Genomic DNA, 56,001 nt, shown 5'->3' with positions numbered 1-56,001 from the left:
AATCTTGCCCGGTGGCGCTTCGCTTACCGGGCCTACGGGCTGGGTGTTCTCCCTCTCCCTGTGGGAGAGGGCTGGGGTGAGGGCATCAGGCCGCAGAAAATCTTGCCCGGTGGCGGCTGCGCCTTACCGGGCCTACATCACTCATCCACTCTTTGTGATCATCTTCTTTTTATTCCGCTTCATAAGCAAAAACTCCTTCCCTTCACCTCCCGCTGGGGTTATGGTCGGATAGTTTTTTGACCATCTACTCAAATTAAAACGATAACAAACTGAATATTCAGGGGAAAATATGCGCAAGATCACACTGGCGCTCAGCGCCGCCTGCTTATTGTTCTCGCTTAATAGCGCCGTCGTCGCGCGAGCTTCTGCCCCGACGCCGCTTTACACCGGCACCACCGCCGCCATTCTCGCCGAGCAGGCACCCATTCACTGGGTTTCCGTGGCCCAAATCGAAAACAGCCTGATCGGCCGCCCGCCAATGGCCGTGGGTTTTGACATTGACGATACAGTGCTGTTCTCAAGCCCCGGCTTCTGGCGCGGGAAGAAAACGTATTCACCCGACAGCGAAGCGTATCTGAAGAACCCGGAATTCTGGGAAAAAATGAATAACGGTTGGGACGAATTCAGCATCCCGAAAGAGGTTGCCCGTGCGCTTATTGCTATGCACGTGAAGCGCGGTGACAGCATCTACTTTGTCACCGGCCGCAGTCAGACCAAAACCGAAACCGTCTCTAAAACGCTGCAGGATGATTTCCAGATCCCGGCAACCAGCATGAATCCGGTCATTTTTGCCGGTGACAAAGAAGGGCAAAACACCAAAACCCAGTGGCTGGAAAAGAAAAATATCAAAGTATTCTACGGCGATTCGGATAACGACATCACCGCCGCGCATGACGTGGGAGCCAGAGGGATCAGGGTGTTGCGCGCCTCTAACTCGACCTATCGACCGCTTCCGATGGCCGGAAAGTTTGGCGAAGAGGTGATCGTCAATTCGGAGTATTAAGTACATGGCAGCGGGTTTGACTCTTTTTTAATCAAATCTCGCTGCTGCGGGTTTTACCTTTCGTCTTCTTGCTGCACACTTAGAAAGATTCATCTTTCATCACGGAGCAGCACATGTGGTATCAACAGACCCTGACCTTAAGCGCTAAACCACGCGGATTTCACCTGGTGACGGATGAAGTCATCGGTCAACTCCGCGACCTGTCGCGGGTGAAAACGGGTTTGCTGCATCTGCTGCTTCAGCACACGTCCGCCTCTCTCACGCTTAATGAAAATTGCGATCCCACCGTCCGGTCCGACATGGAGCACCATTTTCTGAAGAGCGTCCCGGACAACGCGCCTTACGAGCATGACTATGAGGGGGCGGACGATATGCCTTCGCATATTAAATCCTCCCTGCTGGGCGTATCGTTGATGCTGCCGGTTCACAACGGGCGGTTGCTGTTGGGAACGTGGCAGGGGATCTGGCTGGGAGAGCATCGCATTCACGGTGGTTCGCGTAAAATTATCGCCACGCTACAAGGGGAATAAAGATGACAATTTCGGAGATACTTCAGTACTGCATGAGCAAGCCCGGCGCGGAGCAGAGCGTTCATAGCGACTGGAAAGCCACGCAGATTAAAGTGGGAGATGTCCTGTTTGCGATGGTGAAAGAGGTGGAAGGCCGTCCGGCGGCGTCGCTGAAAACCAGCCCTGAACTGGCGGATTTGCTACGTCAACAGCATGATGACGTGAGGCCGAGCAAGCACCTCAATAAGGCGCACTGGAGCACCGTCTATCTGGATGGATCGATTCCAGGCTCACAGATCTACTACCTGGTGGATGCGTCCTATCAGCAGGCGGTTGAGCTGCTGCCGGAAACCACCCGACAGCAACTCTCCGTGTGACAATTACAGCAACGGTTTAAGGAAGCGCGCGGTGTGCGAGGCTTCGCACTCTGCAACGGTCTCTGGCGTACCGGAGACGAGAATTTCACCGCCGCCGCTGCCGCCTTCCGGGCCGAGATCGACAATCCAGTCCGCGGTTTTAATCACGTCCAGGTTATGTTCGATGACCACGATAGTGTTGCCCTGATCGCGCAGCTGATGCAGAACCTCGAGCAGCTGCTGGATGTCGGCAAAGTGCAGGCCCGTAGTCGGCTCGTCCAGAATGTAGAGCGTCTGACCTGTGCCGCGTTTTGACAGCTCACGCGCCAGCTTCACGCGCTGCGCTTCACCGCCGGACAGCGTGGTTGCCGACTGCCCCAGACGAATGTAGGTCAGGCCTACGTCCATCAGCGTCTGCAGCTTACGCGCCAGCGCAGGGACGGCGTCAAAGAACTCGCGCGCCTCTTCGATGGTCATGTCCAGCACTTCGTGGATGGTCTTGCCTTTGTACTTAATCTCCAGCGTTTCGCGGTTATAGCGTTTGCCTTTGCACTGGTCGCACGGCACGTAGATATCCGGCAGGAAGTGCATCTCAACCTTGATCACGCCGTCGCCCTGGCACGCTTCGCAGCGGCCACCGCGCACGTTAAAGCTGAAGCGTCCTGGCGTATAGCCGCGTGAACGCGCTTCCGGCACACCGGCAAACAGTTCACGTACGGGCGTGAAGACGCCGGTATAGGTTGCCGGGTTAGAGCGCGGGGTACGGCCAATCGGGCTCTGGTCAATGTCGATAACTTTATCGAAATGCTCCAGACCCTGGATATCGCGGTACGGTGCAGGCTCGGCCAGCGTCGCGCCGTTCAGCGCCGTCTGCGCAATCGGGAACAGCGTATCGTTGATCAGCGTCGATTTACCGGAACCGGACACGCCGGTGATACAGGTAAACAGGCCAACCGGCAGCGTCAGGGTGACGTCTTTCAGGTTGTTGCCGCGCGCGCCGGTCAGCTTCAGCACTTTTTCCGGATCTGCCGCTACGCGCTGTTTCGGCACTTCAATCTTGCGCTTGCCGCTCATGAACTGGCCGGTCAGCGATTCGGGTACCGCCATAATGTCCTTCAGCGTCCCTTCCGCGACTACCTGACCGCCGTGCACGCCAGCGCCTGGGCCAATGTCGATGACGTGGTCAGCCGCGCGGATCGCATCTTCATCGTGCTCGACCACAATTACCGTGTTGCCGAGGTTGCGCAGGTGAACCAGCGTCCCGAGCAGGCGCTCGTTGTCGCGCTGGTGCAGGCCGATGGACGGCTCATCCAGCACGTACATCACGCCTACCAGACCCGCACCAATCTGGCTCGCCAGACGGATACGCTGGGCTTCACCGCCGGAGAGCGTTTCTGCCGAGCGGGAAAGCGTCAGGTAGTTCAGGCCGACGTTCACCAGGAACTTCAGGCGATCGCCGATCTCTTTCAGCACTTTTTCGGCAATTTTCGCGCGCTGGCCGGAGAGCTTCAGGTTGTTGAAGAAGTCCATCGCATGGCCGATGCTCATGTCTGAGATGGTCGGCAGCGCGGTGTTTTCCACAAACACGTGGCGCGCTTCGCGACGCAGACGCGTGCCCTCACAGGTGGCGCAGGAGCGGTTGCTGATGAACTTTGCCAGCTCCTCGCGCACCGCGCTGGATTCGGTCTCTTTGTAGCGGCGCTCCATGTTGTGCAGCACCCCTTCGAACGGGTGGCGACGCACGGAGGTATCGCCGCGATCGTTCATATACTTGAACTCGATGTTCTCTTTGCCGGAACCGAACAGGATCACTTTGTGCACGTTCGGGGTCAGGCTCGCCCACGGGGCTTCGACGTCGAACTTATAGTGCTCTGCCAGCGATTTCAGCATCTGGAAGTAGTAGAAGTTACGCTTGTCCCAGCCGCGAATGGCGCCGCCCGCCAGCGACAGTTCCGGGTTCTGAATCACGCGGTCCGGGTCGAAATACTGCTGGACGCCCAGGCCGTCACAGGTCGGGCACGCGCCCGCCGGGTTGTTGAATGAGAACAGGCGCGGTTCCAGCTCGCGCATGCTGTAGCCGCAAATCGGGCAGGCGAAGTTGGCGGAGAAGAGCAGCTCTTCCGCTTTTGGGTCGTCCATGTCGGAGACCACGGCCGTGCCGCCAGAAAGTTCCAGCGCCGTTTCAAAGGATTCCGCCAGGCGCGTGGCGAGATCGTCGCGCACCTTAAAGCGGTCAATCACCACCTCGATGGTGTGCTTCTTCTGCAGCTCCAGCTTTGGCGGATCGGACAGGTCGCACACCTCGCCGTCGATACGGGCGCGGATATAGCCCTGGCTTGCCAGGTTTTCCAGCGTTTTGGTGTGTTCGCCTTTTCGCTCTTTAATGATCGGCGCCAGCAGCATCAGGCGTTTGCCTTCCGGCTGCGACAGCACGTTATCCACCATCTGGCTGACGGTCTGGGCCGCCAGCGGGACGTCGTGGTCCGGGCAGCGCGGCTCGCCCACGCGGGCATACAGCAGACGCAGGTAGTCATGAATTTCGGTAATGGTACCGACCGTTGAACGCGGGTTATGCGAGGTGGACTTCTGCTCAATAGAGATAGCAGGGGACAACCCTTCAATGTGGTCGACATCCGGTTTTTCCATCAGCGACAGGAACTGACGCGCGTACGCAGAGAGCGATTCAACGTAACGACGCTGTCCTTCGGCATACAAAGTGTCGAAAGCCAGTGAGGATTTGCCAGACCCCGAAAGCCCGGTCACGACAATGAGTTTGTCGCGAGGGATTATGAGGTTGATATTCTTGAGATTGTGGGTGCGGGCGCCCCGAACTTCGATCTTATCCATTCACCTTTCCCGGTTGGAACACGGATTGCCTGATTTGTTTGAAGGACAAACGGCTGTCAGAAACGGCTAATTATGACACAATTTGACCTGTTTGAATATACAGTATTGGAATGCATTTTCTGATTGGCTGTGTAACAATGTGGAGTTGCGAGAGAACTCTGGAACGTGCTACGCAACTATCAAAGTGCAGCATGGAAATGGTACACTCGCGCGTTTACACTATTAAGAAACGTATTCAGGAGACACGAACATGGCCAGCAGAGGCGTAAACAAGGTGATTCTCGTCGGTAATCTGGGCCAGGACCCGGAAGTACGCTACATGCCGAGTGGTGGCGCAGTTGCCAACATTACGCTGGCTACTTCCGAATCCTGGCGTGATAAAGCGACCGGTGAGATGAAAGAGCAGACCGAATGGCACCGCGTTGTGCTGTTTGGCAAACTGGCCGAAGTGGCCGGTGAGTATCTGCGTAAAGGTTCTCAGGTCTATATCGAAGGCCAGCTGCGTACCCGCAAATGGACCGATCAGTCCGGTGCTGAGAAGTACACCACGGAAGTCGTGGTCAACGTGGGCGGTACCATGCAGATGCTGGGTGGCCGTCAGGGCGGTGGCGCACCGGCTGGCGGCGGTCAGAGCCAGCAGCAGGGCGGTTGGGGTCAGCCTCAGCAGCCGCAGGGCGGCAACCAGTTCAGCGGCGGCGCGCAGTCTCGTCCGCAGCAGCAGTCTGCTCCGGCGCCGTCTAACGAACCGCCAATGGATTTCGACGACGACATTCCGTTCTGATTTCCGCGTGCTGAAAACAAAAAACCCAGACTATCGTCTGGGTTTTTTTATTCCGTCAGGGATCAGGTAATCACCATCGGCCAGTCTGGCGGCGTGTGGCTCATCGCCTCAACCATCACCACTTTAATATTTTCCCAGACGGCGGCGATATCCAGCAGGGTGATGCCAAGCAGACCCGTTGCAAACCAGCAGGCTGCACCCAGCCCCAGCAGGGTGCTGATGACAGCAAGACCCGCATAGTCAGATTTACGAAACTGAATATTCAGCGTGCTGGCTAAAAACATCAGTACCGCACTCAACAAAGGCCAGCGCAGGAGAACCATGCTGGTAGTAATGGTTGCCATAAAACCCATCCTCTACAAAACAGACGAACTGAATGAAACGGTGTTTCTCGTTACAAAATATGTGTGAACTATATCACATTTGTTGATTTATTCGCCAGTGTCTGAGCGATCAAAAAAGAGGATTTTATTCTTCAGAAAAGGCGATTGCGCGGGTTGGTTCGGCCTTCGGCGCACGAGGAGGTGGGCACACAGTGTGCCGGAAACGCACATCGGGCAGGTGGTGATACCGCAAATTCGGTTTTTATAAGAGGGACGTTATTCTCACCCAATCCTGAAAATATTGTGGTGAAGGCTGACTATTTATAAATCAACGAACACAATGCCTCCGAGCAAATAGTATAAAACGTCCCGATGAAGTTGTACTTTTTTCATGCTGTCAGACGTTTGGCTTAATCAACGATCGTCTGTTGTGTTATCTTCCCGTCAGCCCTAACGGGCTGGATAATTATTTTCCTTAATTGAAACGGAACGAATACTTACAGTTTAACTTACGGGAAAATATTATCGGCATAACGAAATTTAAGATTTTTAATACTAAAAGTCAGTTGCTAACTTCGCATGATTCATGCAACGTAATCACCTGTTTAACAAAGCATCCGGCCTTCATTACTACAGGCGTACAACATGCAGGGATATAGGGCGGGAAATGAATCGTAGCGCGCGGCGCAAAATGCTCAGGGTGGTAGGGATCATCATGGTAGTTATGCTGCCGGTGATGCTTGCGCTATGGTTTGCCCAGCTACGAGCCGTTTCTGAAACAAGCGCCCAGCTACGCACATTTGCTGAACTGGCTTTAGACAAAACAGAGCTGGTTATTCAACAGGTTGAGCTGGCCAGGGACGAGGCGGTAAAATATCAGGGCGAGCTTTGCACGCCGGGACACCGTCAATATATGCTGAACGTTGTTCGTGGCCGCCTGTTTGTCGCCGATTTAATTTACGCTGAAGGTCAGAATTTTCTTTGTTCGACCGTTTTTACACCGGATCACCCCTACGCCATTCCTGTCGCTAATTACACGCGTAAACCTGACGTCGCTATCTATTATTATCGCGACACCCCATTTTATACTGGCTATAAAATGACATATATGCAGCGCGGAAATTATGTGGTTGTCGTCAACCCGCTTTCATACAGCGAAGTCATGTCCGCGGATCATTCTCTCTCCTGGGGTGTGTACGACACGGTAACCAATGCTTTCTTTTCCGTCAGCCAGAAAGCCAATGTTTCTTTATTAAATTCGATGATTCGGGATAAGGAATCGGTATTTCAAAAAGATAACCGCTTTTATACGATCGTAACATCTCCCAAAAGACCGATTGCGGCCATTGTCTCGACATCAAATAAACGCTTTTATGAAACGCTTTATCACCAGGCGACGTTGACGCTGCCGCTGGGCATGATCTGCAGCATTATTATTTTGCTGGTATGGTCCCGTACCCATCGTGAGCTTAATTCGCCGGGGCGCTTACTGCACCGCGCGCTGAACAAACGACAGCTTTGCGTCCACTATCAGCCGATTATTGATATTAAGAATAACCAGTGTGTGGGCGCGGAGGCGCTGTTACGCTGGCCTGGCTTTAACGGGCAGGTGATGAGCCCGGCTGAGTTTATCCCGCTGGCGGAAAGTGAGGGAATGAGCGAGCGGATTACGGACTATGTCGTTGAGGAGGTGTTCAACGATCTGGGTCATTTCCTGGCCGAGCATCCGCATCTCTATATTTCGATTAACCTGTCGGCCACGGACTTCCACTCCTCGCGGCTGATCGCCATGATTTCCGAAAAGGCCCGCCACTACGCGGTCCGTGCGCAGCAAATCAAAATAGAAGTGACGGAACGCGGTTTTATCGATGTGCCAAAAACCACGCCGGTGATTCAGGCTTTCCGTCAGGCGGGTTATGAAGTCGCGATCGATGATTTCGGTACCGGCTACTCGAACCTGCACAACCTCTACTCGCTGAACGTGGATATTCTGAAAATCGATAAATCGTTTATCGATACCTTAACGACCAACAGTACCAGCCACCTGATCGCCGAGCATATTATCGAGATGGCGCAAAGCCTGCGGCTGAAAACCATTGCGGAAGGGGTAGAGACGGCAGAGCAGGTGAGCTGGCTGTTGAAGCGCGGCGTCCAGTTTTGTCAGGGATGGCACTTCGCGAAAGCGATGCCGCCCCAGGAATTTATGACCTGGCAGCAGCAGCCTTTGCACTGAGGGTGATTAATTCAACTGGTGGCGATAGTCGCTCGGCGTGCGGTCAAACTCGCGGCGAAACACGCGGGAAAAGGTTTGTTGCGACACATAGCCAAGGTCCATCGCGATATCAAAAATGGGCCGCTGCGTGGAGCGTAGCGCCTGCGCCGCCAGCAGCAGTCTGCGCTGGCGAATGTACTCGCCCAGCGTCTGATGCATGACCGTGCGGAACATTCTCTGTAAATACCATTTCGAATAGCCCGACTTTTTAGCGACCACATCAATGTTCAACGGTTGGTCGATATGTTCATCAATCCATTCAATAAGCGTCTGAATAATCTGCTGATGCGACATAAGGTTGCCCCTCTGTAGATACAACTATCTCGGTTAATTCGTCGTTTTCTCTGCGGGCGAGTATAATTCCTCAAGTTAACTTGAGGTAAAGAGGTTTTATGGAAAAGAGATTGCCGCGAATTAAAGCGCTTTTAACCCCCGGCGAAGTGGCGAAGCGAAGCGGCGTTGCGGTATCGGCGCTCCACTTCTATGAAAGCAAAGGGTTAATTAAAAGCATCCGCAACGGCGGCAACCAGCGCCGCTATACCCGAGACGTGCTCCGCTACGTGGCGATTATCAAAATTGCGCAACGAATCGGAATCCCCCTGGCCACCATCGGCGAGGCGTTTGGCGTGCTGCCTGAAGGGCATACGCTGAGCCCGAAAGAGTGGAAAGAGCTGTCTTCCCAGTGGCGTGAAGAGCTGGACCGGCGTATTCATACGCTGGTCGTCCTGCGTGATGAGCTGGACGGTTGTATCGGCTGCGGCTGCCTGTCGCGTAGCGATTGTCCGTTGCGTAACCCTGGCGACAGGCTGGGTGAGCAGGGGACGGGGGCGCGGCTGCTGGAAGAGGATTGAGTTTGTGCGGCCGGCAAAAAGCATAATAAAGAACTAAAGCGCCACATAAGGGCGCTTTAGTTTTTCCCGGTCTTTGTCTTTCACTCTATCCCGCTGGTTCACGGGAGGGTTTCCCCCGACATCAGCACCCCTCAGTGTCGAGCTGGTTGGGGAGGTTCCGGATTGTGCTGACACTTTAATTCTATGCAAGACCCGTTTTTTCGCCAGCCTCACCGACCGTTTTTTAGACGAATTTTTTTCGCGGTGTTGTTCAATTTTCTATAGTTAAAAAGTATGAATAACAGGAGAAAGCCATGCTCACGGTACACCACCTTAACCAGTCGCGCTCGCACCGCGCGATCTGGGCGCTGGAAGAACTCGGCCTGCCTTATGAGATCGTCCACTACCAGCGCGAAAAGAACATGCTGGCGCCGGAGGCTCTTAAAAAGGTGCATCCGTTGGGCAAATCGCCGGTCATCGAAGATAACGGACTGATTCTTGCGGAGTCTGGCGCCATTCTGGAATATCTGCAGGAAACGTACGATGCCGAGTCTCGGCTTAAGCCTTTGGATCCCGCGCATAAGGTGCAATACCGCTTCTGGCTGCATTACGCCGAAGGATCGCTGATGCCGCTGCTGTTAATGAAGCTGGTCTTCAACAGCCTCGGCAAGCCGCCGGTGCCGTTTGGTATCAGAACCCTGGGCAAAGCGCTGGGGCAGGGGGTGCAGAAAGCGTATCTCAACCGTCAGCTGGAGACCCATGCGCGCTTTATTGAGTCACATCTTGCCGAAAACAGCTGGTTTGCCGGGGATTCGCTCAGCATGGCCGATATCCAGATGAGCTTTCCGATCTTTGCGCTGCTGGCGCGCGGCGGTATCGCTAATCTGCCGCATATTCAGGCATGGAAGGCAAAAGTTGAGAACACCCCAGGCTGGCAAATAACCCTGGAACAGGGTGGACCGTTATCTATTCCCGGTGAGGACTGAAATGTAAACAAATTGCGCATAGACGATAACGTTTGCGCATCCTCTGTTTATTTCTTCAGCGTCATAAGTGAATTTTAGAGAAAAACGAGAAAGTTCAGTTGAAAAGGGCGGGGATTACGCTAGATAATCGTTTGCCTTAATTTGACCACCCGTTTGTAAGCGCGGAGCTAAACGTTTGCTTTTTTTGTGACGCCCTTTCGTCACAAACGCAACACAAGGATTTGACGTTCAGCTGGCAGTGGCGTCTCCACCTCGCTTACAAACTTCCTAAAAAACTCTCAGGGGATGTTTTCTATGTCTACGCCATCTGCGCGTACTGGCGGTTCACTTGACGCCATGTTTAAAATTTCGGCCCGCGGCAGCACCGTGCGCCAGGAAATTGTTGCCGGTTTGACAACGTTTCTGGCGATGGTTTATTCCGTCATCGTTGTGCCGGGCATGCTGGGCAAAGCAGGCTTCCCGCCAGCGGCCGTCTTTGTGGCGACCTGCCTCGTGGCCGGCGTGGGCTCCATCGTGATGGGCCTGTGGGCGAACCTGCCGTTGGCGATTGGTTGCGCCATCTCTCTGACCGCGTTTACCGCGTTCAGCCTGGTGCTGGGTCAGCACATCAGCGTACCGGTTGCGCTGGGTGCCGTGTTCCTGATGGGTGTGCTGTTTACCGTGATTTCGGCGACCGGCATCCGTAGCTGGATTTTGCGCAACCTGCCGCAGGGCGTGGCGCACGGTACCGGCATCGGTATCGGCCTGTTCCTGTTGCTGATCGCCGCCAACGGCGTCGGTCTGGTCATCAAGAACCCGCTGGACGGTCTGCCGGTGGCGCTGGGCCACTTCGCCAGCTTCCCGGTGATTATGTCGCTGATCGGCCTGGCGGTGATTATCGGTCTGGAAAAACTGAAAGTCCCGGGCGGCATTCTGCTGACCATTATCGGTGTATCCATCGTCGGCCTGATTTTCGATCCAACCGTACACTTCTCCGGTATCTTCGCCATGCCGTCGCTGAGCGATGACAAGGGCAACTCCCTGATTGGCAGCCTGGATATCGTTGGCGCGCTGAACCCGGTGATCCTGCCAAGCGTGCTGGCGCTGGTCATGACCGCCGTGTTTGACGCGACCGGTACCATTCGTGCGGTGGCCGGTCAGGCGAACCTGCTGGATAAAGACGGTCAGATTATTGACGGCGGCAAAGCGCTGACCACTGACTCCCTGAGCAGCGTCTTCTCTGGTCTGGTGGGCGCGGCGCCTGCGGCGGTGTACATCGAGTCCGCAGCGGGTACGGCGGCAGGCGGTAAAACCGGCCTGACGGCGATCACCGTCGGCGTGCTGTTCATGCTGATCCTGTTCCTCTCTCCGCTCTCCTATCTGGTTCCGGCGTATGCGACCGCGCCAGCGCTGATGTACGTTGGCCTGCTGATGCTGAGCAACGTGGCGAAAATCGACTTTGCGGATTTCGTGGACGCCATGTCTGGCCTGATCACCGCGGTCTTCATTGTCCTGACCTGTAACATCGTGACCGGCATTATGATTGGCTTCGCGTCGCTGGTGATTGGTCGTCTGGTTTCCGGTGAATGGCGCAAGCTGAACGTTGGCACCGTGATTATCGCCGTTGCGCTGGTGGCGTTCTACGCGGGCGGCTGGGCAATCTAAGTTGTCCATTGATGCGAAAACGGGTGGCTCAGGCCGCCCGTTTTTATTTTCAGGACTCATCCTGTTGCCTTTTGCGTTACTCTGGGGAAGATAGAATAAAAGGCACGACGCCTTCCGGAGTAAATAAGCAACACAGCAAACAGGGAACGCATGGAAATCTTCTTCACAATACTCATCATGACCCTTGTGGTCTCGCTATCCGGGGTGGTTACACGCGTACTGCCCTTTCAGGTCCCCCTGCCATTAATGCAAATTGCCATCGGCGCGCTGCTGGCGTGGCCGACGTTTGGCCTGCACGTGGAATTTGACCCCGAACTGTTCCTCGTGCTGTTTATCCCGCCGCTGCTGTTTGCCGATGGCTGGAAAACGCCCACGCGCGAATTCCTTGAGCACGGGCGCGAGATCTTCGGCCTGGCGCTGGCGCTGGTGGTGGTCACCGTCGTCGGGATTGGTTTTCTGATCTACTGGGCGGTACCGGGTATTCCATTAATACCGGCTTTTGCGCTGGCCGCCGTGCTGTCGCCAACCGATGCCGTGGCGCTGTCCGGCATTGTGGGTGAAGGCCGTATTCCGAAGAAAATCATGGGGATTTTACAGGGTGAGGCGCTGATGAACGACGCCTCCGGCCTGGTTGCCCTGAAGTTTGCCGTGGCCGTTGCGATGGGCACGATGGTGTTTACCGTCGGCGGCGCGACGCTGGAATTCTTCAAGGTGGCGATTGGCGGTATTCTCGCAGGCTTCGTGGTGAGCTGGCTGTATGGCCGCTCATTGCGCTTCCTCAGCCGCTGGGGCGGCGATGAGCCCGCAACGCAGATCGTACTGCTGTTCCTGCTGCCGTTTGCCTCTTATCTGATTGCCGAACATATCGGCGTGTCGGGCATTCTGGCAGCGGTTGCGGCGGGGATGACCATCACCCGTTCCGGCGTAATGCGCCGCGCGCCGCTGGCCATGCGTCTGCGTGCCAACAGCACCTGGGCCATGCTGGAATTTGTCTTTAACGGCATGGTGTTCCTGCTGTTGGGCCTGCAGCTGCCGGGCATTATGGAATCCTCGCTGGTGGCGGCCGAAGCCGATCCGAACGTTGAGGTCTGGATGCTGTTTACCGACATCGTGCTGATCTACATGGCGCTGATGCTGGTGCGTTTCGGCTGGCTGTGGACGATGAAAAACTTCAGCGTACGTTTCCTGAAGAAAAAGCCGATGGAGTTTGGTTCGTGGACAACGCGTGAACTGCTGATCGCCTCTTTTGCGGGCGTACGCGGGGCGATCACCCTTGCCGGTGTACTCTCCATTCCGCTGCTGCTGCCCACGGGCGATGTCTTCCCGGCGCGCTACGAGCTGGTCTTCCTGGCGGCGGGCGTGATTCTGTTCTCCCTGTTTGTCGGCGTGATTATGCTGCCGATTTTACTCCAGCATATTGATGCCGGTGATTCGACCCAGCAGCATAAAGAGGAGCGTATTGCCCGGGCAGCCACCGCCGAAGTGGCAATTGTCGCGATTCAGAAGATGGAAGAGCGTCTGGCCGCGGATGCGGAAGAGAACATCGACAATCAGCTGCTGACGGAAGTCAGTTCCCGCGTGATTGGTAACCTGCGCCGCCGCGCGGACGGGCGTAACGATGTGGAAAGCTCGCTGCAGGAGGAAAACCTGGAGCGCCGGTTCCGCCTGGCGGCGCTGCGCTCAGAGCGCGCCGAGCTGTACCATCTACGCGCCACGCGGCAGATCAGCAACGAAACGCTGCAAAAGCTGCTGCACGATCTGGACCTACTGGAAGCGCTGCTGATAGAGAATCAGTAGCGCTGTTTTTGCCCCTCACCCTAGCCCTCTCCCCACAGGGGAGAGGGAACCGATCGAGCCCAGGGGTTAGGGTGACCGCACCCAAAACCCCTCACAACACTGCAGCCACGCCTGCGCGCTCTGCGATAAATACACCCCTTCACGCCAGATCATCCCCAGCTGCCAGTGCAGGTCGCTCTCCAGCGGGATCCAGCGCAGCGTGTTTTTATCAAGCCGCTCGCAGATAGGCTGCGGCAGAATCGCAATCCCCACGCCGGCCTGCACCATTGCCGCCAGGAAATCCCACTGTCCGCTGCGCACCGCTATGCGCGGCTTGACGTTATGCTGGTTAAACAGCGTCATCAGCTGGCGGCTGAGAGCGAAGTCTTCGTTGTAGATCAGCAGAGGGTGCTCGCCGAGCAGTTCAGGTCTCACCGAGTCTAACTTCAGCCAGTCGCCGGAGCGGGGAACCAGCACGCACAGCGGGTGGCTAAAGAGCGGAAGCGTCGCCAGACCGCTCTCTTCCTCAACGGGAAGGGCGGTCATTGCCACGTCGAGCTCGCCGTTGGTGACGGCCTGCTGGACGGTTAACCCACCAAACTCCGAAATCTTCAGCTCAACGCCGGGATAACGCTGGCGAAACAGGCTAATCGGCCCGGCCATCATCATCCCCACCATTGGCGGAATGCCGAGGCGAAGGACACCTTTCTTCAGATGATTGATATCGCCCAGCTCTGCTTCCAGCTGGCGAAACTCCGCCAGAATCGCCAGCCCGCGTTCGAACACCACGCGTCCGGTGTCGGTCAGCAGCAGCTTGCGCCCGTCGCGGATCAGCAGGGTACAGTTCAGTTCATCTTCGAGGTTTTTCAGCATCTTGCTGATGGTGGGCTGGGTAACAAACAACTTCTCCGCTGCGCGGGTAAAACTTTGCTGACGAACCACTTCGACAAAATAGCGCAGCGTTCTTATGTCCATGATTATTCCTCGAAACTATACCTTTGATGATTTTAATTCATTTCAGTCCATACCGTGCGCTCTCTATACTGGCGCCTCGTCTCATTTTTGAGGAAAACCCCCATGGCCGTGGCGTTAAGCCGTGTTACGCCTGCCGTTGTGCAACGACTCCAGGTCCCGGTGCAGGTACTGCTCTACGCGGGACTGTTTGTTTTCGCGGAATATCTTGTCGGCTGGCTGCATCTGCCGCTGCCCGCCAATCTTGTCGGGATGCTGCTGATGCTGACGCTTATTCTGTGCCGCGTAATCCCCCTTAACTGGGTACGCGCCGGGGCGCGCTGGCTGCTGGCGGAGATGCTGCTGTTCTTTGTTCCGGCGGTGGTGGCGGTGGTGAACTATGCGCAGCTGCTGATGGTGGACGGCTGGCGAATCTTTGCGGTTATCGCGCTGAGTACGCTGATGGTGCTGGGGGCGACCGCCTGGGTGGTGGATAAAGTGTATCGCTTTGAAATCAGCAGGCACAAACATGACTAACTTTCAGATCAGCGTCTTGTGCCTGATTGCGACGCTGGCGATCTACTTCGCCAACAAGCGGCTCTATCGCCGCTTTCATGCCCTGCCGCTGATGCCGCTGGTCTTCACGCCGATCCTGCTGGTGCTGATGTTGGTCTTCGGCCACATCTCCTGGCAGAACTACATTGGCGAATCCCACTGGCTGCTGTGGCTGCTCGGCCCGGCGACCATCGCTTTTGCCGTCCCCGTTTACGACAACCTCGCCATTATCAAACGCCACTGGATGTCGCTCAGCGCGGGTGTAATCACCGCCACGGTGGTGGCGGTGTGTAGCTCCGTCTGGCTGGCGCGGCTGTTTACGCTGCCCGATGAAATTCAGCGCAGCCTGGCAGTGCGTTCGGTAACCACGCCGTTTGCGCTGGCGGCTGCTAAACCGCTCGGCGGGCAACCGGATCTGGTGGCGCTGTTTGTGGTGGTGACGGGCGTCTTTGGGATGGCCGTCGGGGATATGCTCTTTCTGCGGCTTTCTATCCGGGAAGGGATGGCGAAAGGCGCGGGGTTTGGCGCGGCATCGCATGGGGCGGGCACGGCACGTTCGTATGAGCTGGGCCAGCAGGAGGGCGTTGTCGCGAGCCTGGTGATGATGCTTTCGGGCGTGGTAATGGTGCTGATTGCGCCGCTGGTGGCGTGGGTGATGTTTTAAGCTCCCCGGCCAGAACGACCGGGGAGGAAAGGCTTAATGCGCGCGGCCCTGCTCAACGCCCAGGCCGGTTTGCGAGCGGATAAACTGGGCGCGGAATTTCTCACGCTCCAGGTTACCCTCCGGCGAATTGTCGGTGGCCGAGAAGAACCAGATGCCGATAAACGCCACGGCGATCGAGAACAGCGCCGGGTATTCATACGGGAAGATAGCGCTTGCGTGGCCGAGGATCTGCACCCAGATGGTCGGGCCCAGAATCATCAGGATCACCGCCGTCAGCAGCCCCAGCCAGCCGCCAATCATCGCGCCGCGCGTGGTCAGCTTCGACCAGTACATGGAGAGCAGGATGATCGGGAAGTTGCAGCTTGCCGCAATCGAGAAGGCCAGCCCCACCATAAAGGCGATGTTCTGCTTCTCAAACAGAATGCCTAACAGAATCGCCACGACGCCCAGCACCAGCACGGTGATTTTCGAGACCTTCAGCTCGTCGCGCTCGCTCGCGCCTTTGCGGAAGACGTTGGCGTAGAGGTCATGCGATACCGCAGACGCGCCTGCCAGCGTCAGCCCTGCAACCACCGCAAGAATGGTGGCGAAGGCCACGGCGGAGATAAAGCCGAGGAACAGGTTACCGCCCACCGCGTCAGCCAGGTGCACCGCCGCCATGTTGTTACCGCCAATCAGCGCGCCCGCCGCGTCTTTAAACGCCGGGTTCGCCCCCACCAGCATGATCGCGCCAAAGCCGATGATAAAGGTGAGGATATAGAAGTAACCCATGAAACCGGTGGCGTAAAAGACGCTCTTACGCGCTTCACGCGCATCGCTCACGGTGAAGAAACGCATCAGGATATGCGGCAGGCCCGCAGTACCGAACATCAGGCCGAGACCGAGCGAGAGCGCGGATATCGGGTCTTTCACCAGCCCGCCCGGGCTCATGATCGCTTCCCCTTTCGGGTGGACCGCCATCGCTTCGGTGAACAGGTTATTGAAGCTGAACCCGACGTGCTTCATCACCATAAAGGCCATAAAGCTGGCGCCGAACAGCAGCAATACCGCTTTGATGATCTGCACCCAGGTGGTTGCCAGCATGCCGCCGAACAGGACGTACATCACCATCAGCACGCCAACCAGCACCACCGCGACGTGGTAGTTCAGGCCGAACAGCAGTTCGATCAATTTACCCGCGCCCACCATCTGCGCAATCAGGTACAGCGCCACCACCACCAGCGAACCGCAGGCGGAGAGGGTGCGAATCGGACCCTGCTTCAGGCGATACGAGGCCACGTCTGCGAAGGTATAACGGCCCAGGTTGCGCAAGCGTTCGGCAATCAGGAACAGGATGATCGGCCAGCCGACGAGGAAGCCGAGGGAGTAGATCAGGCCGTCATAGCCGGAGGTGTAGACCAGCGCGGAGATCCCGAGGAACGAGGCGGCGGACATAAAGTCACCCGCGATCGCCAGCCCGTTCTGGAAGCCGGTAATGTTGCCGCCTGCGGTGTAGTAATCGTTACGGGAGCGCACGCGTTTCGACGCCCAGTAAGTGATATACAGCGTCAGCACCACAAAAATCAGGAACATCACAATCGCCTGCCAGTTGGTTGGCTGGCGCTGTACCTCGCCGGTAATCGCATCCGCCGCGTGGGCGGCAAAGGGAAGCGTGGCGGCGAGCGCCGTCAGAATTCTCTTCATGATGCTTTTACCTCTTGCAGTACCGCTTTATTAAGGCGATCGAATTCACCGTTCGCGCGCCAGACGTAAACGCCGGTCAGCACAAATGAAATCACAATTACGCCAATGCCAATGGGAATACCGCGCGTCACGCTGGTCCCCTCGTGCAGCGGGGTGCCCAGCCAGTGCGGCGCAAAGGCGATCAGCAGAATAAAGCCGACATAGATAATCAGCATGATGATGGAAAGGATGAAGGCAAACCGTTGCCGCTTATCGACGAGCTCCCTGTAGTGCGCACTATTCTCTATCTGCTGACAAATATCGTTATTCATCACAGAGTCTCCAAAGGTAAGGTAGGTTTGTTTTTAGTCCCCTCTCCCCTTTGGGGAGAGGGTTAGGGTGAGGGGCGGAAGGTGCGGTCTGATGCCCTCACCCCAGCCCTCTCCCACAGGGAGAGGGAGAAAACACTAGGAAGGCATCGCGATGGCCTGCTTCTCTTCGAGCAGTTTTTCCACCACGCCAGGATCCGCGAGCGTTGAGGTATCGCCGAGGTTGCTGGTGTCTCCAGCCGCGATTTTGCGCAAGATACGACGCATAATTTTGCCGGAACGGGTTTTCGGCAGCGAGTCGGTCCAGTGCAGCACGTCCGGCGTCGCCAGCGGGCCAATCTCTTTACGCACCCAGTTGCGCACCTCAGCGTAGAGCTCAGGCGACGGTTCTTCACCGTGGTTCAGGGTGACATAGGCGTAAATCGCCTGGCCTTTGATGTTGTGCGGAATGCCCACAACCGCCGCTTCGGCAATCTTCGGATGCGACACCAGCGCCGATTCAATCTCAGCGGTGCCCAGACGGTGGCCGGAGACGTTCAGCACGTCGTCCACGCGCCCGGTTATCCAGTAATAGCCATCTTCGTCACGACGCGCGCCGTCGCCGCTGAAGTACATGTTTTTAAAGGTCGAGAAGTAGGTCTGCTCGAAGCGATCGTGATCGCCGAACAGGGTACGCGCCTGACCAGGCCAGGAGTCAGTGATCACCAGGTTGCCTTCGGTGGCGCCTTCCAGCGGGTTGCCTTCGTTATCCACCAGCGCAGGCTGCACGCCGAAGAACGGACGGGTTGCGGAACCGGCCTTCAGCTGCGTGGCGCCCGGCATCGGGGTGATCATGAAGCCGCCGGTTTCGGTCTGCCACCAGGTGTCCATCACCGGGCATTTCTCGTTGCCGATTTTCTTCCAGTACCACTCCCAGGCTTCCGGGTTGATTGGCTCACCCACGGAACCGAGGATGCGCAATGAAGAGCGGTCAGTGCCTTCGATGGCTTTATCTCCTTCAGCCATTAATGCGCGGATAGCCGTTGGCGCAGTGTAGAGAATGTTGACCTGGTGTTTGTCGACCACCTCACACATACGCGCCGGGGTCGGCCAGTTTGGTACGCCCTCAAACATCAGCGTTGTTGCGCCACAGGCCAGCGGGCCGTACAGCAGGTAGCTGTGTCCGGTAACCCAGCCCACGTCGGCGGTACACCAGTAGATGTCGCCCGGATGGTAGTCGAAGACGTATTTGAAGGTGGTGGCCGCATAGACCAGATAGCCGCCGGTGGTGTGCAGTACGCCTTTCGGCTTACCGGTGGAGCCGGAGGTATAAAGAATGAACAGCGGATCTTCTGCGTTCATCTCTTCCGGTTGATGCTGGTCGCTCGCGTTCTCGATCAGGTCGCTCCACCACAGGTCGCGCCCCTCGTTCCAGTCGATTTTGCCGCCGGTACGCTTAAGGACGATGACGTTACTGACCGTTTTGACGTTCGGGTTTTTCAGCGCTTCGTCGACGTTTTTCTTCAGTGGGATACCGCGCCCGGCGCGCACGCCTTCATCGGCGGTGATCACCAGTTTTGAACTGGAATCGACAATACGGCCCGCAACCGCCTCTGGCGAGAACCCGCCGAAAATCACCGAGTGGATCGCACCGATACGCGCGCAGGCCAGCATGGCCACCGCCGCTTCCGGCACCATCGGCATATAGATAGCGACCACATCGCCTTTTTTAATGCCTTTTTCCAGCAGGACGTTGGCGAAGCGGCACACGTCGCGGTGCAGCTCTTTGTACGTAATATGTTTGCTTTGCGAGGCGTCATCGCCTTCCCAGATGATGGCTGTCTCATTCCCGCGCTCGGCGAGGTGACGATCGAGGCAGTTCGCCGCCAGGTTAAGGGTGCCATCTTCATACCATTTAATGGAGACATTGCCGGGCGCAAAGGAGGTGTTCTTCACCTTCTGATAAGGTTTGATCCAGTCAAGGATATGGCCCTGCTCACCCCAGAAGGTGTCCGGGGCGGTGATAGACTGCTGATATTTCTCGTGGTACTGCTCCGGGGTGATCAGGCAACGGTCCGCAATATTTGCGGGAATGTCGTGTTTATGTATTTGGCTCATGGCTTTTTTTCTCCTTGTAAGATGTTAATAATATGTCGCAAAAACGTTAATTGTAGGGGCTTTACAAGCTTTGTTTATTATTTGGGCTACAGATCACGCATTGTTTGAAGAGTATGAAAAATGAGCGAATGAAACTTTGAAGGAAAATAATTGATGCTAACGATTATTCACATTTATGTTTAAAAAAGCGTTTTTATAACAAAAGGTTATTTATCAGAATTAGAACAAACTCCCGTCATCGTCGCTTTTGTGAGTGAAACGCGTCGTTCTTTAAGGCTTGCGCAACAGGTCGCGCAAATGATACTCATACGCCGCGTTAAAAAATCCCATAAACCAACGCAACACAATTCATACCCTTTCAGTATGTCTCCCTGTTCATGCAGTTTGAATGAATAAGGCGCTTCATTGAGGAAGTCAGTTTCTATGAAAAACGTTAAAGTCAGCCTTGCCTGGCAGATCTTAATCGCCCTTGTGCTGGGCATCTTGCTGGGCAGTTACCTCCACTATCATAGCGACAGCCGCGAATGGCTGATTGCGAACCTGCTCTCTCCGGCAGGGGATATCTTTATTCATCTGATCAAGATGATTGTGGTACCGATTGTGATCTCGACGCTGGTGGTCGGTATTGCGGGCGTCGGCGATGCGAAGCAGTTAGGCCGTATTGGTGCGAAAACCATTATCTATTTCGAAGTGATCACTACGGTTGCGATTATCCTCGGTATCACGCTGGCGAACGTGTTCCAGCCGGGTTCCGGGATCGATATGTCGCAGCTGGCCACGGTGGATATTTCGAAATACCAAAGTACGACCGCTGACGTGCAGAGCCATGCGCATGGCCTGATGGGCACTATCCTGTCGCTGGTGCCGACCAACATCGTGGCGTCGATGGCGAAGGGCGAGATGCTGCCCATCATCTTCTTCTCGGTGCTGTTTGGTCTGGGGCTCTCTTCCCTGCCGGCGACGCACCGTGAGCCGCTGGTGACCGTGTTCCGCTCTATCTCCGAAACCATGTTCAAAGTGACCCACATGGTGATGCGTTACGCGCCGGTAGGGGTGTTTGCGCTCATCGCGGTCACCGTGGCGAACTTCGGTTTTGCCTCCTTGTGGCCGCTGGCGAAGCTGGTGCTCCTGGTTCACTTCGCCATTCTGTTCTTCGCGCTGGTGGTGCTGGGGGTCGTGGCGCGTCTGTGCGGGCTGAGCATCTGGATCCTGATTCGCATCCTGAAAGATGAGCTGATTCTGGCGTACTCCACGGCAAGTTCTGAGAGCGTGCTGCCGCGCATCATTGAGAAGATGGAAGCCTACGGCGCGCCTGCCTCTATTACCAGCTTCGTGGTACCGACCGGCTACTCCTTTAACCTGGACGGTTCGACGCTGTACCAGAGCATCGCCGCTATCTTTATTGCGCAGCTGTACGGCATTGACCTGTCGCTGTGGCAGGAGATCGTACTGGTGCTGACGCTGATGGTGACGTCCAAAGGTATTGCAGGCGTTCCGGGCGTCTCCTTCGTGGTGCTGCTTGCAACGCTTGGCAGCGTCGGTATTCCGCTGGAAGGTCTGGCGTTTATCGCCGGTGTCGACCGTATCCTCGACATGGCGCGTACCGCGCTGAACGTGGTGGGGAATGCCCTGGCGGTGCTGGTTATCGCCAAGTGGGAACACAAATTCGATCGTAAAAAAGCGCTGGCGTATGAACGCGAGGTGCTGGGTCGTTTTGATAAGACGGCCGACCAGTAACATCCTAAGCCCGGTGGCGCTGCGCTTACCGGGCCTAGGAGTTTTATAGGCCGGGTAAGGCGAAGCCGCCACCCGGCACTTTACTCTCCGCTCAGCGCATCAAACTCTTCGCATCCGGTATCAAAGCCTTCAGTGCAGCTCAGGTTCAACCAGTACAGCGCTTTCTGTTTATTGGGCGTGATAAAGCCTTTCTCACCCTGCCTGAACAACATCCCTGCCCAGTACTCGGAGTAGCCCGTGCGTGAAAGTGCCGAGCTCCGCTTGAACCACGAGGCGGCCTGCACGTCGTCCTGGGCCACTTCAACGCCGTTGGCATAAATCAGCCCCAGCAGCATTTGCGCATCTACCGCAGAGTCGTTGTCGATATCTTCGGCCGCCGTTTGCAGCAGTTTGATGGCCTGAGGATAGTCAGTTTTACCTGCCTGAGTGTTGACCAGCACGCGCGCCAGCATGATCGCGCCGCGTTTGCTGCCTGCGATGGTTGCCTGCTGCGCCAGTGCCTTAGCTTGCGCATAATTTCCCTGGGTAAAGAGGATTTGCGAGAGCAGTCCCATGGCGTCGACGTCGCCACCTTTAGCGGCTTTCTCGGCCCACAGCGCGGCCTGCTTGCTGTCACCGGAGCTAAAGTATGTATCGGCCAAATAATACTGGGCACGGGCGTCACCCGCTTCAGCCTGTTCTTTGTACTGGCTGCCAATCTCGTCGGCACGGACAAGCGATGTAAAAAGTAACAACAACAGAAAAATATGTTTCATGGGTTCTTATCATCGGGGTACACGCCGCGCAGTATAATCGCGGCGACAGAAGAAAAAAATGGGTGCATTAAGACCTCAGCATCCTGCAAGCCGGGCGGAACAGTGGTTCCGCCCGTAGAGGTTAGCCTGCGTTACAGGCTAATTTAGCCGCCACCTCCTGATGTTCACCCTTTATTGAAAACTCGCATAACTTACCTCGAGTAATAAAGGTAAAGATCACTATCGTCAGGCAAATAATAAAGACGATGCCTAACGCAGTTTTTAATGGCGTCATGCCTTTTACTCCTTGTCAAAAAAAGAATAAGAGGCTACTCTCAACTTGTTCGGAGTTGAGGGAGTAGCCTCGGGTAAATGAAAATTTCCCGGGGCTTTCTACTTTCTGTCCCTCAACAATGCTCAAGACAGAAAGTCTTAAGCACCCGCCGTACATCTTATCCCTCTGAATTAAAATGAAAAGATGTAATTCTTTTTCGCGAAAATTACATTATTTCTGCGAGCCGCTTTCCAGACTAATAATTGATATATTTGATGAGTTAATCGGAAATAAAAAGGGAGTGAATATCTCACCCCCTTTATTCACTGATGAATTAACGGCTTCAACCCATTGCGCTTTCGCGCAGTCGGGCTTTCAGCTTGTTATATTCGTCAATGACATACTGTTCCGCTGCGTGCTGATCCGCAATCGGCTCTACGCGTACGGCGCAGTATTTATACTCCGGCGTTTTGGTTATCGGGCTTAAGTTCTCCGTGACCAGCTCGTTACAGGCGCCAATCCACCACTGGTAGGTCATATAGACCGCCCCTTTGTTCGGACGATCGCTGACCTGCGCACGGGTAATGATCCGGCCTTTGCGCGAGTTCACCCACACCAGCGCTTCGTCCTCAATGCCGAGGCGCGCTGCGTCGGCGGTGTTGATTTGCGCGTAGCCCGGTTCGTCCGCCAGCGCCGCCAGCGCGGCGCAGTTACCGGTCATTGAACGGCAGGAATAGTGGCCCACTTCACGCACGGTGGAGAGCACCATCGGATACTCGTCGGTGAGTTTATCGATCGGCGCGACCCAGTCGCAGGTGAAGAACTGCGCCAGCCCGTTCGGGGTGTCGAACTTCTCTTTAAAGAGGTATGACGTCCCCTGGTCGGCTTCGGACTCATCCCGGCACGGCCACTGGATGTATCCCAGCTCACCCATTTTTTCATAGGTTGCACCGTAGAAGTCCGGACATAGACTGCGCAATTCGTCCCAGATCTCCTGAGTGTTGTTGTAGTGCATCGGGTAGCCCATGCGGGTGGCGATTTCGCTGATGATCTGCCAGTCCGTTTTCAGGTCCCACTTCGGCTCGACCGCCTTAAAGAAGCGCTGGAAGCCGCGGTCTGCCGCCGTGTAGACGCCTTCATGCTCGCCCCAGGAGGTCGACGGTAAAATCACATCCGCCGCCGCCGCGGTTTTGGTCATGAAGATATCCTGGACAATCACCAGCTCCAGATCCTCAAACCCTTTGCGCACCGCAGACAGCTCGGCGTCGGTCTGGAGCGGATCTTCACCCATGATGTAGGCCGCACGCACCTCGCCGTGCGCCGCGCGGTGCGGCAGCTCGCTGATGCGATACCCGGTGTGTTCCGGCAGGCTTTCCACGCCCCAGGCCTTCGCGAATTTCTCGCGGTTTTCCGGGAACTTCACGTACTGGTAGCCCGGATAGGTATCCGGCAGCGCGCCCATATCGCAGGCACCCTGAACGTTATTCTGACCACGCACCGGGTTAACGCCGACGTGCGCTTTACCCAGATTGCCGGTCAGCATCGCGAGACTCGTCAGAGAACGCACGGTTTCCACGCCCTGATAGAACTGGGTCACGCCCATTCCCCACAGAATGGCGGCGGTTTTCGCCCCGGCATACATCCTGGCCGCCTGACGAATCTCCTGCGCGCTGACGCCGGTGATCGCTTCGACGGATTCAGGCGTATAACCTTCGACTATTTTCTTATACTCTTCAAAGCCTTCCGTACGGGTGGCGACAAACGCCTGGTCGTACAGGTTCTCCTCAATAATGACGTGCCCCATTGCGTTCAACAGCGCGATGTTCGAGCCGTTTTTCAACGCGATGTGCATGTCCGCAATGCGCGCGGTTTCAATTTTGCGCGGATCGCAGACGATGATTTTCGCCCCGTTCTGCTTAGCGCGAATAACGTGGTTCGCGACGATAGGATGAGAATCCGCCGGGTTATAACCAAAGATGAAGACGAGATCGGTGTTATCTATCTCGTTGATGGCATTACTCATTGCGCCGTTACCGACCGACTGGTGCAGACCTGCAACCGATGGGCCGTGTCAGACGCGAGCGCAGCAGTCGACGTTATTGGTCCCAATAACGGCGCGCGCGAATTTTTGCATCACATAGTTGGTTTCATTCCCCGTCCCGCGTGAAGAGCCGGTGGTCTGAATCGCATCCGGGCCATACTTGGCCTTGATGGCGCTCAGACGCGTGGCGACGTAATCCAGCGCCTCGCTCCAGGAGACGGATTCCAGCTTGCCGCCGCGCTCGCGGCGGATCATAGGGGTTTTCAGGCGCGGGGTGAGGATTTGGGTATCGTTAATAAAATCCCAGCCGTAGTAACCTTTCAGGCATAGCGTGCCCTGGTTGGTTTTCCCCTGTGCGGCCTCCGCCCGGACGATTTTGCCGTTATCGACCACCAGGTGGATCTTGCAACCTGAGGCACAATAAGGGCAAACCGTGACGACTTTTTTCATCAGTCTGCTCCAGTTAATCGAATCATTCGCACCCACTATGCAGCTTCTATGCCATGTTTTTTGTATGGGTACACCTTGACTTTACGGTCCCTTCGCGGTGAAAACCCTGACAAAAAGCAGCCAATCGTCAAAATTGACGTGTCGACAGGGCAGCGGATGTGACATGGGTTGAATTTCCGTCACTGAAAAAACCATTTGACTGGAGCCGACGGCAGAATGGTTCAGACTTAACATAATCCCCTGACGGAAGCATACGATGAAACCGGCGATCCTGGTGGTTGATGACGATACGGCAGTCTGCGAACTGCTTCAGGACGTGCTGAGCGAGCACGTCTTTAGCGTGCTTGTCTGCCATAACGGCCAGGATGCACTGCGGCAGGTACAGCAGGAGCCAAATATCGCGCTGGTGCTGCTGGATATGATGCTGCCTGATATCAATGGCTTACAGGTTTTGCTGCAGTTGCAAAAGCAGCGCCCGGCGCTACCGGTGATCATGTTAACCGGGCTGGGCAGTGAGTCAGACGTGGTGGTGGGGCTGGAGATGGGGGCCGATGATTATATTGGCAAACCGTTCAATCCGCGCGTGGTGGTCGCCCGCGTGAAAGCGGTGCTGCGCCGTACGGGCGTGCTGGCGGCAGAAGCCCCCGCAGCGCCGGTCGCGGGCATTGCTTTTAACGGGTGGACGCTCGATACCACCCGCTGTGAGCTGAGCGATCCGCAGCGCAATCCCGTCCCCTTAACCCAGGGCGAGTACGGCCTGCTGCTGGCGCTCACGCAAAATGCCCGTCGGGTGCTGAGCCGAGACAGGCTGCTTGAGCTGACCCACAGCGAAAGCGCCGACGTGTTCGATCGCACGATTGACGTGCTGATCATGCGCCTGCGCCGGAAAATAGAGGCTAACCCGCATCAGCCTGCGCTCATCAAAACGATCCGCGGGCTGGGTTACGTGTTTGCTACCGATGTGAGCCGGCCCGAGCAGGCGGCATAAGGCTTACGTTATCGCCGGAACAATGATGGCGGCAAAAATTGCGACGATGCACAGATACTTGAGGGCGTAATAGGCTTTACGGTTCCTTTTTTTCAGACGCTGTCCTCGTTCGCGGGCCGCATGAACGTATTTAAAAATGCGGTTAATGCCGCCGGTGCTGTCATTCTCGTCATTCGGTGAGCTGGCTGCGGACATCAGTGTGGTTCCCACCCAATGGTTAACCGCCTGCGCCCAGCGCCATTTCATCGGACGTTCAATATCACAGAAAAGAATAATGCGCGTTTGATCCGATTTATTCTCTGCCCAGTGGACGTAGGTCTCATCAAAAATAACGGCTTCACCATCCCGCCAGCTGTGGCGCTGCCCGTCAACTTCAATAAAGCAGCGGTCGTCGTTCGGTGTGAATAAGCCCAGATGGTAACGAACCGAGCCCGCATACGGATCCCGGTGCTTGCCAAGCTTTGCACCCGCCGGCAGCTCGGCAAACATGGCCGCCTTCACCGAGGGGATTTCACTCACCAGCCGGGTCGTCACCGGGCATAAAGACTGCGCAGAGGGGTGGGCATCGGCATACCATTTCAGATAAAAACGTTTCCAGCCGCGTTTAAAAAAAGTGTTAAAGCCAGCGTCGTTATTATTTTGCGCCGCCTTAATATGATGCTGTAAACGCAGGGCCTCTTCGCGAATAACCAGCCAGTTTTCCGTCAGCTTATTTAATTCCGGGAAGCGCTCTGTTTCAAAGAATGGCTGCCTGGCGGGCAGGGAAGAAAACGCCGTCATAAACATATTGATGGGCGCCATGAACGTCGAATGGTCAAAGAGCTGACGAGAAAGCGTCTGTTTTTCTTTGCCGCGTGAATGCGCATAAATAACGCTGATAATGAAAATACCGATGATGATGGCTGCGAACATTTTTCCCTTGTCCTCTTTCTATCTCATTTCGGAAAAGCGTGCGGGCAGAGTGCTGCCCACGCCGAATATGCCAGATGGAGAGAGTGTAGTTCGGGGATATAAAATTCATAGAACTGTAATGAAAAATCGCAATTTTTGTTAAATTAAGTGCTCTCGCGAATAAACGCCTGCAGCTCGGCCAGCGTTTTCGCGCCGTCAATTGCGTTGGCGGCCAGCAGGCTTGCGCGCGCGCAGGCGTGCGCCAGATAAATGCTCTCCGTGAGCGGGAGCGATTCGTGGCAGCCGTATAAAAACCCCGCGCAAAACGCATCGCCCGCGCCGACGCTGCCGACAATGTCTTTCTGCTCCAGCAACCATGATGGGATCCAGCGGCCTTGTTCACCCGGCGCTTCACCCCATGCGCCTTCCGGACAGTGGATCACCACCCGCTGACGCACGCCTGCCGCCAGCAGCTGCGTCGCGGCATCGGCGATATGGGCGATATTCAGCGCATCGTCGCCGTCGCGCATCTCAAGCCCGCTAAACTCCCCGGCTTCCAGCTCGTTAATCACCAGATAATCCAGATGGCGCAGGGCAGGGAGCACCAGCGGCTGATAGCGCGGGTCGCCCTTGCGGGACACCAGATCGAGCGACGTTTCATACCCCTGGTCGCGCATCTGCGCCAGCAGGCGCGCGCTGCGGGTGCCAAACTCGTCATCGGGCATATCCAGGCTGTCGAGCAGCAGCAGGTAGCCGAGATGGAAGATCTTCATCGATCCGTCTAAGCGATCGAAGGCGGGAAGATCCAGCAGGCGGTTGGCGCCCGGCGAGTGGAAGAAGGTGCGCTGTCCGCTGGGATCGGTCATGACCTGCGACATGGAGGTCGGGGCAAAGGTGGTGCGCTGCACGCGCTGGCGGTTGACGTGGTACTGGTCGAGCATCGCCAGAATGTAGTCCCCGTCGGCATCTTCACCAATCAGCCCCACTGCCTGCAGCGACAGGCCAACGTGCATTTTTGCCAGCGTCAGCAGCACGTTGAGCGGCGCGCCGCCGGTTGAGCGTTCGCTGTGGGTGATTTCCGCCAGCCAGCCGCGCTCCGGCCACTGCACGATCTGGTGGACGTGATCCACCAGCATGTTGCCTGCGGCGATGATGCCTTTGCGTTCCATTATGCCTGCCCCGCGCTGCCGAAGATGCGCATCTGTTCGGCAACCGTATCGGTAATCGCCTCTTCTATCCCCAGCAGCAGCTCGGCAAACTCATCGTACAGCGGCTGGCGGTTCGCCATGCGCTGCTCAACGGCGGCGAGTGCGGCCTGCGACATGCCGGTGTAGAAGTTGATTTTATGTATGCCGAGCTCGATGGCGCGGCGGAAGTCGGCATCGCTAATCCCGGAGCCGCCGTGTAAAACCAGCGGCAGCCCCGTCTGCTGGCGAATGGCGTCCAGGCGTGGGAAATCGAGTTTCGGCTCGCCCTTGTATTTGCCGTGCGCGTTGCCGATGGCCACCGCCAGCGCGTCAATGCCGGTTGAATCGACAAATTCGCGCGCCAGCTGCGGGTCGGTAAAGAACGCTTCATCCGCATGCCCGTACAGCGCGCCGCCTTCATCGCCACCGACCGCGCCCAGCTCCGCTTCCACCGACACGCCGACCGCGTGGCACATCTTCACCACCTCCCGCGTCTGGCGAATGTTCTCCTCATAGCTTAGCGTAGAGCCGTCAAACATCACCGAGCTGAACCCTAAGCGCAGGGCGCGCACCACCGCCTCGAAATGCAGGCCGTGGTCGAGGTTGAGCACCACGGGAATATCGTGACGGGCGGCCTCGAACTTCACCGTTTCGACAAGCGAATCCAGAGAAACGTACTTAAAATGCACTTCGGCGATGTTGATGATAAACGGCGAGCGTTCCTGCTTCGCGGCGGCGAACAGCGCGCGCAGGAAGTGGGAGTCGAGCACGTTAAACGCGCCCAGCGCGTAGCGATGCGCCCTGGCGTGCTCCAGACCGTCGGCAAGAGAGATCAATGGCATCATTTACTCCTTATATCCGAAACAGGTTGTACTCGTTGCACAGCACCAGCAGCGCCGGTTCGTCTTCTTCGATGTTGTTATAGCGGGCAACGGGCTGCAAAAAGTGGTTGTCGTGCTCGTCGTCGTTTACCGATGACACCTCCCCAACCAGCACGTCGCCGAAGCCGCGTTCGCCCCAGAAGCTGTGGTACAGACCGGGTGTCAGACAGATGCTTTCCCCTGGCATGAGGCGCAGCTGGCTGCCGGGCGCGTGGGTCTGACGACAGCCGTCGACGGTGACCGTCACGTCGGTGTTTTCCGTCTCTTCATGCGCCCCGGCATTCCATAACTCAATAATCAGATTCCCGCCGCCCCGGTTGATGATGTCTTCCCGCTTGCGCCAGTGAAAATGCATTGGCGTCACCTGACCGTCGCGCACGTGCATAATTTTTTCGGCATAGCACTTTTCATATGGCACGCCGTTGGGCGAGCCGTTGCGCAGGGTAAACAGCGTCAAGCCCTCAGCGGCAAAGCTGTTGCCGCCGAACGCCGTCACGTCCCAGCCGAGCTTGAGGTCGAACACTTCCTGCCATGCGGCCTGGTCAAGCTGCTGCCATTTTGTGGGCGGGAAGCTGGCAAACGGCGGGAGATGCACGTCGTGCATGGAAAAGAACTGTCGCGTGTGGCCGAGAATTTCATTGATGTCGGAGCGTTTCATGGGGACTCCTGGCTTTTATTGCAAAACCTTAGCACTCACCCGGCCCTCTCCCTTGAGGGAGAGGGGGAGTAAGTTCCCTCTCCCTGTGGGAGAGGGTTAGGGTGAGGGCATCAGGCCGCACCGAAGTTACTTAACCGTCCAGCCCTTATAGGTACCGACGTTCTTTTTATCGATCATCGTCACCGGGATTAGCACAGGCGCTTTCGGCGCAGGTTTACCCTGTAGAATGTCATAGCCGATCTCCACCGCTTTTGCCGCCATCACCTGCGGATCCTGCGCCGGGGTTGCGACAAACAGCGAGTTTTCGCGCTTCAGCGCTTCCTCACCGTCCGGGGAACCATCCACGCCGACGATAAAGAACTCGTTGCGCTGAGCCTGCTTCGCGGCCAGATCGGCACCGATCGCCGTCGGATCGTTAATCGCAAACACGCCGTCGATCTTCGGATTGGCCGCCAGCAGGGAGGTCATGACCTCCAGACCGCCTTCACGACTGCCCTTGGCGTTTTGGTTATCCGAAAGCACCTTGATATCCGGATGTTTTTTGAATTCCGTCTGACAGCCTTCCACGCGGTTTTGCACCGCAGAGACCGGCGGTCCGTTGATGATCACCACGTTGCCTTTGCCTTTCAGGCGATCGGTAATGTACTTACAGGCCATTTCGCCCGCCTGGGTGTTATCGGAGGTGATGGTCGCATCCGCCCCTTCCGCCGCCACGTCAACCGCAACGACCACGATCCCAGCGTCCTTCGCGCGCTTCACCGCCGGGCCGATCCCTTTGGAGTCCGCAGCGTTGAGGATGATCATGTCCACCTTCGCAGCAATAAAGTTGTCGATCTGCGCCACCTGCTGGCCCAGATCGTAACCGCTGGAGACCAGCGTCACTTTGACGTTATCGCCAGCCAGCTTGCGCGCTTCCAGCTCGGCACCTTTGGTGATCTGCACGAAGAACGGGTTGGCCAGGTCGCCCACCGTCACGCCGATGGACTTCAGATCTTTTGCCTGCGCAAACGGCGTTGCGGCGAGCAGCGCGCCAGCACAGAGCGCGGTCACTAACGGTTTCAAACGCATATGGTTTTCCTCGAAGCTGTAGGGTTTTGTTGTTATGCACTTTGATGGTGTCGGGTACGGTATTTGTCGATCAGCACCGCTATGATGATCACCGCCCCTTTGATCACCAGCTGCCAGAAGTAGGAGACGCCCATCAGCGTCATGCCGTTATTGAGTGTGGCGATGATCAGCGCGCCGACCAGCGTGCCGGTGATCGTGCCGATCCCGCCGACGAAGCTGGTGCCGCCGAGGATCACCGCCGCAATCGCATCCAGCTCGTAGCCCGTGCCGAGGTTGCCGTTGGCGCTGTAGAGGCGCGAGGCGCTCATCACTCCGCCAAGCCCGGAGAGCAGGCCGCTCATGCCGTAGACAAACAGCAGCACCAGCCAGACCTTAATGCCGGTCAGTCGCGCTGCCTGCATGTTGCCGCCCACCGCATAGATGTGGACGCCGAGCGTGGTGCGGCGCAGGATGAACCAGCAGATAGCAATGACCGCCAGCGCGATTACCACCAGCCACGGAATCGGGCCGAGGTAGTTATTGCCGATCCACTCGAAGCTGATGTTGGAGTTAATGACCGTCGTGCCGTCCGCCAGCAGATACGCCGCGCCGCGCAGCGCCGTATAGGTGCCGAGGGTCACGATAAAGGGCGGCAGCCCCGCAAAGGCCACCAGCGCGCCGTTGAACAGTCCCAGCACCATGCCGAGCATCAGCGCGGCCGGAATGGAGAGCATGGCAAATTCAGGGATAAGCGAGACCACCATCGCCGCTACCGCCGTGGTGCCTAGAATCGAGCCCACGGAGAGGTCAATCCCGCCGGTTAGGATGATGAAGGTCATTCCCGCCGCCAGCACGATGTTGATCGACGCCTGACGGGTAATGTTGAGCAGGTTGCTCTCGGTGAAGAAGTTCGGGGCGATAAAGCCAAATACCGCCACAATCAGGATAAGAATCGGCAGGATACCGACCGTTTGCATCAGATCGCTCATCAGCATTTTTTTGGCGGAGGCGGATTTCGCCACCTGCTGCGGATGGGTTGGAGTTGTCATGATTGCACCGCCTGATGATGAGTGTCGTTCACGCCGGTTGCCAGCGTCATAATGTTTTCCTGAGAGATGTCGCGCCCGTGGAGTTCACCCGCAATGCTGCCTTCCCGCATCACGTACACCCGGTCGCTCATGCCCACCACTTCCGGCAGCTCGCTGGAGATCATTAAAATCGCCACCCCTTTGCGCGCCATCTGGTTCATGATGCGGTAGATCTCGCTTTTCGCGCCGACGTCCACGCCGCGCGTGGGTTCGTCCAGGATCAGAATGCGCGGGCCGATGGCCACCCAGCGGGAGATAAGCAGCTTTTGCTGATTGCCGCCTGACAGCCCGCCCGCCCGCACCTGCGAATGGGGTACGCGGATGTTGAGCAATGCAATGGCGTCATCGGAAATCGACTGGGCTTTTTTGCGGTTTAACATACCGAAGGTCGCGTCGCGCTCCAGCGTCGCCATGGTGATGTTCTCCTGCGCCGCCAGCTCCAGAAACAGCCCCTGCTCCTTGCGGTTTTCGGTGAGAAAACCGATGCCGTTTTCGATGGCCGCACGCGGGGAGTGGATCACCACCGGCTCGCCGTCGACCTCAATCATGCCGCCGGTGGCTTTACGCACGCCGAAGATAAGCTGCGCCAGCTCGGAGCGTCCGGCCCCGACCAGGCCCGCCAGCCCAACGATTTCACCGGAACGCACCTGCAGGCTGCACGGCTGTACTTTTTTACCGTCGGTGAGGTGGTGGACGTTGAGACGCGGGCTGCCGAGGGGAATATCACGCTCCTTGTTGAACAGGTCGCTTAACGGGCGGCCCACCATCATGCGCACCAGCTCGGAGGCGTTTAGCTTGTCGCGCGTCAGGCTGCCGACGTACTGCCCGTCGCGCAGAACGCTGACGCGGTCAGAAAGTTCATACACTTCCGCCATGCGGTGGCTGATATAGATGATCGCCATCCCTTCATCGCGCAGGCGCAAAATCAGTTCAAACAGGCGGTGGGTTTCCCGCGAGGAGAGGGCGGCGGTGGGTTCATCCATCACCAGAATGCGGCTGTTGCGGTGCAGCGCGCGGGCAATTTCCACCTGCTGCTGCTCGGCAATGGTCAGCTTCATCACCAGGTCGGTAGCATTGAACTGTGCGCCGAGGCGCTCAATCACCGCCTGCGCCTGGGCGGCCATCTCTTTGCGCTGCACCATCCCGCCGCGCGACAGCTCGCTGCCAAGAAAGATATTTTCGGCAACGGTCAGGTTGGGCGCGAGCTGCATCTCCTGATAAATCAGGGTAATGCCTGCGGCCAGCGCATCTTTCGGCCCTTTAATGTGAAACGGCTGACCGTCGATCAGGATCTCACCGCTGGTGGCGGTATAGGCTCCCGCGAGGATTTTCATCAGCGTGCTTTTTCCCGCGCCGTTTTCGCCCATCAGCGCGTGGATCTCTCCGGGAAAGACCGTCAAATCCACACCCTTGAGCGCGTGGAAACTGCCAAACGTTTTGGCAATGCTGCGCATCTCTAATACCGGGGTTCTGCTCATGGCGGATCTCCTGCGAATGCCGATATCTGCACTTCATCACAGGTGCGTAAATGCAAAATGTCAGAAGCTGTTCATATTTGTCATAGTTATGAATAGCTAATCGCCATCACATTTTCCTTTTCCCTCTCCCGGTGGGAGAGGGACAGGGTGAGGGCACCAAACCACTCAGGAGCCCAAACCATGCCATCACGCCGTCCGCCCTTTTTCGCCAGCGCCCGAGGCCGCCTGCTGATTTTTAATCTGCTGGTGGTCGCCGTGACGCTAATGGTGAGCGGCGTGGCGGTGCTTGGCTTTCGTCACGCCAGTCAAATCCAGGAGCAGGTTCAGCAGCAAACGCTGGACGATATGACCGGAAGCATGAACCTGGCCCGCGATACCGCCAACGTGGCGACGGCGGCGGTGCGGCTTTCACAGGTCGTCGGGGCGCTGGAGTACAAAGGCGAAGCCGAGCGCCTTAAGCAGACGCAAATGGCGCTGCGCCGCTCGCTGGAACAGCTTGCGGATGCGCCGCTGGCGCAGCAGGAGCCGGCGCTGGTGGCGCGCATTATTCAACGAAGCAATGAGCTACAGCAGAGCGTGACGGAGATGCTTGAGCGCGGACAGCGCCGCCATCTGGAGCGTAACGCGCTGCTGAGCTCGCTGTATCAAAGCCAAAGCTACCTGCGTCATCTGCAGGACATCAACCGCCGTTACGACAGCAACGTGCCGGATGCGCAGCAGCTGATGGAGATGGACCGGCTGATCGCCGCCGCCATCGACACTCCTTCGCCTCGCGCGACCGTTCAGCAGCTGGACGCCGTGGCCGCAGCGCTGCCCCGGAGTGCCGTACAGCCGGTCGTGAAGGAGGTTCTGCCAGATTTTAACGCCGAGTTAGGCAAGCTCGCCCCGCTGTCGAAGCAGCTGGAAGAGAGCGACCTGGCGATAAGCTGGTATATGTTCCACATCAAGGCGCTGGTGGCGATCCTCAACAGCGATATTAATCAGTACGTCGGGCAGGTGGCGCAGGCCTCCCGGCTTCGCACTGCCCAGAGCCATCACGAGCTGCAGTCCATTAGCGTGTTTATCAGCATCTTCGCCGTGCTGGCGCTGATCATCACCGGGTGCGCCTGCTGGTATATCTACCGCAATCTGGCCTCTAACCTGACGGCAATTTCCCGGGCGATGTCGCGCCTTGCTCACGGCGAACAGGACGTGTCCGTTCCCGCCCTCCAGCGGCGCGATGAGCTGGGCGAGCTGGCGCGCGCGTTTAACGTGTTTGCCCGCAATACCGCCTCGCTTGAGCACACCACGCGCCTGCTGAAAGAGAAAACCACGCAGATGGAGATCGACCGCGTTGAGCGTCAGGGGCTGGAAGAGGCGCTGCTGCACAGCCAGAAGATGAAGGCGGTCGGACAGCTGACCGGCGGGCTGGCGCATGATTTTAACAACCTGCTGGCGGTGATCATCGGCAGCCTTGAGCTCACCGACCCCGAATCGAAAGACGCGCCGCGCATTACCCGGGCGCTGAAGGCGGCCGAGCGTGGTGCCTTACTGACGCAGCGCCTGCTGGCATTTTCCCGCAAGCAGTCCCTGACGCCGCATGCGGTAGAAATGCTGCCGCTGCTGGAGAACCTCCGGGAACTGATGCGCCACTCCCTGCCTGCCACCCTGAGCCTGGAGATTGAAGCGCAAACCCCGGCATGGCCCGCGTGGATTGACGTTAGCCAGCTGGAAAACGCCATCATCAACCTGGTGATGAACGCGCGCGATGCGATGGAAGGGCAAAGCGGGGTGATTAAAATCCGGACCTGGAATCAGCGCGTCACCCGCAGCGACGGGCGCAGGCAGGATATGGTGGCGCTGGAGGTGATTGACCGCGGCAGCGGCATGTCGCAGGAGGTGAAATCCCGGGTCTTTGAACCGTTCTTCACCACCAAGCAGACCGGAAGCGGAAGCGGGTTAGGCCTGTCGATGGTCTACGGCTTTGTCCGCCAGTCCGGCGGGCGCGTGGAGATTGAAAGCGCGCCGGGGCAGGGAACGACCGTGCGGCTTCACCTCCCGCGCTCGACGCTGCCCGCTGCTGCAGTTGATGAAGCATTATCTGCCACCGCCTCCGTCGATAGCGAGCGGCTGGTGCTGGTGCTGGAAGATGAGGCGGATGTCCGTCAGACCCTGTGCGAACAGCTGCACCAGCTTGGCTATCTGACGCTCGAAGCGGAAAACGGCGAGCAGGCGCTGAACATGCTGGCGGCGTCGCCGGATATTGGCATGTTTATCAGCGACCTGATGTTGCCGGGAAGCCTGAGCGGAGCCGAGGTGATTAGCCATGTGCGTAATCATTATCCGCAGCTTCCGGTGCTGCTGATCAGCGGCCAGGATTTACGGCCTGCGCATAATCCTCAGCTGCCGGACGTTCCGTTACTGCGTAAGCCGTTTACGCGGGTGCAGTTGGCTCAGGCGCTGCGCAAGGTAATGGTAATTTGAGATTCCTCCGCTACCCCCGTTTCCTGCCGTTGATTATCGTAAAGCCAGTTCACCTGCGAGTCTGGCCTTATGAAACGTTACTCAACTGCTCTGTTATTCGGTCTGCTGTCTCTCACCAGCCAACTGGCTCATGCCGACATTGTTGATGATGCTATTGGCAACATTCAGCAGGCGATCAACGATGCCTATAACCCCAGCAGCAGCCGCAGCAATGACGACGACGATCGTTATGACCGCAGCCGTCAAATCGACAGTCGACAGTACGACGATCGTCGTCGGCAGCTCGAAGACCGACGCCGCCGTTTAGATGAACGTCAGCGTCAGCTGGATGACGATCGCCGTCGGTTAGAAGAGGATGAGCGCAGGTTAGAAGACGATTACGATCGAGGCTGAGTGCGGCCTGTTGCCCTCACCCCAACCCTCTCCCACGGGAGAGGGAGAAAACCTAATCCAGCACCAGCACCATCCCGTCATAGCCCGCTTCTATGCCCTGCGGCAGCGGGTTATCCATCATCCACACGTCAAACTGATGGCTGATGTGCGTCAGGATCACCTGCGGGCAGCCAATCGCCTCGTTTAACGCAATCACGGTATTTAAGTCGCAATGGTTTCGCGGCGTTTCGTCGCGCGGTTCATGGCTGCAGTCGATAATTATTGCCTGCGGCTGATTGTTGAGCAGGAACTTCACCGTTTTTTCCGGCAGTCCGGCGGTATCGGAAAGCCAGGCCACGCGGCTGTGGGCCGATTCCAGCAAATACCCGAAGGTCAGTTTCGAATGGTTGAGCGGCAGCGGCGTGACCCGCAGACCCTGAAGCTCAAACATCACAAACGGTTCGACCGTGTGGCTGAAATCCAGAATGCCGGGGTGTTTAAACAGATCGTCGCACCCGGCGTCGTCCGGCGGACCGTAAACCGGGATCGTCGCCCCCACGCCCCAGCGCAGGGGGAACAGCCCCTGAACGTGATCCATATGGTAATGGGTGAGCAAAAACTGCTGGAAGCTGCCCGCCGGCCAGCCGTCCATCAGGTGCGGAATACCGGCATCCAGCAGGGTGACGGCATCGTTGAATTTCACCACCGCGCTGCACGGGCGACGGCGATAGTTGTCCTGCAGGCGCGCCCGGCGGCAGGCCGCGCAGTCGCAGCCAAAGACCGGCACCAGCTGGGCGCCACCCGTTCCCGTCAACGTGATGGTCAGACTCATAGCGCACCTCTACAGCGGTTTGGTGAATCGGAAATGGCTCTGCGTGTATCCTTCACGAACGTAAAAACGGTGCGCGTCGGTGCGCTTCACGCTGGTGGAAAGTTCGGTCAGCTCCGCGCCGGCCTGTCGCGCCACCTCTTCCGCCCAGGCCAGCAGCTGACTTCCGACCTTTAACCCTCGCGCCTGCGGCATCACCACCAGCTCCTGGATCTCGCCGATCCAGCGCGCATGGTGCAGGTGAAACTGCATATGCAGACCGATCATGCCGATGACCTGTCCCTCTCTCTCCGCAAGCTGGTAGCGCATGTTGCGATCCTGCAGATTGGCAAGAAACCCGGCGTGGAACGCCTGATGATCGAACTCTGCCTGCTTCAGTTCGCAGATCAGGGCATAGACAATCTGCGCATCGTCGGCGGTGGCGGGGCGAAGCTGGCAGTCAGGCATGCTGTTTCTCCTTCTGACGGATAAGCGATAAAAAGGTATCGACTGACTGTAGCAAACTTCCGTCGTTATTGAGGATGTGGCAGTCCGACGGGGCATAGCGGGCCGCGCGCTCAAGCCGCAGATCGATCTCACGGGCTGATTCACGCCCCCGGTTCTGCAACCGGCTGCGCAGGACGTCCGGCGAAACCTGCAGACAGACCGGCAGCAGGGCCGCCTCATAGCGGGCGCGCGCCTGTGGCAGATGCGCACGCGAGCCGTTAACCAGCACGTCAAAACCCGCGTGCAGCCAGAGGTCGATTTCGATGCCCACGCCATAGTAAAAGCCGTTGGCATGCCAGCTCAGCGCCAGCAGGTTTTGCCCGGCACGGATGAAAAACTCCTGCTCGCTCAGGGCGATATAGTTTTCACTCCCGGCATTGGCCGCGCGGGTAATATAGCGGTGCGCGACCAGCAGCTGCGGATGTTCCCGCTGCCGTAAGGCGGACAGCAGACTGTCCTTACCGGAGCCGGAGGGCCCCATTAACCAGATGAGCCTTCCCATCAGAACACCCTTTTTCCCTGACGCCAGACGTGGTCGATATGAACGTGCTCGCCCTTGCGGTGGGCGAGTACCAGATCCGCGCGTTTACCCTCGGCGATTTCCCCGCGATCCTGAAGATTAAGCGCCGAGGCCGGGTTTTTCGTCACCAGTCGAATCGCCTGCGGCAGCGTAAAGGTGTTGTTCTCGTCGTCGGCAACCCGGAATGCCGCGTCGAGCAGACTGGCGGGGTAATAGTCGGACGAGAGGATATCCAGCAGGCCGAGGGAAGCGAGCCTGCTTGCCGCGACGTTGCCGGAGTGCGAGCCGCCGCGCACGATGTTCGGTGCGCCCATCAGCACGTTCATGCCATGCCTGCGGGAGGCTTCAGCCGCCTCGAACGTGGTGGGAAATTCGGCGATAACGCTGCCAAGCTGGTGGGATTCGAGCACGTGATCGTGTGTGGCATCGTCATGGCTGGCCAGCGCGATATTACGGTCCCGGCACATCGCCGCAATCCTGAGACGGTTAGGCTGCGACCACCGTGCCGCAAGCGCCAGCTGCTCCTCCTCGTAGCGCGCCATCTCCGCATCGCTGAGAGAATATTTGCCCTGATAGTATTCACGATACTTTTCAATGTTGGCGAACTGGCGCTGCCCCGGCGAGTGGTCCATCAGGGAGACCAGCGAGACCGGCTCGCGTCCGACCAGCTTTTCAAACAGCGGCAGGGTGGTGTGGTGCGGCAGCTCGCAGCGCAGGTGCAGACGGTGCTCGGCGCGGTTGAGGCCGCGTTTTTGCGTCTCCTCCACGGCGTTGATCATCTTCTCCAGATTCTCCAGGCGATCGCCGCCGTCGCGCACGTCGCCAATCGCCACCGCGTCCAGCACGGTGGTGATGCCGCTGGCGACCATCAGCGCGTCGTGGCTGCTCATCGCCGAATGGGCGGGCCAGTCTACCTTCGGGCGCGGGGTGAAAAATTTGTCCAGATTATCGGTATGCAGCTCAATCAGCCCCGGCAGCAGCCAGCCGCCTGCACCGTCCATCGCTTCAGAAGTACGGCTCTGGGTTTCGGCAAAGGCGCGAATAACGCCTTCATGAACTTCAACCGAGCCATCAACGACTTCATTTTCCAGCACCAGCCTGACGTTATTGATAATCATGCGTTTGTCCCCATCGGGTGCAATCTGTCCGCCACGCGGCTGCGTACGGTTTCGTCGTGGAAGATCCCGACGATCGCCGCGCCGCGAGCTTTGGCCTGTTCGATCAGCTCCACCACGGCGGCGCTGTTTTTACCGTCGAGCGAGGCGGTGGGTTCATCCAGAAGTAAAATCGGGTAGTCGACGATAAATCCGCGGGCGATATTGACGCGCTGCTGCTCGCCGCCGGAAAAGGTCGACGGGGCGAGATGCCACAGGCGCTCCGGCACGTTGAGGCGCGTCAGCAGGCTGGCGGCTTTGGTGGCGCAGGCTTCTCGCGGCACGCCCAGATCCAGCAGGGGCTGCATCACCACGTCCAGGGCGGAGATCCGCGGGATCACCCGCAGAAACTGGCTCACCCAGCCGATCGTCGTGCGGCGCACTTCCAGCACTTTACGCGCGGGGGCCTGCACCAGATCGACCCACTCATCGTTGTGGCGAATACGGATGTGGCCTTCATCCGGCAGATAGTTGGCATACAGGGAGCGCAGCAGGGTGGATTTTCCGCTGCCGGAATGGCCGTGCAGCACCACGCATTCACCGCGGCTGACCTCTAACGAGGCATTTTGCAGCACCGGCAGGCGCACGCCGTTTTGCTGGTGGAGCACAAAGGTCTTACTTACGTTTTCTACGCGGATCATGTTGGCCTCTTAATTCTGCAATACGGACGACACCAGCAGCTGGGTGTACGGATGGTGCGGATCGTCGAGCACCCGGTCGGTTAACCCACTTTCCACCACCTGGCCCTGCTTCATCACCAGCAGACGGTCCGCCAGCAGGCGCGCAACGCCTAAATCGTGGGTGACAATCACCACCGCCAGGTTCAGATCCACCACCAGGCCACGCAGCAGATCGAGCAGGCGGGCCTGCACCGAGACGTCCAGCCCGCCGGTGGGTTCATCCATAAATACCAGCTTCGGATGGGTGACCAGGTTGCGCGCAATCTGCAGGCGCTGCTGCATCCCGCCGGAGAAGGTTGTCGGCAGGTCGTCGATGCGCGAGGCGGGGATTTCCACATCGATCAGCCAGTGCTGGGCGGTGGCGCGGATATTGCCGTAGTGGCGCGCGCCGGTGGCCATCAGGCGTTCACCGATGTTGCCCCCGGCGGAGACCTGACGGCGCAGGCCGTCCATCGGGTGCTGATGCACCACGCCCCACTCGGTGCGCAGCAGGCGGCGGCGTCCGGCCTCGCTCATGCCGTACAGCGAGGCGCCCTCATACAAAATGTCGCCGTTCTGCGGCGTCAGGCGCGCGGAGATGGACTTCAGCAGGGTGGTTTTGCCGGAGCCGGACTCGCCGACGATCCCCAGCACTTCGCCCGGCCACAGCTCGAACGACACGTCGCTAAAGCCTTTGCCCGGCGCATACAGGTGAGTCAGGTTATTAACCGAAAGCAGCGGTTTCATTGGCCGTTCGCCTCGCTCTGTTGGCGGCAGTAATCGGTGTCGGAGCAGACAAACATCCGTTTGCCCGTATCGTCCAGCACCACTTCGTCCAGATAGCTGTGTTTGGATCCGCAGATGGCGCACGGCTCGTCCCACTCCTGCACCGTAAACGGGTGATCGTCGAAATCCAGGCTTTCGACACGCGTATAAGGCGGGACAGCGTAGATGCGTTTTTCGCGCCCGGCGCCGAAAAGCTGCAGGGCGGGCATCATGTCCATCTTCGGGTTATCGAATTTTGGGATTGGCGACGGGTCCATCACGTAGCGCCCGTTCACCTTCACCGGGTAGGCGTAGGTGGTGGCGATATGGCCGAAGCGGGCGATATCCTCATACAGCTTCACCTGCATGACGCCGTACTCTTCCAGCGCGTGCATGGTGCGGGTTTCCGTTTCGCGCGGCTCGATAAAGCGCAGCGGCTCCGGGATCGGCACCTGGAAAATCAAAATCTGATCTTCTGTGAGCGGGGTTTCCGGGATGCGGTGTCGGGTCTGGATCAGCGTGGCGTCTTCGGTTTTTTCGGTGGTATTGACGCCGGTGACGCGCTGGAAGAAGCTGCGGATCGACACGGCGTTGGTGGTGTCGTCCGCGCCCTGGTCGATGACCTTCAGCACGTCCGCCTCGCCGATCACGCTGGCGGTAATCTGGATGCCGCCCGTGCCCCAGCCGTAGGGCATCGGCATTTCGCGGCCGCCGAACGGCACCTGATAGCCCGGAATGGCCACCGCTTTTAAGATGGCGCGGCGGATCATGCGTTTGGTTTGCTCATCCAGATAGGCAAAGTTGTAGCCGCTTAAGTTAGCCATTTTTGCGCTCCCGTTGCAGGCGTTTCAGCAGTTCCAGTTCGGCCTGGAAATCGACGTAGTGCGGCAGCTTGAGGTGCGAGACAAAACCGGCGGCCTCAACGTTATCCGCGTGGGCCAGCACGAACTCTTCGTCCTGCGCCGGGCCTGCAACGTGCTCGCCGTAGTCCGGTGCCTGCAGGGCGCGGTCGACCAGCGCCATGGCCATGGCCTTGCGCTCGCCGAGGCCGAATACCAGCCCGTAGCCGCGGGTAAAGTGCGGGTCTTCGTCTTCCGGGGCGACGAAACCGTTGACCATTTCACACTCGGTCATCAGCAGTTCGCCGACGTTCACCGCAAAACCCAGCTCTTCCGGTACGATCTCGACGTCGATGTAGCCGCTGCGAATTTCGGCTGCAAACGGGTGGTTGCGCCCGTAGCCGCGCTGGGTGGAGTAGGCCAGCGCCAGCAGATAGCCTTCGTCGCCGCGCATCAGCTGCTGCAGGCGGGACGAGCGCGAGCACGGGTAAACCGGCGGCGTGCGGGTGATGTCATCCGGCTGCGCGCCAGAATCTTCTTCCGCCTTCGCCAGGCCCTGTTTTGCCAGCAGGCTGAAGACGTGCGGAGACGGTTCCTGTTCGGCGTCGGAGGTGCTGAGCGTCGGCGCTTCGCCGTTCGCCAGCAGGGTAAAATCCAGCAGGCGGTGGGTGTAGTCGTACGTGGGGCCAAGCAGCTGGCCGCCGGGAACGTCTTTATAAACGGCAGAAATGCGGCGTTCCAGGCGCATCTCCGCCGTGTTCACCGGCTCGCTTACCGCCAGTCTGGCAAGCGTGGTGCGGTAGGCGCGCAGCAGGAAGATGGCTTCCACGTTGTCGCCGCTGGCCTGCTTCAGGGCCAGCGCCGCCAGCTCGCGGTCGGCAATGCCGCCTTCGGTCATCACCCGGTCGACGGCGAGGTTTAGCTGCTGTTCAATCTGGGCGACGCTCAGCTCGGGAAGCCGTTCATCGCCCCGTCGTCTGTGCGCCTGTAGCGCATGGGCGGCGGCGATGGCCTTCTCGCCCCCTTTGACGGCAACGTACATCAGCACACCTCCACGTGGGTGGTCCGCGGGATTGCCAGCAGGCGCTCGCCGCAGGTCAGGATCAGGTCAATGCCCAGCGGGAACGGGTGCGGGCGCTCGGTCAGCTCGTGAATGATGCACTCCGGCAGCTGCGGCGCGACCATGCGCTCGTCGGCGATGCCTGCCCCCGTGAGGCGCAGCATGCGGCCGCCGCTCAGGCTGGAGACCTGCAAAATCAGGGTGGCGCTGGTCTCCGGGGCGACGGTGCTGCCTTCGCTCAGGGCGTTCAATTGCTCATGGCTGATTTGTTCATCGGCCACGGCAAAAACCGCCTGCTGGGGCTGATCGACCAGCGGAGCGCTGGTGTGAAAACGCAGGTTCTGGCTGGCGATATCGTTCGACAGCGCGCCCGAAAGCCACACCGGGGTGTCGTTGTCGGCAAGCGTCAGCAGCACGCTGGTGGTCGCCAGATTCAGCGGCAGCCAGCCCTGGGAGAGCTGGTGCAGCGAGACGATCGCGCCCGGCTCGCTCATCGCCTTCAGCAGGCGACGAAAACTGTGTTGGGCATCCTGGACGGCCAGGGTAAAAGCAGGTTGAAGCGTCATGCGTTGTCTCCGCGAACGAGCGTAAAGAAGTCGACCCGGCTGGTATTCACTTCGGCCTGACGCGCGGCAAGACGTGCGGCGCGGTCGGCTTCCAGCGGGGTAATAAGGGTTTCCATTAGCGTCTGGAAATACGGCTGTTCCTGTAAAAGCGCGTCGATCACCGCGCAGCGCTCGGCGTGGGCTTTATCACGCCCCAGCACGTAGCTGTAGCCCAGCGTGCCGCTGTTCAGGCGGATTGCCGCGCGGGTGAGGGTGGCGTCTCCGGCGAAAAAGCGCTCGCCGGTGCCGCCCATGCGCGCCTGGATCTGAACAAGGCCGATCTCCGGGGCGCGAAGGGTGTCGTAGTCTGGCGTCAGGCTGAGCGCGTTCATGCGGGCAGCCAGCGCAGCAGGCTGGCTGTGGGCCAGCACGCGCATCCAGCGCTGTCGGGTGGCGATGTCGAAGTGCATTCAGTGCTCCATGGTGAATTCGATCATGTCGGCGCGGGTCAGGCTGACGGAGTATTCCGTCGCGTTGATCTCGCCGTCACGGTGGTTGAGGGTGCGTACGCAGAGCAGCGGGGCCATATTGGGGATTTCGAGCACCTTGCTCTCTTTCGCCTGCGCGCGACGGGCGCTGATGCGCGTCTGGGTGCGCTTGAGCGCAATACCTGTCGCATCCTGAAGAAAGTCATGCAGCGAGCCGCTGGAGAAATGCTGGAGCACGGGCCAGAGGGCGATGTCCGCAAAGTAGTGGTCTATCTGGCATACCGCCACGCCGTTAACGCGACGCAGGGTACGCAGGTGAATGACGTCGTAGCCCTCCTGAATACCCAGCGCGTCCGCCACGTGGCTGGAGGCCGGACGCAATACCGAGAGCAGCTTTTCGCTGGTCGGGTGGCTGCCCTGATCCAGCAGGTTCTGGCTAAAGCGCGCCTGGGCGTTCAGCGGGTAGTCGAACGGGCGCATCAGCACCAGCACGCCCACGCCCTGACGGCGCTGGACCCAGCCGCGCTCGACCAGCTGGTCAATGGCGCGACGCAGGGTGTGGCGGTTCACTTCATAGCGGTCGGCAAGCTGCTGCTCGGCGGGCAGGTAGTCCCCGCAGCGGTAGTGCGTGCGCAGCTCCACTTCGAGCTTTGCGGCAATCTCTTGCCAGCGGGTAGGATAACTGGTCGGATGTCTGGATAAGTGCATAGAAAACAAAGCCTCGCTTCTCAGATGAAGTGCTTACGCAAACGTTGAGAGAGGAAATCCAGCAGGCTGACGGTGACGATGATGAGCACCATCAGGGCGCAGGTTTGCTGGAACTGAAAACCGCGAATCGCTTCCCACAGGGTGACGCCAATCCCGCCTGCGCCCACCATACCGACCACCGTCGCGGAGCGGACGTTAGACTCAAAGCGGTACAGGGAGTAGGAGATCAGGAGCGGCATAACCTGCGGCAGGACGCCGTAAAGGATCTCTTCGATTTTATTGGCACCCGTGGCGCGGATGCCTTCCAACGGGCCGGGCTCAATGGCTTCGACCGCTTCAGAAAGCAGCTTGGAGAGCACGCCGGTGGTGTGGATGAACAGTGCCATCACGCCGGCGAACGGACCCAGGCCAACGGCGACCACGAACAGCATCGCAAAGACCATTTCATTGATGGCGCGACAGGCGTCCATCAGGCGACGCATCGGCTGGTATATCCACCACGGCACGATGTTTTCGGCGCTCATCAGGCCAAAGGGAATAGAGAGAACGACGGCAAGGGCGGTGCCCCAGACGGCGATTTGCAGGGTGACCGCCATTTCGCTGAGATAGTCCTGCCACTGGCTGAAGTCCGGCGGGAAGAAGTCGGCGGCGAAGGTCGCCATGTTGCCCGCGTCCTTGAAGAGCAGCAGCGGATCCATTTCCGCGCCCTTCCAGGAGATAACCAGCACCGCCAGCAGGATGGCCCAGCTTATGAGCGAGAACCAGCTGCGCTTCGGCGGCGGGAGGGTGATGGTTTGCATGTTGGCTCCTTTGGGTTTAGTCCCCTCTCCCTTGAGGGAGAGGGTTAGGGTGAGGGGGAAATGTGCGCGCTGATGCCCTCACCCCGGCCCTCTCCCACGGGGAGAGGGAGAAAGGCACTACTGCACCGCTTTATTCACGCTCGTCATCGCACCGAGCGCGGCGGTCAGGCGATCGAGGTCTTCCAGCTGTGCCTCAATTGCGGCCACTTTGCTGGTCTTCTCCTCGTCCTTCAGCCCTTTGTTGTCCTTCACGCCCTGCATCTCTTTAAACAGCGCCAGCTGGCGAATCGGGACCAGCTGCAGGTCGCTTGACGGGCGGAACGGTGCCCAGCCCAGGCGCGCCAGGACCGCTTTCTCTTCCGGCGTTTTGCCATAGGTCATAAAGAAGTCGTACACCTTATCTTTGGTGTTTTCGGACAGGTTTTTACGCCAGACGATCGGGTCGCCCGGGATCAGCGGCGATTTCCAGATAACCTTGATCTCTTTCAGCTTGTCCGGCGCGGAAGTTTTCAGCTTGTCGAGGTTCTCGGTGTTGTTGGTAGCAACGTCCACCTGCTTGTTGGCCACGGCCAGAGCGTTGGTTTCGTGGCTGGCGTTCACCGTGCGTTTGAAGTCGCTGGCGGAGGCGTTGTTTTTGGCGAAGACGTAGTAGCCGGGGACAAGGTAGCCGGAGGTGGAGTTCGGGTCGCCGTTGCCGAAGGTCAGCTCTTTGCGTTTGGCGAGCATGTCGTTGAGGTTGTTGATCGGGCTGTCTTTATTCACGATCAGCACGCTCCAGTAGCCCGGGGATCCATCTGCCGCGACGGTCTGGGCAAAGACCTGGCCGTTCGCGCGGTCCACCGCTTCCATGGCGGAGAGGTTGCCGTACCAGGCGATGTCCACTTTATTAAAGCGCATCCCCTGGATGATGCCCGCGTAGTCCGGGGCGAAGAAGGCGTTCACTTTGATTCCCAGCCTGGTTTCCATATCTTTCAGGAACGGTTCCCACTGAGGCTTCAGGTTCTGCTGTGATTCCGTCGAAATAATGCCGAAGTTCAGCGCTTTTTCCTGCTCTTGTGCATACGCCGGGCTTAACAGGGTGCTGAGGCTGAACATGCTGGTAAAGGCCAGCGCGGCAACGGCTTTGTAGCTCATGTACTTTCCTCGGATCGGGTTTAATTAAGCAGCCTGCGCGTTCTCTTCGACGCGGTTAATGCTGCGGTAGAGATGGTCAAAACGTTCGTTATCAAACTGATGGCTCGCGCCATCAAAGAACACATGTCCCTGACGCAGGGCGACAATGCGTTCGCAGTAGCGCAGGGCGTAATCCACCTGATGCAGCGTGACCACCACGGTGATACCGTCGTTCTGGTTAATGTCGCGCAGGGTTTCCATCACGATGCGGGCGGACTCCGGGTCCAGCGAGGCAATGGGTTCGTCTGCGAGAATGATTTGCGCTTTTTGCATCAGGGCGCGGGCAATGGCGACGCGCTGCTGTTGTCCACCGGACAGGGTGGAGACGCGCTGGTGGGCAAAATGCGCCATGCCGACGCGGGTCAGCGCCTGTAAGGCTTCCTGCTTCTGCGAAGGGGAGAACCAGCGCAGACAGGTGCGCCAGAACGGGGTGCTGCCGAGCGCGCCAATCAGCACGTTCTCCAGCACCGTCAGGCGGTTCACCAGGTTGAACTGCTGGAAGATGTAGCCCGTCCGGGCGCGGCTCTTGCGGATATCGCTGGCGAGACGCCCCGCGCGCTGCACGGTATTGCCCAGCAGCTCGACGTGGCTTTCCGGCGTTTTATCGCAGGTGATAAGACCGCTTAAATGACGCAGAAGGGTGGATTTACCGGAACCGGATGGCCCCAGCAGCGCCACCATTTCGCCCTGCTGGACGGTCAGATCAACGGCATGCAGAGCCTTATTATGATTGAAGGTTTTGCTCAGTTTCTCGACGCGGATGACGGTTTGCATGTGCTGGGCCTCACGATAAATGTGGCCTCATGCTGGCGCATCAATGTGACATTTGGGTTAAGTCTGGATTGCGGGAGTTTGAAGAGTTGAGGGGAATTCGATGACAATCACCCTAGGCCCGGTCAGCGCAGCGCCACCGGGCGCTGTTGCCTGCTGCGCTGCGCTTATCCGGCCTAAGGCGTTTGTTGCTGCTTAACAACGTTAATCATCAACGGCACGCCGTATTTATCGGTGACTTTACCGAAACCGTGTGCCCAGAAGGTTTCCTGCCAGGCCATTTCGATATTCCCGCCCGCGGCGAGGTTGTCGAACCAGCGCTTGCCTTCATTAACGTCCTGAGTATCGAGTACCAGCGTGAAGCCCGCGTACTGCGCGTTGCTGCCCGGCGGCATCCCGTCGCTCATCATGATATCGCTGCCCGCAATGCGGACGTTGGAGTGAGCGATAGCCGAATCCGGAAATTGCATACCGGACGGACAGCCTTCTTCGCTGTTATCGCTTTTTGGCATTTCGCCGAAGGTGATTTTATAGAGAAGCTCTGCGCCGACGGCTTGCTGGTAGAAAGAAGTGGCTTCTGCACAGTTGCCGGCGAACGAGATGTAGGGACTTAACGGCATAATCTTTACCTCACGTAAGAAAAGCTCGTTAAGTGTAGTTCCCGCAAGCCCGGTAAGCGAAGCGCCACCGGGCGGGTAAATCAGTTCTTTTTCACGAACTCTGATTTCAGCTTCATCGGACCGAAGCCGTCAATTTTGCAGTCGATATTATGATCGCCTTCAACCAGACGGATATTCTTCACTTTGGTGCCGATCTTCAGCATGGAAGAACTGCCCTTCACTTTCAGATCTTTAATCACGGTTACGCTGTCGCCGTCCGCCAGCAGATTGCCGTTCGCATCTTTTACGACAAGTGCATCAGCATCGTGTGAGGGTTCGGCATCGTTCCATTCGTGAGCGCATTCCGGGCAGATGAACATGCCATTATCTTCATAGGTGTATTCAGAATTGCATTTTGGGCAGTGTGGGAGTGACATATCGGTATCCTCAAAAAGTGTAAACGCGCTGGAAAGTGCCAGCTAAATGACGGCAGCGTGCCGAAAAAGGCGGCAAGTATAGCGCAAATCCACACGTTTGTCGGTGACATTGTGAATTAAAAAAATGCAAAAAGCGTATCGGGAGTGACACTTCCTGTCAGTCAGTTAAGCGATGCTTACCTCATTAACACGGTGGGAAGAAATGACGCTAAATATATCGAATATTTTATTGCAGCAAATTGCTACGCTCCTTCATTTCGGATAAGGTGAAGCGACACATTGTTATTTATCTCCTGACTTCGCTGCCATCCATATCTTTTGGCAGGGGCGTATTACCTCTCTTTTTAGGTGGGTAAATAATGATGATATATCCTGAAGTTTCTTAAAATTGGGCTACGCTTTTTTCCTTTGGCCTTCAGGCCAGGAGGGGAGCTATACACGCCATGCAAGGATAGTGAATTATTTCTGATTATCATCAATCAGTTATATTTCGGCGAACATGTTTTCCACACGTGATCATATAAGCCTGAACAACATAATTAATACCAGTGGCTTAATAAAAGTAATAAATTTGCGTTAAGGAAAGGCTTTTATCATGCACACACAGACCATTTTTGAATTAAGCCAGGAAGCTGAGCGTTTGTTACAGCTCGCCCTGCAAAACCTTGATACGTTGAAATCAATGCCGACTGCGATGCTGGAGAGCACCGCGGCTGCTATTACGGGTGAAAAGAACAACGTTTTACCTTTGCATTTTAGCGCGCGCGGTGTCGAAGCGCAGCAGGCGATGCTGAATAATGAATTACGAAAAATAACCCGGCTGGAAATGGTCCTGGCTATTGTGGGCACCATGAAAGCGGGAAAATCGACCACCATTAATGCGATTGTAGGGACCGAAGTGTTGCCGAACCGCAATCGTCCGATGACGGCGCTCCCGACCCTGATTCGCCACACGCCGGGCCAGAAGGAGCCGGTGCTGCATTTCTCACATGCCTCGCCCATTGATGATTTGATTCAACTGCTTCAGAAAAAGCTATGCGATTACGATCGCGGAAAGCTGGCTCAGCATCTGGAAATTGATAAAGACATGAATACGCTGCTGGAGCGCATTGAAAAAGGAGAGGCTTTTGAGAAGCATCACCTGGGCGCTCAGCCGATATTTCATTGTCTGAAAAGCCTCAACGACCTGGTGAGGCTTTCCCAGGCGTTAGGGGTGGAGTTTCCCTTCTCTGAATATGCCGCCATCGAACACATTCCGGTGATTGAAGTGGAGTTCGTGCATCTTGCGGGTCTGGATGCTCACCTCGGACAGCTGACGCTGCTCGATACGCCCGGGCCGAATGAGGCCGGACAGCCGCATCTGCAAAAAATGCTCAGCGAGCAGTTGTCCCGCGCGTCGGCGGTGCTGGCCGTGATGGATTATACCCAGCTTAAATCCATCTCTGATGAAGAAGTCCGCCAGGCCATTTCTGCGGCGGGAAAATCCGTGCCGCTGTATGCCCTGGTCAATAAATTCGATCAGAAAGATCGCAATAGCGACGATGAAGAGCAGATCCGGGCGATGATCTCCGGCACCTTAATGAAAGGCAATATTTCGCCTGGCCAGATCTACCCCGTTTCGTCCATGTGGGCCTATCTGGCAAACCGCGCTCGCTACGAGATGAGTACCCACGGACAACTGCCGGATCATCACGAGCAACCCTGGGTGCAGGACTTTGCCGAAGCGGCGCTTGGGCGTCGCTGGCGCACGGCGGACCTGGACGATATCGACCATATTCGTCATTCTGCCGATTTGCTCTGGGAAGATTCGCTTTTCGAACAACCGATACGCAAGCTGATTTATGCCGCCTATGCCAATGCCTCGCTTTACGCGCTGCGTTCGGCCTCGCATAAGCTGCTCAACTACGCACAAAATGCCCGGGAGTACCTCGACTTCCGCTATCAGGGGCTGACGGTTGCCTTTGAGGCGCTGGAACTGAATATCGCACGTCTGGAAGAGGATATGGCGCTTCTCCAGACGCGTCAGAGCGTGGTGAGCGATGAGGTGAAACATGAAGTTGAGGAGGCGCTGAACGCCACCGCGGACTTTATGGGAGCGCAAAAAACCGCGCTTAACCAGGCGATTGGCGAGGTGTTCAGCGCTCAGTATATTCTTGATTTGGCTGGCATCGATCGGCAGAACCCTCACGGTGACGAGCCGAACGAGCTGAAGCAGCTGGTTCTGGACGATGAAGGGAAGGCGCAGATCGCGCTAAGTAAAATCCGCTCCTCCTGCGAACGGGTGATGCTGGATGCACAGACGAAAATCTGCCGGGAGCTGGCGTTACGCTTCGACCAGCTTGAATCTACGCTGGCGCGTTCCCTGAACGAAGCCATGCGCCCCATCGAAACGCGTATTAAAGAGCATCTGAGCCATGCGGGTTTTCGGGCGCGAATCAGTTTCCCGGCGTTTCAGGCTCACCAGCTCAACTTCAACACGCGGGCGCTGTTTAACGATGCGATAGCGCAGGATGCCAGCCTGGCAGGTCCGCCATCAGGCGGGAGCAGCATGCGAGAAACTGTCTCTCGCTGGCTCAATAATCCGGGCTGGGGCTGGGATGAGTATGTGGAAACGCGCACGCGCTATGTTATCGATATTGCGCAGCTGCATGACAAATTTAAGCAACATATTGAGCTGTTTTGTGAACAAATACGTAAAGCTTTGTCCGCGCAGGTCGATGTCTCTGTTACGGCAGGAATGGCGACGTTCTTTGCAGAATTTTCGCTGTGCCTGACCGGGTTACAGGAAAGCTTGCGTGATAGCCTCGCAGTACGTCAACAGAATGAGCATTCAACCCGAGCGCTCTGCCAGCTGTTGAAGCAAAGTATTACGACTGCGACGTGGATACAGGAAGATACCCGACTGTTACGCGATGATATTCAAACTCTATTCGCGGCAGAGCAACCATGACAACACCACTACTGGACGGTCCCGGGCGAACGCTGGAGTGTATTAATCCAAAATTTATGGTCGATCTGGTGCAGGGAGTGGACGCGGCGCGTCATCCTCACCTGGGACCACAACAGCTTCAGTTTCGTGAGCGTTTGACTCAGGAAATCATGACGCATACCCGGCTACGCCCCTGGGCGATGGCGGGTATGCTCAATGAAAATGCAGCGCTGCGCCTGGGGCTGGCGGAAAAACTGGCCGGCATGCTTGACCCGGGCCATCTTGCGCTGACGCTGATGGCAGAGAAACTGATTGCTTTGCGCCAGCAGACTCACCCGCGCGCCCAGCAGTCCCCGGGGCTGATGCAGCAGTACGCTGAACTCGCCTCTCATTTTACCCAACGCGCCGCATATAAAGAGAAGGCGCTAACCCAGCGCGGGCTGACGGTGCAGGCGGGTGAGCACAGCGAGCAGATTTTTACCCGCTGGCGGGCCGGGCATTATGATGGCTGGTCGCTGGCAGGGCGCTGTTTTATCGTGCTGGAAGAGCTGCGCTGGGGGGCATTTGGTGACGCATGCCGCCTCGCGAATGAAGATGTGGCGGCAATGCTTAAGGATAACCTGCGCAGCATGGCGGCTAACTATCTGGCACAGGGCATCAATGCGTCCCCCACGACCCGCCATTTCTATCACCAGTGGCTGACAACGCCGGCCTCTCCGGGTTTAATCGATCATAAAGACATGCTGGGCTGGCTGGGGGACTGGTGTCAGGCGGATCAACATCCGGTGAGCTGGTCAGTGACGCAAAACTGGCAGACCGTCGCGCTGGGCATGCCGAGGCTCTGTTCGGCAAAACGGCTGGTGGACGGGATGGTGGAAGAGATTTTTGGGTAAATCCCTCACCCTCTCCCCGTCGGGAGAGGGAATGGTGCGGTGTGTTAATGATTCATTTCTATCGGCTTCGGTTCAGGCAGGGTCTCTTGCATATTCCCGTAGCGTTTCGCATACAGCGCCGTGATGATGGGGACCAGAATCGCGGTGACAATTACGCTCGCGGCAACCAGTGCCGTCGCTGAAGCGGCGACCGGTTCGAAGGCCGGGTTAATTTGGGCGATAATCACCGGGTTTGCAACAGCAGCCCCCGCGGCTGAAGAGGCGGCGACGCCGGCCGTGCCGTTTCCTCCTCCGATTACGCGGTCGGCAATAATCAGCGGAATACCGGTGATGACGATCACGGCGACACCCAGCACAATGCCCAGCAGGCCGGTATCGAGAATGACCTTCAGGTTGATGGTGTTCCCCAGTGCGAAACCGAAGAACGGGATCAGCACCGGCGTGGCTTTGCTGAAGAAATCACGCAGATCGCGGTCGAGATTGCCAAGGGCGAAACCGACCAGGAAGGGCAGGATTGCGCCGACAAAGTGGTGCGGTTCAAACGAGGCCAGGCCAGCAGACCCCAGGATCAGCATCGTCATCAATGGGCCGGACTCCAGAGACATCAACACAAATGCGCCGGACTCTTCTTTCGTTCCGTACTGGTTCATCAGGCTGGCGTACAATCCGCCGTTGGTCATATCCATTGCCGAGACAATCGCCAGGACCGATAAACCCGCAAAGAACCCGGTCTGAATTCCATTCTCCGGAATGAACATCGCGCATATCATTGCCACCGCCCAGGCTACCGCTATTTTGGTTATCACCAGCGTTCCGGATTTCCGTAATACTGTCCCCGTTGCCCGCAAATTAATGGATGCGCCGATACAAAAAAACCAGACGGCAAGAATGGGAACCGTGCCTGTTATCATGCCTTTTGTGAAACCACCGAAATAGGCTCCGGTATCGGGAGCAAGAGTATTCAGGATGGCGCCCAGCACCAGCGGAACCAGCATCATGCCGCCGGGTATACGTTCTATCGTGGCTTTGATCTTCATAGACAAACCTCACATCGGATCCCGCAGGACGGGTGATAGGTGTTAGAAATTAGTCAATAAATTCAATCGATTGCTCGTATTGCTTGCGGTGTTTTTTCGAAAGCCCTGCAACAAAATTAAATGCGTGCTCTCAATTAACCTTTTTCTGAAACACATAAAACGCTGAATTCGGATTTATGATGCGATCATTGGAATGCTGATTCAATGAAAATAAAACACTGTTTTAGTTATCCGTATCACATATTCAATGTAAAACCTGAGGCCGGTTCCTGTTGATGAAAATTTATGTAAACCTGATGTGAATTAACGTGGTTTGTTTTTCCGTTAAGAAAGAAATAATGACGCGCGGGAGGATGTCCTTTAGGTGGGGGTAAGGAAGTGCTTATTTGCACTCCTTGACAAAAATTGGACTGAGTTGACGAGACGCGAAAATATGTGTGAAGTTGATCACAAATATAAACGCTGGTAGGGTAAAAAGGTCATTAACTGCCCAGGCAGGCGTCAACAGGTTCGGTTGTATCGACGTAAAACGTCAATGTAAGTAAACCTGCTACGCTTGAATAAGGCGATTCGCATGGAGCGGATCCCATGGTTCACAGAACGCTAACTGGACTGTGAAACAGACAGGGCCGAGTCAACGAGGATAGCTATGCTGAGAAGGAAAAAGATTAAACCCATCACGCTTCGCGACGTCACCATTATTGATGACGCAAAGCTGCGTAAAGCGATTACCGCAGCCTCGCTCGGTAATGCGATGGAATGGTTCGATTTTGGTGTCTACGGCTTTGTGGCCTATGCGTTAGGTAAAGTGTTTTTCCCCGGGGCCGATCCCAGCCTGCAGATGATCGCCGCACTGGGTACGTTCTCCGTTCCCTTCCTGATTCGCCCGCTGGGCGGTCTGTTCTTCGGTATGCTCGGCGATAAATATGGTCGTCAGAAGATCCTGGCCATCACCATCGTCATTATGTCGATTAGTACATTCTGTATCGGCCTTATACCGTCTTACGCCACCATCGGCATTTGGGCACCCATTCTCCTGCTGATTTGTAAGATGGCCCAGGGCTTCTCCGTAGGCGGTGAATATACCGGTGCCTCGATCTTCGTTGCCGAGTATTCCCCGGACCGTAAGCGCGGTTTTATGGGAAGCTGGCTGGACTTCGGCTCGATTGCCGGGTTTGTCCTGGGGGCGGGCGTCGTGGTGTTGATTTCAACCGTGGTGGGTGAAGATAACTTCCTCGACTGGGGCTGGCGTATTCCGTTCTTCCTGGCATTGCCGCTGGGGATTATTGGCCTCTACCTGCGTCATGCGCTGGAAGAGACGCCTGCCTTCCAGCAGCACGTCGATAAACTTGAGCAGGGTGACCGCGAAGGGCTGCAGGATGGTCCGAAGGTGTCGTTTAAAGAGATTGCCACTAAGCACTGGCGCAGCCTGCTGACCTGTATTGGTCTGGTGATTTCGACCAACGTGACCTACTACATGCTCTTGACCTACATGCCGAGCTATCTGTCGCATAACCTGCACTATTCGGAAGATCACGGTGTGCTGATTATTATCGCCATCATGGTGGGTATGCTGTTTGTGCAGCCGATTATGGGTCTGTTGAGTGACCGTTTTGGTCGTCGACCGTTCATTATTCTGGGAAGCGTTGCGCTGTTTGCTCTGGCAATTCCGGCATTCATTCTGATTAACAGTGATGTGCTGGGGCTGATTTTTGCCGGTCTGCTGATGCTGGCGGTGATCCTTAACTGCTTTATCGGGGTGATGGCCTCAACGTTGCCCGCGATGTTCCCGACGCATATTCGCTACAGCGCGCTGGCCGCGGCCTTTAACATCTCGGTGCTGATTGCCGGTCTGACCCCGACGCTTGCCGCCTCGCTGGTCGAGAGCACGCAGAACCTGATGATGCCGGCTTATTACCTGATGGTGATTGCGGTGATTGGTTTGATTACCGGTCTTACCATGAAGGAGACGGCGAATCGCCCTCTGAAAGGCGCAACGCCTGCGGCGTCTGACATCCAGGAAGCGAAAGAGATCCTGCGCGAGCACTACGATAACGTAGAGCAGAAGATTGAGGATATTGACGCAGAGATTGAAGAGCTGCAGAAAAAACGCTCCCGACTGGTGGACCAGCATCCACGCATCAACGAGTAATAAAGAAACCCGCCAACGGCGGGTTTTCTTTTATTAGCATCCGGCAGCGATGTAGTCGCCATTGGCGCTGACGGGGATCACCGTCAGGAACAGCACCGTCGCAAACAGGATCAGGACTATCCCTCCGGCTATTTTGACTGCTGGCACCAGCCATCTTAATGATGCGCTTTCTCCGAACCAGGTCACCGTGCGCTCGCGGGCGTAACGTACAGCCAGGGAAAGCCCCACAATAGAAAGTGCGGTGCCCAAAGACATGGTCATGACCGCGGCCACTCCCCAGGTGACAATGCCCAGCGCATTCGAAAACATCAGAATCATGATCGCCCCGCTGCACGGGCGTGCGCCAATTGCCAGAATCACGCCCAGACGGGTTTTCCAGTCGCCCTGCGTCAGGTCTGTACCTACGCCGTGATGGCCGCAGCCACAGTGTTCATCGTGCTGATGAAGAGGCTTGATGGCGGAGATAGACATCCTGCGCGGGCGCAGGCTCTTCAGCGCCTGATAAATGACAAAAGCACCGAATGCACCAATAAGCACTGCGCTTATCTTCTCCACGTACCAGCGGCTGGTACTGATATCTCCGGAGGCGAGGTTAAACCCCACCGCCAGAATAAAGACAAACAGAATGGCGCTGACGCCCTGCATCAGGCTACCCAGGAAGGGGACGACCCGGGCGGCCAGCTCGCTTTCCTTATTGGTGGTCAGATAGGTCGTTACGATGAACTTTCCGTGTCCGGGTCCGATGGCGTGAAGGACACCATAAAGGAAAGCCCCTGTTAACAGCCATAATCCGCCGCTGTACTGGTGATTATTAAGCTGCAGCAGATACATCACCAGATAGCGGTGCAGCGTAATTTGCGTGGCGAGGCACCACTGGATAAAGGCGTTCCAGTGCGCATGCAGGGTAAAACCGGCAAAGAGGAGTGCCAGCAGCATCACCCCTGCTGTAGGGAGAGGCCAGTCGCGGGCGAGGCGTTGTGTGGTCATGAGGGTGGGCCTGCACTGAGGAGAATATTTGCCGCTAGTATAGTTGATCTTCTCGCTCAATTCGTGGGATCGCATCGTGATCCGCTCATGATTGTGGATAACTTTGTGCATAAAAGGGTATAAGACGGGGTTTTGCTGTGGAATGCAGCAGTCAGTCATTTTTCTGACATTTAGCGGTTGCGGCCAGCTGAGAACTCCCTATAATGCGCCTCCATCGACACGGCGGATGTGAATCACTTCACACAACAAGCGGTTCGGTTGAAGAGAAAAAATCCTGAAATAACGGGTTGACTCTG

The 56,001-nt window shown here is 57.3% G+C and carries 53 protein-coding genes; 18 read left to right on the top strand and 35 right to left on the bottom strand.

Features of this window, described 5'->3' with window-relative positions; all coding sequences use genetic code 11:
- Positions 1–289 precede the first annotated feature (289 nt).
- The 3 genes from aphA to ACOTZC_RS20380 all read left to right on the top strand — a co-directional run bounded on the left by aphA (position 290) and on the right by ACOTZC_RS20380 (position 1,889).
- Positions 290–1,003, top strand: coding sequence for an acid phosphatase AphA (gene aphA / locus ACOTZC_RS20390; protein WP_045355260.1), 714 nt, complete (start codon positions 290–292; stop codon positions 1,001–1,003).
- Positions 1,004–1,116: 113 nt separating this feature from the next.
- Complete coding sequence (locus ACOTZC_RS20385; protein WP_023310052.1) at positions 1,117–1,533, top strand: secondary thiamine-phosphate synthase enzyme YjbQ; 417 nt, start codon at positions 1,117–1,119, stop codon at positions 1,531–1,533.
- A gap of 2 nt (positions 1,534–1,535) precedes the next feature.
- Entirely contained in the window at positions 1,536–1,889 is a 354-nt protein-coding gene (locus tag ACOTZC_RS20380; RefSeq protein ID WP_023310053.1) for an MmcQ/YjbR family DNA-binding protein, read from the top strand.
- A 3-nt stretch (positions 1,890–1,892) separates the two neighbouring features.
- On the opposite strand, the gene uvrA is transcribed toward ACOTZC_RS20380, so the two are convergent.
- Positions 1,893–4,715 carry an excinuclease ABC subunit UvrA gene (gene uvrA, locus ACOTZC_RS20375; RefSeq protein ID WP_045355262.1) on the bottom strand — a complete coding sequence of 941 codons (2,823 nt, stop codon included), beginning with the start codon at positions 4,713–4,715 and terminating at the stop codon, positions 1,893–1,895.
- A gap of 250 nt (positions 4,716–4,965) precedes the next feature.
- Between uvrA and ssb1 the strand changes: the two genes are divergently transcribed.
- Positions 4,966–5,496 carry a single-stranded DNA-binding protein SSB1 gene (gene ssb1 / locus ACOTZC_RS20370; protein ID WP_023310055.1) on the top strand — a complete coding sequence of 177 codons (531 nt, stop codon included), beginning with the start codon at positions 4,966–4,968 and terminating at the stop codon, positions 5,494–5,496.
- 62 nt (positions 5,497–5,558) lie between these two features.
- On the opposite strand, the gene ACOTZC_RS20365 is transcribed toward ssb1, so the two are convergent.
- A complete protein-coding gene (locus ACOTZC_RS20365) occupies positions 5,559–5,840 on the bottom strand; it encodes a YjcB family protein (RefSeq protein WP_008503385.1) in 282 nt (93 codons plus the stop codon).
- A 646-nt stretch (positions 5,841–6,486) separates the two neighbouring features.
- Between ACOTZC_RS20365 and ACOTZC_RS20360 the strand changes: the two genes are divergently transcribed.
- Complete coding sequence (locus tag ACOTZC_RS20360) at positions 6,487–8,052, top strand: EAL domain-containing protein (RefSeq protein WP_045402478.1); 1,566 nt, start codon at positions 6,487–6,489, stop codon at positions 8,050–8,052.
- Between the two features lie 6 nt (positions 8,053–8,058).
- Here the strand turns inward: ACOTZC_RS20360 and soxS are convergent, their stop codons facing one another.
- Positions 8,059–8,385: a superoxide response transcriptional regulator SoxS gene (soxS, locus tag ACOTZC_RS20355; RefSeq protein ID WP_013095071.1), complete on the bottom strand. Its 327-nt coding sequence runs from the start codon at positions 8,383–8,385 to the stop codon at positions 8,059–8,061.
- Positions 8,386–8,483: 98 nt separating this feature from the next.
- On the opposite strand from soxS, the gene soxR reads away from it, so the two are divergent.
- The 4 genes from soxR (at position 8,484) to ACOTZC_RS20335 (ending at position 13,348) form a co-directional block, all read left to right on the top strand.
- Positions 8,484–8,942: a redox-sensitive transcriptional activator SoxR gene (soxR, locus tag ACOTZC_RS20350; protein ID WP_023310057.1), complete on the top strand. Its 459-nt coding sequence runs from the start codon at positions 8,484–8,486 to the stop codon at positions 8,940–8,942.
- A gap of 293 nt (positions 8,943–9,235) precedes the next feature.
- Complete coding sequence (locus ACOTZC_RS20345) at positions 9,236–9,907, top strand: glutathione S-transferase family protein (protein ID WP_421635977.1); 672 nt, start codon at positions 9,236–9,238, stop codon at positions 9,905–9,907.
- A gap of 294 nt (positions 9,908–10,201) precedes the next feature.
- Positions 10,202–11,551: a guanine/hypoxanthine transporter GhxP gene (gene ghxP / locus ACOTZC_RS20340; RefSeq protein ID WP_023310059.1), complete on the top strand. Its 1,350-nt coding sequence runs from the start codon at positions 10,202–10,204 to the stop codon at positions 11,549–11,551.
- Positions 11,552–11,701: 150 nt separating this feature from the next.
- Entirely contained in the window at positions 11,702–13,348 is a 1,647-nt protein-coding gene (locus tag ACOTZC_RS20335; RefSeq protein ID WP_023310060.1) for a Na+/H+ antiporter, read from the top strand.
- A gap of 66 nt (positions 13,349–13,414) precedes the next feature.
- On the opposite strand, the gene ACOTZC_RS20330 is transcribed toward ACOTZC_RS20335, so the two are convergent.
- On the bottom strand, positions 13,415–14,302 hold the full coding sequence (locus ACOTZC_RS20330) for a LysR family transcriptional regulator (RefSeq protein WP_045402475.1): 888 nt from the start codon (positions 14,300–14,302) through the stop codon (positions 13,415–13,417).
- Positions 14,303–14,404: 102 nt separating this feature from the next.
- Between ACOTZC_RS20330 and ACOTZC_RS20325 the strand changes: the two genes are divergently transcribed.
- Positions 14,405–14,815 (top strand): CidA/LrgA family protein, encoded by a 411-nt coding sequence (locus tag ACOTZC_RS20325; RefSeq protein WP_021242769.1) that lies wholly within the window; start codon positions 14,405–14,407, stop codon positions 14,813–14,815.
- On the top strand, positions 14,808–15,497 hold the full coding sequence (locus tag ACOTZC_RS20320; protein ID WP_023310063.1) for an LrgB family protein: 690 nt from the start codon (positions 14,808–14,810) through the stop codon (positions 15,495–15,497). Before ACOTZC_RS20325 ends, ACOTZC_RS20320 begins: the two co-directional genes overlap by 8 nt.
- A gap of 33 nt (positions 15,498–15,530) precedes the next feature.
- On the opposite strand, the gene actP is transcribed toward ACOTZC_RS20320, so the two are convergent.
- The 3 genes from actP to acs form a co-directional block, all read right to left on the bottom strand.
- Positions 15,531–17,180, bottom strand: coding sequence for a cation/acetate symporter ActP (gene actP, locus ACOTZC_RS20315; protein WP_023310064.1), 1,650 nt, complete (start codon positions 17,178–17,180; stop codon positions 15,531–15,533).
- Entirely contained in the window at positions 17,177–17,491 is a 315-nt protein-coding gene (locus ACOTZC_RS20310; RefSeq protein WP_028017918.1) for a DUF485 domain-containing protein, read from the bottom strand. The genes actP and ACOTZC_RS20310 overlap by 4 nt, the downstream gene beginning before the upstream one ends.
- Positions 17,492–17,626: 135 nt before the next feature.
- The gene (gene acs / locus ACOTZC_RS20305) at positions 17,627–19,585 is read right to left on the bottom strand and encodes an acetate--CoA ligase (protein ID WP_045402471.1); all 1,959 of its coding nucleotides are present in this window, start codon (positions 19,583–19,585) and stop codon (positions 17,627–17,629) included.
- A 423-nt stretch (positions 19,586–20,008) separates the two neighbouring features.
- On the opposite strand from acs, the gene gltP reads away from it, so the two are divergent.
- Entirely contained in the window at positions 20,009–21,322 is a 1,314-nt protein-coding gene (gltP, locus tag ACOTZC_RS20300) for a glutamate/aspartate:proton symporter GltP (RefSeq protein ID WP_045355265.1), read from the top strand.
- A gap of 80 nt (positions 21,323–21,402) precedes the next feature.
- On the opposite strand, the gene ACOTZC_RS20295 is transcribed toward gltP, so the two are convergent.
- From ACOTZC_RS20295 to fdhF, 3 genes are all read right to left on the bottom strand, one after another.
- Positions 21,403–22,077: a tetratricopeptide repeat protein gene (locus ACOTZC_RS20295; RefSeq protein ID WP_023310068.1), complete on the bottom strand. Its 675-nt coding sequence runs from the start codon at positions 22,075–22,077 to the stop codon at positions 21,403–21,405.
- Between the two features lie 121 nt (positions 22,078–22,198).
- Complete coding sequence (locus ACOTZC_RS20290; RefSeq protein ID WP_032644722.1) at positions 22,199–22,351, bottom strand: Hok/Gef family protein; 153 nt, start codon at positions 22,349–22,351, stop codon at positions 22,199–22,201.
- 322 nt (positions 22,352–22,673) lie between these two features.
- On the bottom strand, positions 22,674–24,821 hold the full coding sequence (gene fdhF, locus ACOTZC_RS20285) for a formate dehydrogenase subunit alpha (protein ID WP_248162967.1): 2,148 nt from the start codon (positions 24,819–24,821) through the stop codon (positions 22,674–22,676).
- Positions 24,822–25,077: 256 nt separating this feature from the next.
- On the opposite strand from fdhF, the gene ACOTZC_RS20280 reads away from it, so the two are divergent.
- Positions 25,078–25,809, top strand: coding sequence for a response regulator (locus tag ACOTZC_RS20280; protein ID WP_126304297.1), 732 nt, complete (start codon positions 25,078–25,080; stop codon positions 25,807–25,809).
- A gap of 3 nt (positions 25,810–25,812) precedes the next feature.
- Here the strand turns inward: ACOTZC_RS20280 and lpxO are convergent, their stop codons facing one another.
- The 7 genes from lpxO to ACOTZC_RS20245 all read right to left on the bottom strand — a co-directional run bounded on the left by lpxO (position 25,813) and on the right by ACOTZC_RS20245 (position 33,039).
- Entirely contained in the window at positions 25,813–26,721 is a 909-nt protein-coding gene (gene lpxO / locus ACOTZC_RS20275; RefSeq protein WP_023310073.1) for a lipid A hydroxylase LpxO, read from the bottom strand.
- Between the two features lie 143 nt (positions 26,722–26,864).
- Entirely contained in the window at positions 26,865–27,869 is a 1,005-nt protein-coding gene (locus ACOTZC_RS20270) for a carbohydrate kinase family protein (protein ID WP_248162968.1), read from the bottom strand.
- Positions 27,869–28,729, bottom strand: coding sequence for a ketose 1,6-bisphosphate aldolase (locus tag ACOTZC_RS20265; RefSeq protein WP_163354700.1), 861 nt, complete (start codon positions 28,727–28,729; stop codon positions 27,869–27,871). The genes ACOTZC_RS20270 and ACOTZC_RS20265 overlap by 1 nt, the downstream gene beginning before the upstream one ends.
- 10 nt (positions 28,730–28,739) lie before the next feature.
- A complete protein-coding gene (locus tag ACOTZC_RS20260) occupies positions 28,740–29,426 on the bottom strand; it encodes a D-lyxose/D-mannose family sugar isomerase (protein WP_023310076.1) in 687 nt (228 codons plus the stop codon).
- A gap of 126 nt (positions 29,427–29,552) precedes the next feature.
- A complete protein-coding gene (locus tag ACOTZC_RS20255; protein WP_021242935.1) occupies positions 29,553–30,494 on the bottom strand; it encodes an ABC transporter substrate-binding protein in 942 nt (313 codons plus the stop codon).
- 32 nt (positions 30,495–30,526) lie between these two features.
- Positions 30,527–31,522 carry an ABC transporter permease subunit gene (locus ACOTZC_RS20250; protein ID WP_032662554.1) on the bottom strand — a complete coding sequence of 332 codons (996 nt, stop codon included), beginning with the start codon at positions 31,520–31,522 and terminating at the stop codon, positions 30,527–30,529.
- A complete protein-coding gene (locus ACOTZC_RS20245; protein WP_023310078.1) occupies positions 31,519–33,039 on the bottom strand; it encodes a sugar ABC transporter ATP-binding protein in 1,521 nt (506 codons plus the stop codon). Before ACOTZC_RS20245 ends, ACOTZC_RS20250 begins: the two co-directional genes overlap by 4 nt.
- A 180-nt stretch (positions 33,040–33,219) precedes the next feature.
- Between ACOTZC_RS20245 and ACOTZC_RS20240 the strand changes: the two genes are divergently transcribed.
- Positions 33,220–35,502 carry an ATP-binding protein gene (locus ACOTZC_RS20240; RefSeq protein WP_421635976.1) on the top strand — a complete coding sequence of 761 codons (2,283 nt, stop codon included), beginning with the start codon at positions 33,220–33,222 and terminating at the stop codon, positions 35,500–35,502.
- A gap of 69 nt (positions 35,503–35,571) precedes the next feature.
- A complete protein-coding gene (gene yjdP / locus ACOTZC_RS20235; protein WP_033144428.1) occupies positions 35,572–35,895 on the top strand; it encodes a DDRRRQL repeat protein YjdP in 324 nt (107 codons plus the stop codon).
- A gap of 52 nt (positions 35,896–35,947) precedes the next feature.
- On the opposite strand, the gene phnP is transcribed toward yjdP, so the two are convergent.
- The 16 genes from phnP to ACOTZC_RS20155 form a co-directional block, all read right to left on the bottom strand.
- Positions 35,948–36,706, bottom strand: a complete 759-nt coding sequence (gene phnP / locus ACOTZC_RS20230) for a phosphonate metabolism protein PhnP (protein WP_239631713.1) — start codon at positions 36,704–36,706, stop codon at positions 35,948–35,950.
- 9 nt (positions 36,707–36,715) lie between these two features.
- Positions 36,716–37,150 (bottom strand): aminoalkylphosphonate N-acetyltransferase, encoded by a 435-nt coding sequence (gene phnO, locus ACOTZC_RS20225; protein ID WP_023310082.1) that lies wholly within the window; start codon positions 37,148–37,150, stop codon positions 36,716–36,718.
- Positions 37,143–37,694 (bottom strand): ribose 1,5-bisphosphokinase, encoded by a 552-nt coding sequence (gene phnN / locus ACOTZC_RS20220; RefSeq protein ID WP_421635982.1) that lies wholly within the window; start codon positions 37,692–37,694, stop codon positions 37,143–37,145. Before phnN ends, phnO begins: the two co-directional genes overlap by 8 nt.
- Positions 37,691–38,827, bottom strand: coding sequence for an alpha-D-ribose 1-methylphosphonate 5-triphosphate diphosphatase (gene phnM, locus ACOTZC_RS20215; protein WP_421635975.1), 1,137 nt, complete (start codon positions 38,825–38,827; stop codon positions 37,691–37,693). Before phnM ends, phnN begins: the two co-directional genes overlap by 4 nt.
- Positions 38,824–39,504 carry a phosphonate C-P lyase system protein PhnL gene (phnL, locus tag ACOTZC_RS20210; protein ID WP_045402434.1) on the bottom strand — a complete coding sequence of 227 codons (681 nt, stop codon included), beginning with the start codon at positions 39,502–39,504 and terminating at the stop codon, positions 38,824–38,826. Before phnL ends, phnM begins: the two co-directional genes overlap by 4 nt.
- Before the next feature lie 9 nt (positions 39,505–39,513).
- The gene (gene phnK, locus ACOTZC_RS20205) at positions 39,514–40,269 is read right to left on the bottom strand and encodes a phosphonate C-P lyase system protein PhnK (RefSeq protein ID WP_126304310.1); all 756 of its coding nucleotides are present in this window, start codon (positions 40,267–40,269) and stop codon (positions 39,514–39,516) included.
- The gene (phnJ, locus tag ACOTZC_RS20200) at positions 40,266–41,111 is read right to left on the bottom strand and encodes an alpha-D-ribose 1-methylphosphonate 5-phosphate C-P-lyase PhnJ (protein WP_023310087.1); all 846 of its coding nucleotides are present in this window, start codon (positions 41,109–41,111) and stop codon (positions 40,266–40,268) included. The genes phnK and phnJ overlap by 4 nt, the downstream gene beginning before the upstream one ends.
- Positions 41,104–42,168, bottom strand: coding sequence for a carbon-phosphorus lyase complex subunit PhnI (locus tag ACOTZC_RS20195; RefSeq protein ID WP_134866891.1), 1,065 nt, complete (start codon positions 42,166–42,168; stop codon positions 41,104–41,106). Before ACOTZC_RS20195 ends, phnJ begins: the two co-directional genes overlap by 8 nt.
- Positions 42,168–42,752 (bottom strand): phosphonate C-P lyase system protein PhnH, encoded by a 585-nt coding sequence (phnH, locus tag ACOTZC_RS20190; RefSeq protein WP_045355276.1) that lies wholly within the window; start codon positions 42,750–42,752, stop codon positions 42,168–42,170. Before phnH ends, ACOTZC_RS20195 begins: the two co-directional genes overlap by 1 nt.
- Complete coding sequence (gene phnG, locus ACOTZC_RS20185) at positions 42,749–43,201, bottom strand: phosphonate C-P lyase system protein PhnG (protein WP_023310090.1); 453 nt, start codon at positions 43,199–43,201, stop codon at positions 42,749–42,751. The genes phnH and phnG overlap by 4 nt, the downstream gene beginning before the upstream one ends.
- Positions 43,202–43,927: a phosphonate metabolism transcriptional regulator PhnF gene (gene phnF, locus ACOTZC_RS20180; protein WP_421635974.1), complete on the bottom strand. Its 726-nt coding sequence runs from the start codon at positions 43,925–43,927 to the stop codon at positions 43,202–43,204. It abuts the gene before it with no gap.
- A 20-nt stretch (positions 43,928–43,947) separates the two neighbouring features.
- Entirely contained in the window at positions 43,948–44,727 is a 780-nt protein-coding gene (phnE, locus tag ACOTZC_RS20175) for a phosphonate ABC transporter, permease protein PhnE (RefSeq protein ID WP_126304316.1), read from the bottom strand.
- Between the two features lie 117 nt (positions 44,728–44,844).
- Complete coding sequence (gene phnD / locus ACOTZC_RS20170) at positions 44,845–45,861, bottom strand: phosphonate ABC transporter substrate-binding protein (RefSeq protein WP_045355278.1); 1,017 nt, start codon at positions 45,859–45,861, stop codon at positions 44,845–44,847.
- Between the two features lie 24 nt (positions 45,862–45,885).
- The gene (phnC, locus tag ACOTZC_RS20165) at positions 45,886–46,674 is read right to left on the bottom strand and encodes a phosphonate ABC transporter ATP-binding protein (protein WP_047173690.1); all 789 of its coding nucleotides are present in this window, start codon (positions 46,672–46,674) and stop codon (positions 45,886–45,888) included.
- A gap of 173 nt (positions 46,675–46,847) precedes the next feature.
- Positions 46,848–47,291, bottom strand: coding sequence for a VOC family metalloprotein YjdN (gene yjdN, locus ACOTZC_RS20160; protein WP_421635973.1), 444 nt, complete (start codon positions 47,289–47,291; stop codon positions 46,848–46,850).
- A gap of 80 nt (positions 47,292–47,371) precedes the next feature.
- The gene (locus ACOTZC_RS20155; protein ID WP_023310096.1) at positions 47,372–47,707 is read right to left on the bottom strand and encodes a zinc ribbon domain-containing protein YjdM; all 336 of its coding nucleotides are present in this window, start codon (positions 47,705–47,707) and stop codon (positions 47,372–47,374) included.
- A 595-nt stretch (positions 47,708–48,302) separates the two neighbouring features.
- Here ACOTZC_RS20155 and crfC point away from each other — a divergent pair.
- Both crfC and ACOTZC_RS20145 read left to right on the top strand, forming a co-directional pair.
- Positions 48,303–50,657, top strand: coding sequence for a clamp-binding protein CrfC (gene crfC / locus ACOTZC_RS20150; protein WP_045402414.1), 2,355 nt, complete (start codon positions 48,303–48,305; stop codon positions 50,655–50,657).
- A complete protein-coding gene (locus ACOTZC_RS20145; RefSeq protein ID WP_033144442.1) occupies positions 50,654–51,529 on the top strand; it encodes a diguanylate cyclase regulator RdcB family protein in 876 nt (291 codons plus the stop codon). The genes crfC and ACOTZC_RS20145 overlap by 4 nt, the downstream gene beginning before the upstream one ends.
- A gap of 44 nt (positions 51,530–51,573) precedes the next feature.
- Here the strand turns inward: ACOTZC_RS20145 and kdgT are convergent, their stop codons facing one another.
- On the bottom strand, positions 51,574–52,566 hold the full coding sequence (kdgT, locus tag ACOTZC_RS20140; RefSeq protein ID WP_023310099.1) for a 2-keto-3-deoxygluconate transporter: 993 nt from the start codon (positions 52,564–52,566) through the stop codon (positions 51,574–51,576).
- A gap of 649 nt (positions 52,567–53,215) precedes the next feature.
- On the opposite strand from kdgT, the gene proP reads away from it, so the two are divergent.
- Positions 53,216–54,718 carry a glycine betaine/L-proline transporter ProP gene (proP, locus tag ACOTZC_RS20135; RefSeq protein ID WP_045355283.1) on the top strand — a complete coding sequence of 501 codons (1,503 nt, stop codon included), beginning with the start codon at positions 53,216–53,218 and terminating at the stop codon, positions 54,716–54,718.
- 33 nt (positions 54,719–54,751) lie between these two features.
- Here proP and ACOTZC_RS20130 read toward each other — a convergent pair whose 3' ends face one another.
- Complete coding sequence (locus ACOTZC_RS20130; protein ID WP_126304318.1) at positions 54,752–55,705, bottom strand: nickel/cobalt transporter; 954 nt, start codon at positions 55,703–55,705, stop codon at positions 54,752–54,754.
- Positions 55,706–56,001 lie beyond the last annotated feature (296 nt).

It is taken from the genome of Enterobacter cloacae complex sp. SHL009 (assembly GCF_049237205.1).
Lineage (GTDB): Bacteria > Pseudomonadota > Gammaproteobacteria > Enterobacterales > Enterobacteriaceae > Enterobacter > Enterobacter cloacae_M.
Note: the sequence above shows the minus strand (reverse complement) of the source record. Positions and strands in the feature narration are given on the sequence as shown.

What these genes read in the sequence shown, in the direction of transcription:
- aphA (WP_045355260.1), top strand. Translation starts at nt 290, where the DNA reads ATGCGCAAGATCACACTGGCGCTCAGCGCCGCCTGCTTATTGTTCTCG.
- ACOTZC_RS20385 (WP_023310052.1), top strand. Translation starts at nt 1,117, where the DNA reads ATGTGGTATCAACAGACCCTGACCTTAAGCGCTAAACCACGCGGATTT.
- ACOTZC_RS20380 (WP_023310053.1), top strand. Translation starts at nt 1,536, where the DNA reads ATGACAATTTCGGAGATACTTCAGTACTGCATGAGCAAGCCCGGCGCG.
- uvrA (WP_045355262.1), bottom strand. Translation starts at nt 4,715, where the DNA reads ATGGATAAGATCGAAGTTCGGGGCGCCCGCACCCACAATCTCAAGAAT.
- ssb1 (WP_023310055.1), top strand. Translation starts at nt 4,966, where the DNA reads ATGGCCAGCAGAGGCGTAAACAAGGTGATTCTCGTCGGTAATCTGGGC.
- ACOTZC_RS20365 (WP_008503385.1), bottom strand. Translation starts at nt 5,840, where the DNA reads ATGGCAACCATTACTACCAGCATGGTTCTCCTGCGCTGGCCTTTGTTG.
- ACOTZC_RS20360 (WP_045402478.1), top strand. Translation starts at nt 6,487, where the DNA reads ATGAATCGTAGCGCGCGGCGCAAAATGCTCAGGGTGGTAGGGATCATC.
- soxS (WP_013095071.1), bottom strand. Translation starts at nt 8,385, where the DNA reads ATGTCGCATCAGCAGATTATTCAGACGCTTATTGAATGGATTGATGAA.
- soxR (WP_023310057.1), top strand. Translation starts at nt 8,484, where the DNA reads ATGGAAAAGAGATTGCCGCGAATTAAAGCGCTTTTAACCCCCGGCGAA.
- ACOTZC_RS20345 (WP_421635977.1), top strand. Translation starts at nt 9,236, where the DNA reads ATGCTCACGGTACACCACCTTAACCAGTCGCGCTCGCACCGCGCGATC.
- ghxP (WP_023310059.1), top strand. Translation starts at nt 10,202, where the DNA reads ATGTCTACGCCATCTGCGCGTACTGGCGGTTCACTTGACGCCATGTTT.
- ACOTZC_RS20335 (WP_023310060.1), top strand. Translation starts at nt 11,702, where the DNA reads ATGGAAATCTTCTTCACAATACTCATCATGACCCTTGTGGTCTCGCTA.
- ACOTZC_RS20330 (WP_045402475.1), bottom strand. Translation starts at nt 14,302, where the DNA reads ATGGACATAAGAACGCTGCGCTATTTTGTCGAAGTGGTTCGTCAGCAA.
- ACOTZC_RS20325 (WP_021242769.1), top strand. Translation starts at nt 14,405, where the DNA reads ATGGCCGTGGCGTTAAGCCGTGTTACGCCTGCCGTTGTGCAACGACTC.
- ACOTZC_RS20320 (WP_023310063.1), top strand. Translation starts at nt 14,808, where the DNA reads ATGACTAACTTTCAGATCAGCGTCTTGTGCCTGATTGCGACGCTGGCG.
- actP (WP_023310064.1), bottom strand. Translation starts at nt 17,180, where the DNA reads ATGAAGAGAATTCTGACGGCGCTCGCCGCCACGCTTCCCTTTGCCGCC.
- ACOTZC_RS20310 (WP_028017918.1), bottom strand. Translation starts at nt 17,491, where the DNA reads ATGAATAACGATATTTGTCAGCAGATAGAGAATAGTGCGCACTACAGG.
- acs (WP_045402471.1), bottom strand. Translation starts at nt 19,585, where the DNA reads ATGAGCCAAATACATAAACACGACATTCCCGCAAATATTGCGGACCGT.
- gltP (WP_045355265.1), top strand. Translation starts at nt 20,009, where the DNA reads ATGAAAAACGTTAAAGTCAGCCTTGCCTGGCAGATCTTAATCGCCCTT.
- ACOTZC_RS20295 (WP_023310068.1), bottom strand. Translation starts at nt 22,077, where the DNA reads ATGAAACATATTTTTCTGTTGTTGTTACTTTTTACATCGCTTGTCCGT.
- ACOTZC_RS20290 (WP_032644722.1), bottom strand. Translation starts at nt 22,351, where the DNA reads ATGACGCCATTAAAAACTGCGTTAGGCATCGTCTTTATTATTTGCCTG.
- ACOTZC_RS20280 (WP_126304297.1), top strand. Translation starts at nt 25,078, where the DNA reads ATGAAACCGGCGATCCTGGTGGTTGATGACGATACGGCAGTCTGCGAA.
- lpxO (WP_023310073.1), bottom strand. Translation starts at nt 26,721, where the DNA reads ATGTTCGCAGCCATCATCATCGGTATTTTCATTATCAGCGTTATTTAT.
- ACOTZC_RS20270 (WP_248162968.1), bottom strand. Translation starts at nt 27,869, where the DNA reads ATGGAACGCAAAGGCATCATCGCCGCAGGCAACATGCTGGTGGATCAC.
- ACOTZC_RS20265 (WP_163354700.1), bottom strand. Translation starts at nt 28,729, where the DNA reads ATGCCATTGATCTCTCTTGCCGACGGTCTGGAGCACGCCAGGGCGCAT.
- ACOTZC_RS20260 (WP_023310076.1), bottom strand. Translation starts at nt 29,426, where the DNA reads ATGAAACGCTCCGACATCAATGAAATTCTCGGCCACACGCGACAGTTC.
- ACOTZC_RS20255 (WP_021242935.1), bottom strand. Translation starts at nt 30,494, where the DNA reads ATGCGTTTGAAACCGTTAGTGACCGCGCTCTGTGCTGGCGCGCTGCTC.
- ACOTZC_RS20250 (WP_032662554.1), bottom strand. Translation starts at nt 31,522, where the DNA reads ATGACAACTCCAACCCATCCGCAGCAGGTGGCGAAATCCGCCTCCGCC.
- ACOTZC_RS20245 (WP_023310078.1), bottom strand. Translation starts at nt 33,039, where the DNA reads ATGAGCAGAACCCCGGTATTAGAGATGCGCAGCATTGCCAAAACGTTT.
- ACOTZC_RS20240 (WP_421635976.1), top strand. Translation starts at nt 33,220, where the DNA reads ATGCCATCACGCCGTCCGCCCTTTTTCGCCAGCGCCCGAGGCCGCCTG.
- yjdP (WP_033144428.1), top strand. Translation starts at nt 35,572, where the DNA reads ATGAAACGTTACTCAACTGCTCTGTTATTCGGTCTGCTGTCTCTCACC.
- phnP (WP_239631713.1), bottom strand. Translation starts at nt 36,706, where the DNA reads ATGAGTCTGACCATCACGTTGACGGGAACGGGTGGCGCCCAGCTGGTG.
- phnO (WP_023310082.1), bottom strand. Translation starts at nt 37,150, where the DNA reads ATGCCTGACTGCCAGCTTCGCCCCGCCACCGCCGACGATGCGCAGATT.
- phnM (WP_421635975.1), bottom strand. Translation starts at nt 38,827, where the DNA reads ATGATTATCAATAACGTCAGGCTGGTGCTGGAAAATGAAGTCGTTGAT.
- phnL (WP_045402434.1), bottom strand. Translation starts at nt 39,504, where the DNA reads ATGATCCGCGTAGAAAACGTAAGTAAGACCTTTGTGCTCCACCAGCAA.
- phnK (WP_126304310.1), bottom strand. Translation starts at nt 40,269, where the DNA reads ATGAAACCGCTGCTTTCGGTTAATAACCTGACTCACCTGTATGCGCCG.
- phnJ (WP_023310087.1), bottom strand. Translation starts at nt 41,111, where the DNA reads ATGGCTAACTTAAGCGGCTACAACTTTGCCTATCTGGATGAGCAAACC.
- ACOTZC_RS20195 (WP_134866891.1), bottom strand. Translation starts at nt 42,168, where the DNA reads ATGTACGTTGCCGTCAAAGGGGGCGAGAAGGCCATCGCCGCCGCCCAT.
- phnH (WP_045355276.1), bottom strand. Translation starts at nt 42,752, where the DNA reads ATGACGCTTCAACCTGCTTTTACCCTGGCCGTCCAGGATGCCCAACAC.
- phnG (WP_023310090.1), bottom strand. Translation starts at nt 43,201, where the DNA reads ATGCACTTCGACATCGCCACCCGACAGCGCTGGATGCGCGTGCTGGCC.
- phnF (WP_421635974.1), bottom strand. Translation starts at nt 43,927, where the DNA reads ATGCACTTATCCAGACATCCGACCAGTTATCCTACCCGCTGGCAAGAG.
- phnE (WP_126304316.1), bottom strand. Translation starts at nt 44,727, where the DNA reads ATGCAAACCATCACCCTCCCGCCGCCGAAGCGCAGCTGGTTCTCGCTC.
- phnD (WP_045355278.1), bottom strand. Translation starts at nt 45,861, where the DNA reads ATGAGCTACAAAGCCGTTGCCGCGCTGGCCTTTACCAGCATGTTCAGC.
- phnC (WP_047173690.1), bottom strand. Translation starts at nt 46,674, where the DNA reads ATGCAAACCGTCATCCGCGTCGAGAAACTGAGCAAAACCTTCAATCAT.
- yjdN (WP_421635973.1), bottom strand. Translation starts at nt 47,291, where the DNA reads ATGCCGTTAAGTCCCTACATCTCGTTCGCCGGCAACTGTGCAGAAGCC.
- ACOTZC_RS20155 (WP_023310096.1), bottom strand. Translation starts at nt 47,707, where the DNA reads ATGTCACTCCCACACTGCCCAAAATGCAATTCTGAATACACCTATGAA.
- crfC (WP_045402414.1), top strand. Translation starts at nt 48,303, where the DNA reads ATGCACACACAGACCATTTTTGAATTAAGCCAGGAAGCTGAGCGTTTG.
- ACOTZC_RS20145 (WP_033144442.1), top strand. Translation starts at nt 50,654, where the DNA reads ATGACAACACCACTACTGGACGGTCCCGGGCGAACGCTGGAGTGTATT.
- kdgT (WP_023310099.1), bottom strand. Translation starts at nt 52,566, where the DNA reads ATGAAGATCAAAGCCACGATAGAACGTATACCCGGCGGCATGATGCTG.
- proP (WP_045355283.1), top strand. Translation starts at nt 53,216, where the DNA reads ATGCTGAGAAGGAAAAAGATTAAACCCATCACGCTTCGCGACGTCACC.
- ACOTZC_RS20130 (WP_126304318.1), bottom strand. Translation starts at nt 55,705, where the DNA reads ATGACCACACAACGCCTCGCCCGCGACTGGCCTCTCCCTACAGCAGGG.